This is a genomic window from Mycobacterium sp. ACS4054, assembly GCF_001667275.1.
Taxonomy (GTDB): Bacteria; Actinomycetota; Actinomycetes; order Mycobacteriales; family Mycobacteriaceae; genus Mycobacterium.
On record NZ_LZHV01000058.1, the window covers coordinates 170,346 to 227,430 of the forward strand.

General features: G+C 69.0%; 55 protein-coding genes and 3 tRNA genes (2 of these 58 only partly in view). 43 read left to right on the top strand and 15 right to left on the bottom strand.

Annotation, left to right across the window (positions count from 1 at the left end; all coding sequences use genetic code 11):
- On the bottom strand, positions 1-413 hold the 5' portion of the coding sequence (locus A5730_RS17230) for an MBL fold metallo-hydrolase (RefSeq protein ID WP_067902839.1). 301 nt of this gene lie to the left of the window's left edge; the window shows 413 of its 714 coding nt (coding positions 1-413); the start codon lies at positions 411-413; the stop codon falls past the left edge of the window.
- A 110-nt stretch (positions 414-523) separates the two neighbouring features.
- On the opposite strand from A5730_RS17230, the gene A5730_RS17235 reads away from it, so the two are divergent.
- The 12 genes from A5730_RS17235 to rplA all read left to right on the top strand — a co-directional run bounded on the left by A5730_RS17235 (position 524) and on the right by rplA (position 5,469).
- Positions 524-736, top strand: coding sequence for a type II toxin-antitoxin system VapB family antitoxin (locus A5730_RS17235; protein WP_067902842.1), 213 nt, complete (start codon positions 524-526; stop codon positions 734-736).
- 73 nt (positions 737-809) lie between these two features.
- Positions 810-882 (top strand) — tRNA-Thr (locus A5730_RS17240).
- 49 nt (positions 883-931) lie between these two features.
- Positions 932-1,005: transfer RNA gene (locus A5730_RS17245), tRNA-Met, on the top strand.
- A gap of 55 nt (positions 1,006-1,060) precedes the next feature.
- A complete protein-coding gene (gene rpmG / locus A5730_RS17250) occupies positions 1,061-1,228 on the top strand; it encodes a 50S ribosomal protein L33 (protein ID WP_007167776.1) in 168 nt (55 codons plus the stop codon).
- A 49-nt stretch (positions 1,229-1,277) separates the two neighbouring features.
- Entirely contained in the window at positions 1,278-1,757 is a 480-nt protein-coding gene (gene hadA, locus A5730_RS17255) for a (3R)-hydroxyacyl-ACP dehydratase subunit HadA (RefSeq protein ID WP_067902845.1), read from the top strand.
- On the top strand, positions 1,744-2,172 hold the full coding sequence (gene hadB / locus A5730_RS17260) for a (3R)-hydroxyacyl-ACP dehydratase subunit HadB (RefSeq protein ID WP_067902847.1): 429 nt from the start codon (positions 1,744-1,746) through the stop codon (positions 2,170-2,172). The genes hadA and hadB overlap by 14 nt, the downstream gene beginning before the upstream one ends.
- A gap of 3 nt (positions 2,173-2,175) precedes the next feature.
- On the top strand, positions 2,176-2,676 hold the full coding sequence (gene hadC / locus A5730_RS17265) for a (3R)-hydroxyacyl-ACP dehydratase subunit HadC (RefSeq protein ID WP_055401218.1): 501 nt from the start codon (positions 2,176-2,178) through the stop codon (positions 2,674-2,676).
- 144 nt (positions 2,677-2,820) lie between these two features.
- Positions 2,821-2,893 (top strand) — tRNA-Trp (locus tag A5730_RS17270).
- Positions 2,894-2,986: 93 nt separating this feature from the next.
- Entirely contained in the window at positions 2,987-3,433 is a 447-nt protein-coding gene (gene secE / locus A5730_RS17275) for a preprotein translocase subunit SecE (protein WP_067902850.1), read from the top strand.
- 25 nt (positions 3,434-3,458) lie between these two features.
- Positions 3,459-4,214 carry a transcription termination/antitermination protein NusG gene (gene nusG / locus A5730_RS17280; RefSeq protein ID WP_067902853.1) on the top strand — a complete coding sequence of 252 codons (756 nt, stop codon included), beginning with the start codon at positions 3,459-3,461 and terminating at the stop codon, positions 4,212-4,214.
- A 42-nt stretch (positions 4,215-4,256) separates the two neighbouring features.
- Positions 4,257-4,685, top strand: a complete 429-nt coding sequence (rplK, locus tag A5730_RS17285; RefSeq protein WP_055401224.1) for a 50S ribosomal protein L11 — start codon at positions 4,257-4,259, stop codon at positions 4,683-4,685.
- Between the two features lie 76 nt (positions 4,686-4,761).
- On the top strand, positions 4,762-5,469 hold the full coding sequence (rplA, locus tag A5730_RS17290; protein WP_007167783.1) for a 50S ribosomal protein L1: 708 nt from the start codon (positions 4,762-4,764) through the stop codon (positions 5,467-5,469).
- 53 nt (positions 5,470-5,522) lie between these two features.
- Here rplA and A5730_RS17295 read toward each other — a convergent pair whose 3' ends face one another.
- The 7 genes from A5730_RS17295 to A5730_RS17325 form a co-directional block, all read right to left on the bottom strand.
- A complete protein-coding gene (locus A5730_RS17295) occupies positions 5,523-6,740 on the bottom strand; it encodes an RNA polymerase sigma factor (RefSeq protein WP_067902857.1) in 1,218 nt (405 codons plus the stop codon).
- 9 nt (positions 6,741-6,749) lie between these two features.
- On the bottom strand, positions 6,750-7,448 hold the full coding sequence (locus tag A5730_RS17300) for a YciI family protein (RefSeq protein WP_067902861.1): 699 nt from the start codon (positions 7,446-7,448) through the stop codon (positions 6,750-6,752).
- Between the two features lie 94 nt (positions 7,449-7,542).
- Positions 7,543-8,439, bottom strand: coding sequence for a hydroxymycolate synthase MmaA4 (gene mmaA4 / locus A5730_RS17305; protein WP_067903163.1), 897 nt, complete (start codon positions 8,437-8,439; stop codon positions 7,543-7,545).
- A gap of 147 nt (positions 8,440-8,586) precedes the next feature.
- Positions 8,587-9,447, bottom strand: coding sequence for a cyclopropane mycolic acid synthase family methyltransferase (locus A5730_RS17310; protein ID WP_067821841.1), 861 nt, complete (start codon positions 9,445-9,447; stop codon positions 8,587-8,589).
- Between the two features lie 89 nt (positions 9,448-9,536).
- Entirely contained in the window at positions 9,537-10,445 is a 909-nt protein-coding gene (locus tag A5730_RS17315) for an alpha/beta fold hydrolase (RefSeq protein WP_067902864.1), read from the bottom strand.
- A complete protein-coding gene (locus A5730_RS17320) occupies positions 10,445-11,791 on the bottom strand; it encodes an AarF/ABC1/UbiB kinase family protein (protein ID WP_067902866.1) in 1,347 nt (448 codons plus the stop codon). Before A5730_RS17320 ends, A5730_RS17315 begins: the two co-directional genes overlap by 1 nt.
- A 145-nt stretch (positions 11,792-11,936) precedes the next feature.
- The gene (locus A5730_RS17325) at positions 11,937-12,530 is read right to left on the bottom strand and encodes a DinB family protein (RefSeq protein ID WP_067902870.1); all 594 of its coding nucleotides are present in this window, start codon (positions 12,528-12,530) and stop codon (positions 11,937-11,939) included.
- Between the two features lie 40 nt (positions 12,531-12,570).
- Here A5730_RS17325 and A5730_RS17330 point away from each other — a divergent pair, with 40 nt between their 5' ends.
- The 5 genes from A5730_RS17330 (at position 12,571) to rplL (ending at position 19,572) form a co-directional block, all read left to right on the top strand.
- Positions 12,571-16,725, top strand: coding sequence for an NEW3 domain-containing protein (locus A5730_RS17330; RefSeq protein WP_067902872.1), 4,155 nt, complete (start codon positions 12,571-12,573; stop codon positions 16,723-16,725).
- Positions 16,722-17,333 (top strand): malonyl CoA-ACP transacylase, encoded by a 612-nt coding sequence (locus A5730_RS17335; protein WP_067902875.1) that lies wholly within the window; start codon positions 16,722-16,724, stop codon positions 17,331-17,333. Before A5730_RS17330 ends, A5730_RS17335 begins: the two co-directional genes overlap by 4 nt.
- Before the next feature lie 5 nt (positions 17,334-17,338).
- Positions 17,339-18,247, top strand: coding sequence for an ROK family protein (locus tag A5730_RS17340; RefSeq protein WP_067902877.1), 909 nt, complete (start codon positions 17,339-17,341; stop codon positions 18,245-18,247).
- Between the two features lie 260 nt (positions 18,248-18,507).
- Positions 18,508-19,146 carry a 50S ribosomal protein L10 gene (rplJ, locus tag A5730_RS17345; RefSeq protein ID WP_067902880.1) on the top strand — a complete coding sequence of 213 codons (639 nt, stop codon included), beginning with the start codon at positions 18,508-18,510 and terminating at the stop codon, positions 19,144-19,146.
- 33 nt (positions 19,147-19,179) lie between these two features.
- Positions 19,180-19,572 carry a 50S ribosomal protein L7/L12 gene (gene rplL, locus A5730_RS17350; protein ID WP_067902882.1) on the top strand — a complete coding sequence of 131 codons (393 nt, stop codon included), beginning with the start codon at positions 19,180-19,182 and terminating at the stop codon, positions 19,570-19,572.
- Positions 19,573-19,621: 49 nt separating this feature from the next.
- Here the strand turns inward: rplL and A5730_RS17355 are convergent, their stop codons facing one another.
- Entirely contained in the window at positions 19,622-20,296 is a 675-nt protein-coding gene (locus A5730_RS17355; protein ID WP_067903164.1) for a TetR/AcrR family transcriptional regulator, read from the bottom strand.
- A gap of 71 nt (positions 20,297-20,367) precedes the next feature.
- Here A5730_RS17355 and A5730_RS17360 point away from each other — a divergent pair, with 71 nt between their 5' ends.
- The 10 genes from A5730_RS17360 (at position 20,368) to A5730_RS17405 (ending at position 36,805) form a co-directional block, all read left to right on the top strand.
- Positions 20,368-21,861 carry a carotenoid oxygenase family protein gene (locus tag A5730_RS17360; protein ID WP_067902885.1) on the top strand — a complete coding sequence of 498 codons (1,494 nt, stop codon included), beginning with the start codon at positions 20,368-20,370 and terminating at the stop codon, positions 21,859-21,861.
- A 169-nt stretch (positions 21,862-22,030) separates the two neighbouring features.
- Entirely contained in the window at positions 22,031-23,041 is a 1,011-nt protein-coding gene (locus tag A5730_RS17365; RefSeq protein ID WP_055401248.1) for an ABC transporter ATP-binding protein, read from the top strand.
- Positions 23,042-23,437: 396 nt separating this feature from the next.
- Entirely contained in the window at positions 23,438-26,959 is a 3,522-nt protein-coding gene (locus A5730_RS17370; RefSeq protein WP_156745850.1) for a DNA-directed RNA polymerase subunit beta, read from the top strand.
- A gap of 41 nt (positions 26,960-27,000) precedes the next feature.
- The gene (locus tag A5730_RS17375) at positions 27,001-30,951 is read left to right on the top strand and encodes a DNA-directed RNA polymerase subunit beta' (RefSeq protein WP_067902890.1); all 3,951 of its coding nucleotides are present in this window, start codon (positions 27,001-27,003) and stop codon (positions 30,949-30,951) included.
- Positions 30,952-31,106: 155 nt separating this feature from the next.
- A complete protein-coding gene (locus A5730_RS17380; protein WP_067902893.1) occupies positions 31,107-31,862 on the top strand; it encodes a deoxyribonuclease IV in 756 nt (251 codons plus the stop codon).
- A 10-nt stretch (positions 31,863-31,872) separates the two neighbouring features.
- The gene (locus A5730_RS17385) at positions 31,873-32,703 is read left to right on the top strand and encodes a PHB depolymerase family esterase (RefSeq protein WP_067902896.1); all 831 of its coding nucleotides are present in this window, start codon (positions 31,873-31,875) and stop codon (positions 32,701-32,703) included.
- A 51-nt stretch (positions 32,704-32,754) separates the two neighbouring features.
- Complete coding sequence (locus A5730_RS17390) at positions 32,755-34,383, top strand: acyl-CoA dehydrogenase family protein (RefSeq protein ID WP_067902898.1); 1,629 nt, start codon at positions 32,755-32,757, stop codon at positions 34,381-34,383.
- On the top strand, positions 34,380-35,318 hold the full coding sequence (locus A5730_RS17395; RefSeq protein ID WP_067902901.1) for a crotonase/enoyl-CoA hydratase family protein: 939 nt from the start codon (positions 34,380-34,382) through the stop codon (positions 35,316-35,318). Before A5730_RS17390 ends, A5730_RS17395 begins: the two co-directional genes overlap by 4 nt.
- Before the next feature lie 3 nt (positions 35,319-35,321).
- Positions 35,322-36,041, top strand: coding sequence for a PaaX family transcriptional regulator C-terminal domain-containing protein (locus A5730_RS17400; RefSeq protein ID WP_067902904.1), 720 nt, complete (start codon positions 35,322-35,324; stop codon positions 36,039-36,041).
- On the top strand, positions 36,038-36,805 hold the full coding sequence (locus tag A5730_RS17405) for a crotonase/enoyl-CoA hydratase family protein (RefSeq protein WP_067902907.1): 768 nt from the start codon (positions 36,038-36,040) through the stop codon (positions 36,803-36,805). Before A5730_RS17400 ends, A5730_RS17405 begins: the two co-directional genes overlap by 4 nt.
- 8 nt (positions 36,806-36,813) lie before the next feature.
- Here A5730_RS17405 and A5730_RS17410 read toward each other — a convergent pair whose 3' ends face one another.
- The 3 genes from A5730_RS17410 to A5730_RS17420 all read right to left on the bottom strand — a co-directional run bounded on the left by A5730_RS17410 (position 36,814) and on the right by A5730_RS17420 (position 38,526).
- Positions 36,814-37,512 carry a DUF732 domain-containing protein gene (locus tag A5730_RS17410; protein ID WP_067902910.1) on the bottom strand — a complete coding sequence of 233 codons (699 nt, stop codon included), beginning with the start codon at positions 37,510-37,512 and terminating at the stop codon, positions 36,814-36,816.
- A 124-nt stretch (positions 37,513-37,636) separates the two neighbouring features.
- Positions 37,637-38,050 (bottom strand): DUF3060 domain-containing protein, encoded by a 414-nt coding sequence (locus tag A5730_RS17415; protein ID WP_082459992.1) that lies wholly within the window; start codon positions 38,048-38,050, stop codon positions 37,637-37,639.
- Between the two features lie 107 nt (positions 38,051-38,157).
- A complete protein-coding gene (locus tag A5730_RS17420; protein WP_067902917.1) occupies positions 38,158-38,526 on the bottom strand; it encodes a DUF3060 domain-containing protein in 369 nt (122 codons plus the stop codon).
- A gap of 135 nt (positions 38,527-38,661) precedes the next feature.
- On the opposite strand from A5730_RS17420, the gene A5730_RS17425 reads away from it, so the two are divergent.
- The 9 genes from A5730_RS17425 (at position 38,662) to A5730_RS17465 (ending at position 47,730) form a co-directional block, all read left to right on the top strand.
- Complete coding sequence (locus A5730_RS17425) at positions 38,662-39,303, top strand: TetR/AcrR family transcriptional regulator (RefSeq protein ID WP_067902920.1); 642 nt, start codon at positions 38,662-38,664, stop codon at positions 39,301-39,303.
- Between the two features lie 247 nt (positions 39,304-39,550).
- Complete coding sequence (gene rpsL / locus A5730_RS17430; RefSeq protein WP_007167812.1) at positions 39,551-39,925, top strand: 30S ribosomal protein S12; 375 nt, start codon at positions 39,551-39,553, stop codon at positions 39,923-39,925.
- Positions 39,925-40,395 (top strand): 30S ribosomal protein S7, encoded by a 471-nt coding sequence (gene rpsG / locus A5730_RS17435; RefSeq protein WP_007767793.1) that lies wholly within the window; start codon positions 39,925-39,927, stop codon positions 40,393-40,395. The genes rpsL and rpsG overlap by 1 nt, the downstream gene beginning before the upstream one ends.
- A 69-nt stretch (positions 40,396-40,464) precedes the next feature.
- On the top strand, positions 40,465-42,570 hold the full coding sequence (gene fusA, locus A5730_RS17440) for an elongation factor G (protein ID WP_082946878.1): 2,106 nt from the start codon (positions 40,465-40,467) through the stop codon (positions 42,568-42,570).
- 109 nt (positions 42,571-42,679) lie between these two features.
- Positions 42,680-43,870, top strand: a complete 1,191-nt coding sequence (tuf, locus tag A5730_RS17445) for an elongation factor Tu (protein WP_067902923.1) — start codon at positions 42,680-42,682, stop codon at positions 43,868-43,870.
- A gap of 132 nt (positions 43,871-44,002) precedes the next feature.
- Positions 44,003-44,746 carry a PE family protein gene (locus A5730_RS24445; RefSeq protein WP_082946879.1) on the top strand — a complete coding sequence of 248 codons (744 nt, stop codon included), beginning with the start codon at positions 44,003-44,005 and terminating at the stop codon, positions 44,744-44,746.
- Between the two features lie 84 nt (positions 44,747-44,830).
- A complete protein-coding gene (locus A5730_RS17455) occupies positions 44,831-45,661 on the top strand; it encodes an SHOCT domain-containing protein (RefSeq protein WP_067902926.1) in 831 nt (276 codons plus the stop codon).
- 49 nt (positions 45,662-45,710) lie between these two features.
- Positions 45,711-46,529, top strand: a complete 819-nt coding sequence (locus A5730_RS17460; RefSeq protein ID WP_067902929.1) for a mycofactocin-coupled SDR family oxidoreductase — start codon at positions 45,711-45,713, stop codon at positions 46,527-46,529.
- A 19-nt stretch (positions 46,530-46,548) separates the two neighbouring features.
- On the top strand, positions 46,549-47,730 hold the full coding sequence (locus A5730_RS17465; protein WP_067902932.1) for an NAD(P)/FAD-dependent oxidoreductase: 1,182 nt from the start codon (positions 46,549-46,551) through the stop codon (positions 47,728-47,730).
- A 44-nt stretch (positions 47,731-47,774) separates the two neighbouring features.
- On the opposite strand, the gene A5730_RS17470 is transcribed toward A5730_RS17465, so the two are convergent.
- Together A5730_RS17470 and mftR are read right to left on the bottom strand one after the other, a co-directional pair.
- Positions 47,775-48,821, bottom strand: a complete 1,047-nt coding sequence (locus tag A5730_RS17470; protein WP_067902935.1) for a DUF2332 domain-containing protein — start codon at positions 48,819-48,821, stop codon at positions 47,775-47,777.
- A complete protein-coding gene (gene mftR, locus A5730_RS17475) occupies positions 48,818-49,414 on the bottom strand; it encodes a mycofactocin system transcriptional regulator (RefSeq protein ID WP_055401905.1) in 597 nt (198 codons plus the stop codon). Before mftR ends, A5730_RS17470 begins: the two co-directional genes overlap by 4 nt.
- A 97-nt stretch (positions 49,415-49,511) precedes the next feature.
- Here mftR and mftA point away from each other — a divergent pair, with 97 nt between their 5' ends.
- The 7 genes from mftA (at position 49,512) to mftG (ending at position 56,001) form a co-directional block, all read left to right on the top strand.
- A complete protein-coding gene (gene mftA, locus A5730_RS17480; protein WP_040621348.1) occupies positions 49,512-49,601 on the top strand; it encodes a mycofactocin precursor MftA in 90 nt (29 codons plus the stop codon).
- Complete coding sequence (gene mftB, locus A5730_RS17485; RefSeq protein ID WP_055401901.1) at positions 49,586-49,879, top strand: mycofactocin biosynthesis chaperone MftB; 294 nt, start codon at positions 49,586-49,588, stop codon at positions 49,877-49,879. The genes mftA and mftB overlap by 16 nt, the downstream gene beginning before the upstream one ends.
- Positions 49,876-51,063 (top strand): mycofactocin radical SAM maturase, encoded by a 1,188-nt coding sequence (gene mftC / locus A5730_RS17490; protein WP_067902937.1) that lies wholly within the window; start codon positions 49,876-49,878, stop codon positions 51,061-51,063. Before mftB ends, mftC begins: the two co-directional genes overlap by 4 nt.
- Before the next feature lie 3 nt (positions 51,064-51,066).
- Positions 51,067-52,248 carry a pre-mycofactocin synthase MftD gene (mftD, locus tag A5730_RS17495; RefSeq protein ID WP_067902940.1) on the top strand — a complete coding sequence of 394 codons (1,182 nt, stop codon included), beginning with the start codon at positions 51,067-51,069 and terminating at the stop codon, positions 52,246-52,248.
- Between the two features lie 164 nt (positions 52,249-52,412).
- Positions 52,413-53,144 carry a mycofactocin biosynthesis peptidyl-dipeptidase MftE gene (gene mftE / locus A5730_RS17500; RefSeq protein WP_067902944.1) on the top strand — a complete coding sequence of 244 codons (732 nt, stop codon included), beginning with the start codon at positions 52,413-52,415 and terminating at the stop codon, positions 53,142-53,144.
- A complete protein-coding gene (mftF, locus tag A5730_RS17505; RefSeq protein ID WP_067902947.1) occupies positions 53,141-54,553 on the top strand; it encodes a mycofactocin biosynthesis glycosyltransferase MftF in 1,413 nt (470 codons plus the stop codon). The genes mftE and mftF overlap by 4 nt, the downstream gene beginning before the upstream one ends.
- An 8-nt stretch (positions 54,554-54,561) precedes the next feature.
- Complete coding sequence (gene mftG, locus A5730_RS17510) at positions 54,562-56,001, top strand: mycofactocin system GMC family oxidoreductase MftG (RefSeq protein WP_067902950.1); 1,440 nt, start codon at positions 54,562-54,564, stop codon at positions 55,999-56,001.
- Positions 56,002-56,426: 425 nt separating this feature from the next.
- Here mftG and A5730_RS17515 read toward each other — a convergent pair whose 3' ends face one another.
- Positions 56,427-57,085, bottom strand: partial view of an MFS transporter gene (locus tag A5730_RS17515; RefSeq protein ID WP_067902953.1) — the 3' portion only. The gene runs 937 nt beyond the window's last position; only the last 659 of its 1,596 coding nucleotides appear in the window; its start codon lies off the right edge, out of view; its stop codon occupies positions 56,427-56,429.

The following is a 57,085-nucleotide window of genomic DNA, read 5'->3' on the forward strand; positions in this document are numbered from 1 at the left end:
ATCTCGATGTCGCCGATGCTGACCTTGTCGTGGTTCTCGTGGGCCGTGAGGTCCCCGAGGCCGATCCCGGTGACGCGCGAGACCCATTGCGCCTCAAGGGCATTGACGTGCACCGGCACGGCTTTGCGCTCCAGCAGATCGGCCAGGCCCTGCAGCGAAAAGCCCATCATCGACCCGCCCACGTGATCGGGGTGGTGGTGGGTCACCAGCACGCCGGACAGGTGCATGCCGTCGGCCTCGAGCGCGTCGAGGAGATCACCGGCCGCGTACGCGGGGTCGACCACCACGCAGTCGCCCGTTTGGCGGTCCCCGATCAGGTAGGCGAAGTTGCGCATCTGGGTCGCGAACATGTCGCCGGCGGCGAAGTCGCGCCCGGAGAGCAGTTGCCGAAAGTACAGCCGGTCTGTTGACACGTGATCAGCCTAGGACCTGCCCGTCGGGGGTTCGCGCGGCCGCCGCGAACATCGCCGAGCACCCCCCGCGAGCAGCGCTTGGCCGCCTGTGGCATGGGTATTGTTGGCGCATGAGGAAGAAGGTCGAAATCGAGATCGACGTCGATCTCATTGACGAGGCGATCCGCCGCTTCCATCTGGCCGACGCCCGCGAGGCCGTCAATCTCGCGCTGCGCACCTTGCTCGCCGAAGCCGATGCGCAGGAATCGGACGAGGTGTACGACGAATTCAGCGACCTCAGCGCCTGGCAGCTGCCCCGCGGCGGCGGTGGCACCGCTCCCTGAAGCCCGTTTGGTCCGGTTGTGGGCCAGGTTGTACCCTCTTTTAGGCCCGCGGCACTGCCGATTCGGGTGAACGGCCCCCTTAGCTCAGTCGGTAGAGCGTTTCCATGGTAAGGAAAAGGTCAACGGTTCGATTCCGTTAGGGGGCTCGGCGGACGCCGAGCAGGCGTGGCGGCCCCGACCCCTGGGGTGGTTAGAGGCGATGTAGCTCAGTCGGTTAGAGCGAACGACTCATAATCGTTAGGTCGCCGGTTCGAGTCCGGCCATCGCTACAACACAACAACGCGCGGCGAGAGTCCCGCGAGAAGGAACCGAGAGAGAATCGTCATGGCTTCCAGTACCGACGTACGGCCGAAGATCACCTTGGCCTGTGAGGTGTGCAAGCACCGCAACTACATCACCAAGAAGAACCGCCGGAACGATCCGGACCGCATGGAGCTGAAGAAGTTCTGCCCGAACTGCGGCAAGCACCAGGCGCACCGAGAGACGCGCTAGCGGGAACCCGCGACCGATTATCGAGACTGACTAGGTAGATTTTAGAGCCGTGCCGTTAAGCGAGAGCATCGTCGGGATGCACTACCGCTATCCCGACCATTACGTCGTGGAGCGGGAGAAGGTCCGCGAGTACGCGGTCGCCGTGCAGAACGACGACGCCTTTTTTCTCGAGGAGAAGGCCGCGGCCGACCTGGGCTACGGCGGCCTGCTCGCGCCGCTGACGTTCATCTGCGTGTTCGGCTACCAGGCGCAGACGGCGTTCTTCGCGCACGCGAATGTCGCCGTCCAGGACGCGAAGATCGTGCAGGTCGACCAGGTGCTGAAGTTCATGGCGCCGATCGTGGCTGGCGACAAGCTGTACTGCGACGTCTACGTCGACTCGGTGCGGGTCTCGCACGGCACCCAGATCATCGTGACCAAGAACATCGTCACCAACCAAGCCGGTGACGTCGTGCAGGAGACCTACACGACCCTGGCGGGCCGTGCCGGTGAGGATGGAGAAGAGGGATTTTCTGATGCCACTGCGTGAGTTCAGCTCGGTGAAGGTGGGCGACCAGCTTCCCGAGAAGACCTACCCGCTGACCCGGCAGGACCTGGTGAACTATGCGGGCGTCTCGGGTGACCTGAACCCGATTCACTGGGACGACGAGATGGCCAAGGTCGTCGGGCTGGACACCGCGATCGCGCACGGCATGCTGACCATGGGCATCGGCGGCGGGTACGTCACCTCGTGGATCGGTGACCCCGGCGCGGTCACCGAGTACAACGTGCGGTTCACCGCGGTGGTCCCGGTCCCCAACGACGGCAAGGGCGCTGAGCTGGTCTTCAACGGTCGGGTCAAGTCCGTCGACCCGGAAACCAAGTCCGTGACCATTGCGCTCACGGCGACCACCGGCGGCAAGAAGATCTTCGGCAGGGCCATCGCGTCCGCGACGCTCGCGTAGCCGATGGCGCTCAAGACCGACATCCGGGGAATGATCTGGCGGTACCCGGACTACTTCGTGGTGGGGCGTGAGCAGCTTCGGCAGTTCGCGCAGGCCATCAAGAACCGCCACCCCGCCCATTTCGACGAAGACGCGGCCGCCGAACTGGGTCACGACGCGATCGTGGCGCCGCTGACCTACGCGACCATCTTCGCCAAGCTGGTCCAGCTGGATTTCTTCCGGCACGTCGACATCGGCATGGAAACCCTGGTGATCGTCCAGGTCGACCAGCGGTTCGTGTTCTCCAAGCCGATCAAGGCCGGCGACAAACTGTGGGCGCGGATGGACATCCACTCGGTGGACGAGCGGTTCGGCGCCGACATCGTCGTCACCAAGAACACCTGCACGAACGAGCGGGGCGAGGTGGTCTTGCAGTCCTACACCACGCTGATGAGCCAGTACGCCGACCAGTCGGCGAACCTCAAATGGGACCCGGAGTCCGGCCAGGTCATGAGAACGGCGTAATTAGTATCTGACTCGCGCGTCGATGTACACTCGGACCTCGGGGTTTTCCCAGCATTAGCGCGCTTTCCGGGATTCGAGCAATCGGAGAGCGCGCGTGTCATGTAAGCCCCGGTAGGTAAGCGCAGGTTGGCCTGCCAACCGCGAAGGGGCGTAGCTCAACTGGCAGAGCAGCGGTCTCCAAAACCGCAGGTTGCAGGTTCAAGTCCTGTCGCCCCTGCTGACTTGAAAGTCGTGCCATGGTGGACACTGGAATAGTGGCCTTCACCACTGGGACGGCCCGCGGGACACGAGCAAACTTAAGGAGCATGCGGTGAGCGACGAAGGCGAAGCTGCCAACGACGCCACAAGCGACGGCGCTGACAGGGAGGACGACCGCGCGAGTGGCGGCCGGACCGCTGTGGTGACGCGGCCGCAGCGCCCGAGCGGCAAACGATCCCGGCAGCGGGCGGCCGACGCCGGCGACGACGCCGACGTAGAGTCGGCGGGCGAGGTCGAGGCCGCCAAGGAGGACAAGGGCGGCAAAGCCAAGAAGGCCAAAAAGCCCAAGAAGCCCGGGGACCGTTCGGCCAACCCGTTCGTGTTCGTCTTCAACTACCTCAAGCAGGTGGTTGCGGAGATGCGGAAGGTCATCTGGCCCAACCGCAAGCAGATGCTCACGTACACGTCGGTGGTGCTGGCGTTCCTGGCCTTCATGGTGGCGCTGGTCGGCCTCGCGGATTTCGGCCTCACCAAGCTTGTGCTGCTGGTGTTCGGCTGAGCGAGAAGATAGAGAGGACTAAACCGTGACTACCTTCGACGGTGACACGTCCGCGGGTGAAGCGGTCGACGTAGAAGAGCGCGCCGAGGACACCGAGGCCCAGGAGACGGCCGAAGAAGCCACTTCGGCCGAGGCGCCCGAGGAGTCGGCCGAAGAGGTCGACCCGGCGGCCGCGCTCAAGGCGGAGCTGCGCAGCAAGCCCGGTGACTGGTACGTCATCCACTCCTACGCGGGCTACGAGAACAAGGTGAAAGCCAACCTCGAGACGCGCGTGCAGAACCTGGACGTCGGCGACTACATCTTCCAGGTCGAGGTGCCCACCGAAGAGGTCACCGAGATCAAGAACGGCCAGCGCAAGCAGGTCAACCGCAAGGTGCTGCCCGGCTACATCCTGGTGCGCATGGACCTGACCGACGACTCGTGGGCCGCGGTGCGCAACACGCCGGGCGTCACCGGGTTCGTCGGGGCGACATCGCGGCCGTCAGCGCTGACGCTGGACGACGTGGTCAAGTTCCTGCTGCCGCGGGGCGCGGCCAAGAAGGCCGCCAAGGGCGCCGCCACCACCGCGGCCGCCGCCGAGGCCGGCGGGCTGGAGCGCCCGACCGTCGAGGTCGACTACGAGGTCGGCGAATCGGTGACGGTCATGGACGGGCCGTTCGCCACGCTGCCGGCGACCATCAGCGAGGTCAACGGCGAACAGCAGAAGCTCAAGGTGCTGGTGTCGATCTTCGGCCGGGAGACGCCGGTGGAGTTGACGTTCAGCCAAGTCTCCAAGATCTAACCGGGCGACCAAGCCCAGTCACGGAAGGAATACCGAACACTCATGGCCCCGAAGAAGAAAGTCGTTGGGCTGATCAAGCTGCAGATCCAGGCCGGCCAGGCCAACCCCGCGCCGCCGGTGGGACCCGCGCTCGGCCAGCACGGCGTCAACATCATGGAGTTCTGCAAGGCCTACAACGCGGCCACGGAGAACCAGCGCGGCCAGGTCATCCCGGTGGAGATCACGGTCTACGAGGACCGCAGCTTCACCTTCACGCTCAAGACGCCGCCCGCGGCGAAGCTGCTGCTGAAGGCGGCCGGCGTGGGCAAGGGCTCGGCCGAGCCGCACAAGACCAAGGTCGCCAAGGTCACCTGGGACCAGGTCAAGGAGATCGCCGAAACCAAGAAGACCGATCTCAACGCCAACGACATCGACGCGGCCGCCAAGATCATCGCCGGCACCGCCCGGTCGATGGGCATCACCGTCGAATAGGCGGGCATAGTTCGACCCCGTGGGAGGGCCAGCTTCGGCCCGCCGACCACGACCCAACACCAGATTGGATGAATCAATGAGCAAGAACAGCAAGGCATACCGCGCGGCCGCCGAGAAGGTGGACCGCAACAACCTGTACAGCCCGCTGGAGGCGGCCAAGCTCGCCAAGGAGACCGCGTCGGCCAAGCAGGACGCGACGGTCGAGGTGGCGATCCGGCTCGGCGTCGACCCGCGCAAGGCCGACCAGATGGTGCGCGGCACCGTCAACCTCCCGCACGGCACCGGCAAGACGGCCCGTGTCGCGGTGTTCGCGGTGGGCGACAAGGCCGAGCAGGCGCAGGCCGCCGGCGCCGACATCGTCGGCAGCGACGACCTGATCGAGAAGATCCAGGGCGGCTTCCTGGACTTCGACGCCGCGATCGCGACGCCCGACCAGATGGCCAAGGTCGGCCGCATCGCCCGCGTGCTGGGCCCGCGCGGCCTGATGCCCAACCCCAAGACTGGCACCGTCACCCCGGACGTGGCCAAGGCCGTGGCCGACATCAAGGGCGGCAAGATCAACTTCCGCATCGACAAGCAGGCCAACCTGCACTTCGTGATCGGCAAGGCGTCCTTCGACGAGAAGGCCCTCGCGGAGAACTACGGCGCCGCGCTCGACGAGGTGTTGCGGCTCAAACCGTCCGCCTCGAAGGGCCGCTACCTGAAGAAGATCACCGTGTCGACGACCACGGGCCCGGGCATCCCGGTGGACCCGTCCGTCACGCGCAACTTCGCGGAGGCGTAGTGAGTCGGCGCCTCGGAGCGCCGACGAACGCAGGCAACCATCGATCCGGAGGCCTAGCCGTCGCACTCGGCGATGCGGCGCCGCAGAAACTCGCGGCCCGGCTCGGAGCCGTTGACCGCCAACGCCTTTCGGTACCAGGAGGCGGCGTCGGCCGGCCTGCCCGCGCGCCGCAGTAAGTCGGCGCGCACCGTCGCATGCAGGTTCGAGCGGCTCAACCGGGGGTCGTGCGCCACCTCGTCGAGGGCGGCCAGCCCGGCGTCGGGGCCGTCGCGAAGGCCGACCGCCAGCGCGCGGTTGGCGCGCACCACCGGCGAGTCGGTCACCTGCAGCAGCCGGTCGTAGGCCGCGCAGATGGTGACCCAGTCGGTCTGCTCCCAGGACGGCGCCGTCGCGTGCACCGCTGCGATCACCGCCTGCGGCAGATAGGGGCCCGTCGACCCCTCGGCCCGGCGCAGCCGATCCAGCCCCCGGGCGATGCGGCCGCGGTCCCACCGGCGGCGGTCCTGTTCCTCCAGCGGCACCAGCATCCCGGTGTCGTCGACGCGGGTGGCTCGCCGCGAATCGTGCAGCAACATCAGGGCGGCCAGCGCGTGCGCCTCGGGCTCCTGCGGCATCAGCGCGCACAGCTCACCGGCCAGCCGGATCCCCTCGTCGCACAGCTCGTCGCGAATCGCCGACGGCCCCGCCGTGGACCAATAGCCCTCGGTGAAGACCGAGTAGATGCAGGCCAGCACGTGCGGGGTGCGTTCGGGCAGCAGCTCGGCCGGCGGCACCCGCAGCGGGATGTTGGCGTGCCGAACCTTGTTCTTGGCGCGCGTGATTCGCTGGCCGATCGCGGCCTCGGTCTGCAGCAGCGCGCGGGCGATCTCGGTGACGGTCAGGCCCGACACCAGCCGCAGGGTGAGCGCCAGCTGCGACGGGCGGTCCAGGGCGGGGTGCGCGCAGGTGAACATCATCCGCAGCTCGTCGTCGGGGACGGGGGACGGTTCGGTGTGATCGGTGCGGGCCCGAATGTCGTCGACCACGGCCGCCAATTCCTTTCCTGGGCGGGCGGATTCGCGGCGCAGCCGGTCGCGGGCGCGGTTGCGGGCCACGGTCACCAGCCAGCCCCCGGGATTGGCCGGCATGCCGTCGCGGCCCCAGCTGCGCAGCGCCTCGGCGCAGGCCTCCTGGACGGCGTCCTCGGCGATGGTAAGGTCGCCGGACCACCGCGCGAGCGCGGCGACGGCGGGCCCCCACTCCTGCCGAAAGACGCCGTCCAGGTTGGGCATTCGCGACGGTTAGAGCGCGGAGAGGCCGGCCAGTTGACGCACCTGCACGGTCGAGGCCGGGATCATCGACGCCAGCTTGACGGCCTCGTCGCGATCCGCGGCGCCGAGCAGGTACACCCCGGTGGCGATCTCGGCGCCCTCCACGTAGGGCCCGTCGGTGATCAGGACCTCGCCGTCGCGCACCCGGACCGTCGTCGCGGTGGTCCGGTCGTGCAACGCGGCGCCGCCCAGGATGTGGTCGCCCGCGGCCGCGTGGAGCTCGGCGTGGCGGGCCGCCACGGCCTGCCACTCCGGGGTGCCGGGCGTGTGGGCCGACGCGGGGGGTTCCAACAGCAGCGCCAGCCAGTCGTTTCCGGTGAGCTGGCGGGCCGGCTCGATCGCGTGGACCACCGGCCACAACTCCACGGCCCCGACCTGGGCCAGCGGGACGTCGCGCGCCAGCGCGATCGCCTCGTCCAGGTTTTCGGCCTCGAACACGTAGTAGCCGCAAGCCACCTCGGCGGATTCGGCGAACGGGCCGTCGGTGACCGTCGGCGCGTCCGGGCCGCCGGTGATGACCGCCGCGGCGGCGGCCGGCGCCAGCGCGTCGCCCGCCTTGATCGCCGACCCAGCGTTGGCGTGGAAGTTCTGCCATGCCGCCATCGTGGCGGCCGGGTCGTCGGGCGTGCGGTCTTGCTCCCTGCTGATCAACAAGGCGAAGTACTGCATGGTGTCGTCACCTCCAGGTAGTGAGCGAAGCCCCGTGCTCCACTCTCTACCTATCCGACGAACGACGCAGCCCCGATCCGACAGGCGCGGATTTCTAGGCGGCGGCCCCCGGCTTGAGGTAGGTCACCAGGCTGACGTCAAGCGCCTCGTCGGTGAAGTAGTGCTCGCACCCGCGCAGGTACTTGATGTAGCGGTTGTAGACCTCTTCGGAGGTGACCTCGATGGCCTTGTCCTTGTTCGCCTCGAGGTTGTCGCCCCAGATGTGCAGCGTCTTGATGTAGTGCGGCCGCAGTGAAAGCGGTGCGGGCACAACGAAACCCGCCTTCTCGCCATGGTCGACCATCATCTGGGTGGACGGCAGCCGGCCGCCCGGGAAGATCTCGGTGATGATGAACTTGATGAACCGGGCCGTCTCGAAGGTCAGCTTCTTGCCGCGGGCGGCCAGGTCGTACGGGTGGTAGCTGACGCTGCTCTGCACGGTCATCCGGCCGTCGTCGGGCATGATGTCGAACGTCCGCTTGAAGAAGTCGTCGTAGTTCTCGTGCCCGAAGTGCTCGAAGGCCTCGATCGACACGATCCGGTCGACCGGCTCGTTGAAGTCCTCCCAGTTCTGCAGGCGCACCTCCCGCGAACGGTCGGTGTCGATCGACGCCAGCAGCTGCTCGCAGCGGGCGTGCTGGTTCTTCGACAGGGTCAGGCCGATCACGTTGACGTCGAACCGCTCGACGGCGCGCTTCATGGTGGTGCCCCAGCCGCAGCCGATGTCGAGCAGGGTCATGCCCGGCTTGAGGTCCAGCTTGTCCAGGTTCAGGTCGATCTTGGCGTACTGCGCCTCTTCCAGCGTCATGTCATCGCGCTCGAAGTAGGCGCAGCTGTAGATCCTGGTCGGGTCCTGGAACAAGGCGAAGAAGTCGTCGGAGACGTCGTAGTGCGCCTGAATGTCTTCGGGAGCCGTCCGTATCTTCGTCGGGCTAGCCGGTTGATCAGCCATTTTCGTCTTGTTCTCCTGGATGAAGTTCACTGCTTACTGCCCACGCAGGTGCTCGGGGCATGACGTGCAACGATACCGAAGTCTACGTTTCCAGCGTGAATCGGTGGCCGTCGACGCGGGTCGTGGCGAACCCCGGCCGGCCGGTCGCTACTTGGTGAGCGTGTACTGGGCGACGTTGGAGATGCCCTTGCGGAAGAGTTCGGCGCAACCCGTCAGATAACGCATGAAGCGGTTGTAGACCTCTTCGGACTGAATCGCGATCGCGCGTTCCCGATTGGCCTCCAGATTGGCGGCCCAGGTGTCCAGCGTCCGCGCGTAATGCGGCCGCAGGTATTCGATCTGCTCGATCGCGAAACCGCTGGCTTGCGCGTAGTCGACGATATCGGTCTCGCCGCACATCTGCCCGCCGGGAAAGATTTCCTTGCCGAGGAAATGGAAGAAACGCAGATCCGACATGGTGATCGGGATGCCGCGCTCTTTCCATTGCGACTGCGGGTAGGTGAAGATGCTGTGCATCATCATCCGGCTGTCGTCGGGGAGGGTCTTGTAGGCCCAATCCCAGAACGCGGGCCAGCGTTCCTTCTTGAACGCGTCGAAGGCCTCGAAGCTCATGATCCGGTCGACCTGCTCGTCGAACTCCTCCCAGCCCTGCAGCCGGGCCTCGACGCGGCGCGTGGTTCCGATGGCCTCCAGCCGTGCCTTGGTGCGCGCGTAGTGGTTTCGGCTGAGCGTGATTCCGATGACGTTCACGTCGTACTTCTCGACCGCCCGGACCACGGCCCCGCCCCAGCCGCACCCGACGTCGAGCAACGTCATGCCCGGCTCGAGCTTCAGCTTCTCCAGCCCCAGATCCAGCTTGGCCAGCTGCGCCTCTTCCAGCGTCATGTCGTCGTTCTTGAAATAGGCGCAGGTGTAGACCATGTTGGGGTCGAGGAACAGCGCGAAGAAGTCGTCTGAAATGTCGTAGGTCGCCTGCGACTCTTCGTAATACGGCTTCAGCTTTGCCATCGGGTAGACCCACCTCCTTGGACAACCGTACAACCCGGCGACGTGGACTGAGATCGCAGGGGAAGCGTTTCGTTCGAGTGTTTTTTGACTCAGTTCGCGTTGGCGAAGTTGTTCGTCAGTACGCCGATGACCTGATCCCACAACTGCTGTGGCAGATCATGTCCCATCCCGTCGAATAACACCAATCGAGCGCCGTCGATGGCCCTGGCCACGGCGCGGCCGCCGAACGGCCGCATCAGCTTGTCGGCCCGACCGTGGATCACGACGGTCGGGGCGGCGATTCGCCGGTTGTAGCGTCTGAGGCTGCCGCTGCCCAGCACGGCGTCGAAATGCCTGGCGACGCCCCACGGGTAATAGCTGCGTTCGTAGCTTTCGATGGCCTCGGCGCGCAGCTGCTCCTCGGGCGCCAAATACCGCTGACTGCCGATGATCTTGCTGACCCGGACCGCGTTGTCGACGATCACGTCGCGCGGCGAGCTCGGCGCCGGCCCCTTGATCAGCGCCAGCAATTGGCGAGGGCCGGGCGGCGGCAGGAACGCCGAGTTGTTGCTGGAGAAGATGATTGCCAGGGTTTTCGTCCGCTCGCGGAACCGCGCGGCGAAGATCTGGGCGATCATGCCGCCCATCGACGCGCCCACGATGTGCGCACGCTCGATGCCCAGGTGATCGAGCACGGCCGCGGCGTCGTCGGCCATGTCCTCGAGCTTGTATCCGGCCTGGCTGGGCAGGCCGACCCAGGAGCGGGCCAACCGCGTCAGCAGCGGCTGGCCTGCGCCGCGGTGCCGGGTCTTGGTCGACAGGCCGACGTCGCGGTTGTCGTACCGGATGACGCGCAGCCCGTGGTTGACCAGCCGTTCGCAGAAGCCGGTTCGCCACAGCAGCAGCTGGGCGCCCAGCCCCATGATCAGCAGCACCGGCGGGGCGTCGATGTCGCCCATGTCCTCGTAGTACAGCTTCACCTCGCCGCCCGAGGTGGCGTTCCCGGCGCGGATCTCCATCAGACCTCGATGTCCGACTGGTGCTCGCGGCTCACCTCGACCATGAAGTTGGCGAAGTAACCGGTCAGCTGCGGGTCGGACATCATTTGCCATTTGGGCGCGAGCAATTTCATGTACCGCTCGACGTAGAGGAACTGCTTGCCGATCAAGACCAGTTCCCGGGGCAGCTTGACGTCGTAGGCGTCGGCCAGCGTCGACAGCTGCCGCCCGATGTCGGCGTACGACATGTCGCCCAGCGTCGACATGGTCAGCGGGGTGGCGAACTTCTCGAGGTCCTTGGCCGCCTGGGCCTCGGGCTTCATGGTGCCGACGGCACCCATCAGCACCACGATCTTGCCGGCCGCGGCGTGGTCCTTCTTGACCAGCAGCGCGTACACCAGCTCGCGCAGCAGCCATCGGGTGCGGGGGTCGATGCGACCCATGATCCCGAAGTCGAAGAACACGATGCGGCCCTGATCGTCGACGTAGAGGTTGCCCGCGTGCAGGTCGCCGTGGAACAGCCCGTGCCGCAGCCCGCCCTCGAAAAGCGAGAACAGCAGCGCCTTCACCAGCTCGACCCCGTCGAACCCGGCCTGGCGGATGGCCTTGACGTCGTCGATGCGGATGCCGTGCACCCGCTCCATGGTCAGCACCCGCTCGGAGGTGAAGTCCCAGTGCACCTGCGGCACCCGGATGTTGCGGCCCAGCGGCGAGGCGTGCAGGTGGGAGACCCACGCGTCCATCGACTGCGCCTCCAGCCGGAAGTTCAGCTCCTCAGCCAGGTTGTCGGAGAAGTCGGCGACCACGTCCTGCGCCGACAGCCGGCGACCCAGCTTGGCCAGCTCGACGGCCTGGGCGAAACGCTTGAGGATCTGCAGGTCGGCCGCGACGCGGCGGCGGATGCCCGGGCGCTGGATCTTGACGACGACCTCTTCGCCGGTGTGCAGGGTCGCGTAGTGCACCTGCGCGATGGACGCCGACGCGAACGGCTCCTCTTCCCACTTGGCGAACAGCTCCGCGGGGTCGCCGCCGAGCTCCTCGACGAGCAGCTTGTGCACCTCCTCGGTGTCGGCGGGGGGCACCCGGTCGAGCAGGCCGCGGAACTCGCGGGACAGCGATTCGCCGAACGCCCCCGGGCTGGACGCGATGATCTGCCCGAACTTGACGTACGTCGGGCCGAGGTCGGCGAAGGTCTGCGGGAGCTGCCTGATCACCTTCTGCTGCCACGGGCCCTTGCCCGGCAGCTTGCTGACGACGCGTGCGGCAGTGCGAGTGACCTGCCATCCGGTGACGGCCACCCGGGCCGCTTCGACCGGCAGCGGCACCCGGTCGAGCCTGGCCACCTCGCGATGCTTGGTAGAACTCATTCCAGCAGTCTGCCAAATCGGCGGTGTCAAGCTCCAATTCGCTGTGACGGCGCTCACGGGAAATTGCGGGGCGCCGAGCGTGCATTCACGGCGAAAAACCGGCCCGAATTTCGCCCTGAGTTCACGTTCGGTGCGGGCCTGCGCTCTAGCTCGGCCTCCAGGGCTGCACCCAGCCCTGAATCGCCCAGCCCTCCAGCCCCGCGATCAGCTCGTACATGGTGGCGCCGTCGATGGTTTCGCGGATGATGTCGGCGTGCCCGGCGTGCCGGGCCAGCTCGTTGATCACATGCAGGATCACCCAGCGCACCGACCAGGCCTCCTGATTCTTCGGAAACCAGGGGATGTCCTTGGGAACCGGCACGGCCGCGTCGAGGTCGGCGGTCTCGACCAGCCGCAGCGATTCCGCGTTCTGGGCTTCGAACGCCCGTAGCAGCCCGTCCAGCGTCTCGTCGGGCCGCATCACGTGCTGGTCGGCGAACTCTTGCGAGATCTGCTCGAACGGGCGGGTGTCTTTCGGGGGCGCGTCCGGCGCGGCGGCGACCCGGCTCATCCAGCTGCGCTGCATCCCGGTGGCGTGCTTGATCAGCCCGCCGATCGACAGCGCGCTCACCGAGGGCGTGGACCGGGCCTGTTCGTCGGTGAGGCCGTAGCTGACCGCGAAATACGCGCTCTGGTGAAACGCCAGGTATTCGCGCAGGGCGCTGCGTTCGTCGGCGACGGGCGGGGCGAGGGCGGGCATTAGCAGATCGTAGATCGCCGGCGCGCCGTAAAGTGCGGGGATGCAGCTGGTTTCGGCGCGCTCGACCGAGCTTTTCGTCGGTCCGCCGGACGCGCCGTTGCAGCTGGTCCGCGTCACGCTGGGCGGCCCCACCGGGTCGACGCGGGTCCGCGTGGACGGCGACGGCCTGGCCGGCGAGGCGGTGGCCGCGGGCGAGCTGGTCGAGGTGCCGGTCGCGGTGCGCAACCCCGTGGTCGGCGAGCGGCGGGCGGCGCGGGTGCACGCGGGCGAATTCGTCGAGCCCTTCGAGTTCGTCGTCGGCGAGCCCGGCTGGACCATGTTCATGGTCAGTCACTTCCACTACGACCCGGTCTGGTGGAACACCCAGGGCGCGTACACGAGCGAGTGGGCCGAGGACCCGCCGGGGCGCGCCCGGCAGACCAACGGCTTCGCGCTGGTGCACGCGCACCTGGAGATGGCCCGCCGGGAGCCCGAGTACAAGTTCGTGCTGGCCGAGGTGGACTACCTCAAGCCGTACTGGGACACCCGGCCCGAGGACCGCGCCGACCTGCGCCGGTTCATCGCGCAGGGCCGCGTCGAGGTGATGGGCGGCACGTACAACGAACCCAACACCAACCTCACCGGCCCGGAGACCACGATCCGGAACCTGGTGCACGGCATCGGGTTCCAGCGCGACGTGCTGGGCGCCCACCCGCAGACCGCCTGGCAGCTGGACGTGTTCGGGCACGACCCGCAATTCCCCGGGATGGCCGCCGACGCCGGGCTGACGTCGAGCTCGTGGGCGCGCGGCCCGCACCACCAATGGGGCCCGGCGTTGGGCGGCGGCGACGTGAACCGCATGCAGTTCAGCAGCGAGTTCGAGTGGATTTCGCCGTCGGGCCGCGGGCTGCTCACCCACTACATGCCCGCCCATTATTCGGCGGGCTGGTGGATGGACTCGTCGACCTCGCTGGCCGAGGCCGAGGAGGCCACCCTCGAGCAGTTCGAGCTGCTGAAGCAGGTGGCGCTGACGCGCAACGTGTTGCTGCCCGTCGGCACCGACTACACGCCGCCGAACAAATGGGTCACCGCAATCCACCGCGACTGGGCCGAGCGCTACACCTGGCCGCGGTTCGTCTGCGCGCTGCCGCGGGAGTTCTTCGCCGCCGTGCGCGCCGAGCTGGCCGAGCGCGGCCGCGCCCCGTCACCGCAGACCCGCGACATGAACCCGATCTACACCGGCAAGGACGTGTCGTACATCGACACCAAACAGGCCAACCGGGCCGCCGAGCACGCCGTGCTGGAGGCCGAGCGCTTCGCCGTGTTCGCCGGGCTGCTGGGCGGCGCCGAGTATCCGCAGGCGGCGCTGGCCAAGGCGTGGGTGCAGCTGGCCTACGGGGCGCACCACGACGCCATCACCGGCTCGGAATCGGACCAGGTCTACCTCGACCTGCTGACCGGCTGGCGGGACGCCTGGGAGCTGGGCCGCGCCGCCCGCGACGCCTCGCTGGCGGTGCTGTCGGAAGCCGTCGGCGGTGACGTCGTCGTCTGGAATCCGCTGGCGCAGCCGCGGACCGACGTCGTCACCGCGCGGCTCGAACCACCGCTGACCGCGGGGGCCCGCGTGCTGGACGCCGACGGCGCCGAGCTGCCCGCGCACGTCGAGGAGGGCGGCCGGTCGGTGAGCTGGCTGGCGCGCGACGTGCCGTCGCTGGGGTGGCGGGCCTACCGGCTGGTTCCCGGCGGCGAGCCGACCGGCTGGGAACCGGTGCCCGGCCCGGTGATCGCCAACGAGCATTTCCGCGTCGAGGTCGATCCGGCGCGCGGCGGGGGAGTCGCGTCGCTGGTTCGCGACGGCCGCGAATTGATCGCCGCCGGCCGGGTGGGCAACGAGCTTGCGGTCTACGAGGAGTACGCGTCCCACCCGACGCAGGGCGAGGGCCCGTGGCACCTGCTGCCCAAGGGGCCGGTGGTGTACTCGTCGGAGTCGCCGGCCGCCGCGCAGGCCTACCACGGCCCGCTGGGGCAGCGGGTCGTCGTCACCGGGCGGATCGGCGCCCTGCTGCGCTACACCCAGACCCTGACGCTGTGGCGCGGCGTGCCGCGGGTGGACTGCCGCACCGCCATCGACGGGTTCACCGGCGCCGACCGCCTGGTGCGGCTGCGCTGGCCCTGCCCGGTGCCGGGCGCCATGCCGGTCAGCGAGGTCGGGGACGCCGTCGTCGGGCGCGGGTTCGCCCTGCTGCACGACGGCCCGCGCTCGGTGGACACCGCGCTGCACCCGTGGACGCTGGACAACCCGGCCCACGGCTGGTTCGGCCTGTCCTCGGCTGCGCGGGTCCGGGTGCGCGACAGCGTGCGGGCGATCTCGGTGGCCGAGGTGGTGACGCCGGACGAGGCGGTGTCGGGACCGCTCGCGCGGGAGCTGATGGTCGCGCTGGTCCGCGCCGGGGTGACGGCCACCTGCAGCGGCGCCGCCAAGCAGCGCTACGGCCACCTCGACGTCGATTCGAACCTGCCCGACGTCCGCATCGCGCTGGGCGGACCGGCCCGCAACGCCTTCACCGACGCGGCGCTGGGGCCGTACCGCGAGGAGCTCGACCGCCAGCTGGCGGCGACGGGCCGGGCGCGGGTGTGGGTGCCGGCCGCGACGCCGCTGGCCGCCGTGTGGACGCCCGGCGCCGACCTGCGCGCGCCGTCGGCGCTGCCGGTGCTGGTGATCGCCGGCCGCGACGACGACCGCCTGGCCGCCGCGATCGTGTCGCTGGTCGAGGACCTCGCCGACGCGGAAATCGTCGTCAGCCAGCGGGCGCCGGCGGGCGGCGGCGAGTTCGAGGACCGCACCGTCGCCCTGCTCAACCGCGGTGTGCCCAGCTTCGCCGTCGACACCGACGGCACCCTGCACACCGCGCTGATGCGCTCCTGCACCGGCTGGCCCTCGGGCACCTGGATCGACGAACCGCGCCGCACCGCCCCGGACGGCTCGAACTTCCAACTCCAGCACTGGACGCACGATTTCGACTACGCGCTGGTCTGCGACGACGGCGACTGGCGGCGCGCCCGGATCCCCGCCCGCAGCGCCGAGTTCTCCCACCCGCTGCTCGCCGTCGCCACCGGCCGGGCGCCGGGCCCCTTGCCCGCGGCCGGCTCCCTGTTGACCGTCGAGCCCGCCGGCGCGGTGCAGCTGGCGGCGCTCAAGGCGGCCGGCAACCCGCTGGCGGCGGGCCGCGCCCGGCCGGTCGACCCGCGCGAGGTGGCGCTGCGCTTGGTGGAGACGACGGGGTCGGGGGCCGGCGTGACGCTCGGCTCGGACGTCGGCGCCATCGTCGACCCGCGTTGCGCCGACCTCCTCGAAGCCGACCTGGAAGCCCCGGGCGCGGGGCGGCGCCCGCTCGAGCTGCACGGCTGCCAGGTGGCCACCTTGCTGGCCCGATTCGACGCTCCCCAACCCCCGGCGCGATCCCGCGCGCTGGCCCCCGATGCCGAGGCCGCCCAGCCGTTGTACGCGCGCTACTGGCTGCACAACCGGGGCCCGGCGCCGCTCGGCGGGCTGCCGGCGGTCGCTCACCTGCATCCCGCGCGGGTGCAAGCCGAGCCGGGCGACGAGGTCGTGCTGCGCCTCACCGCGGCCAGTGACTGCAGCGACGCCACCCTGACCGGGACGGTCACCCTGGTGTGTCCGGAGGGTTGGTCGGCCAAGCCCGACGAGCTGCCCCTCACCCTGCGCGGCGGCGAGCACCGCGAGGCCGACGTGGCCGTGTCGGTGCCGGCAGGCGCCGAGCCGGGGCGCTACCCGGTGCGGGCGCAGCTCCGCCTCGGCGGCGACCAGATCCCGGAGGCGTGGCGCCAGACCGTCGAGGACGTGTGCCTCGTCGAGGTCGGCGCCCGCGACGAGGCCGAGCTGATCTACCTCGCCGAGGGGCCGGCCGGCGTGGAGTTGGCCGCCGGCGCCACGGCGGCGCTGACCGTCACGGTCGGCAGCCGCGCCGGGGCGGCCCTGGCGCTGGAGGCCCACCTGATCAGCCCGTGGGGCACCTGGGAGTGGCTGGGGCCCGCCGCGGTGGGCGCGGTGCTGCCCCCCCGCGGCATCGCCCGGCTCGGCTTCTCGGTGACGCCGCCGCCCGGGCTGGAGCCGGGCCGGTGGTGGGCCCTGGTCCGGGTCGGCTGCGCCGGCCGGCTGCTCTACACCCCGGCGGTGGAGGTGCGCGTGACATGAGCGTGGTGGCGACGGTGGCCGGCGCCCCGGTGTTGGTCGACGAGGTCGACGCGGCCGAGGCGCGGCTGCGCGGCGGACCGGGCGCGGCCGCCCTGCCGGCCGGCGGCGGCGGGGAGGGGCGGCAACTGCGGCGCTGGCTGACCCAGCTGATCGTGACCGAGCGGGTGGTCTCCGCCGAGGCCGAAGCGCTCGGCCTCACCGGGCGCGGCGCGCCGAGCGAGGCGCAGCTGTTGCCCGACGCGACGGCCCGGCTGGAAATCGGCAGCGTGGCCGCGGCCGCGCTGGCGGACCCCCGCGCGCGGGCGCTGTTCGCCGATGTCACCGCCGCGGTGCGCGTCACGGATGAGGAGGTGGCCGCGTACCACGCCCGCAACCCGCTGCGGTTCGCCGAGCCGGGCCGCCAGCCGCACGGCTGGCGCTCCCCGTCGCCGGTCTCCCCGCCGCTGGCCGACGTGCGGCCATTGATCGCCGCGCATCTGCTGGGCGCCGCCCGGCGGCGCGCGTTCCGGGTGTGGCTGGACGCGCGACGGGCCGAGCTGGTGCGGCTGTCTCCCGGCTACGAGCATCCCGGCGACCCCCGGCAACCCGACAACGTCCACCGGCACTGATCGCGATGCTCACCCTCTGCCTGGACATCGGCGGCACCAAGATCGCCGCCGGCCTCGCCGACCCGGCGGGCGCGCTGGTGCACACGGTCATCCGGCCCACGCCGAGCGGCGGCGCGGCCGAACAGGTGTGGGCCGCGGTCGACGCGGCGATCGCCGACGCGCTGCGAGCGGCCGACGGTGGCGTGGCCGCGGTGGGCATCGGCTCGGCCGGGCCCATCGACCTGCCCGCCGGCACCGTCAGCCCGGTCAATATCAAAGGCTGGCAACGGTTCCCGCTGCGCGACCGCGTCGCGGCCGCGGTGCCGGGGGTGCCCGTGCGGCTCGGCGGCGACGGCCTGTGCATGGCGCTGGGCGAGCACTGGCGCGGCGCGGGTCGCGGCGCCGGCTTCATGCTGGGCATGGTGGTGTCCACCGGCGTTGGCGGCGGGCTCGTGCTCGGCGGAATCCCGTACACCGGCCGCACCGGCAACGCCGGTCACGTCGGGCACGTGGTGGTGGAGGACGCCGGGCCGCCCTGCGTGTGCGGCGGCCGCGGCTGCGTCGAAGCCATCGCGTCCGGGCCGTCGATGGTGCGCTGGGCGCGGGCCAACGGCGGCGCCCCGCCGCCGACGGCGGGCGCGCGGGAGCTGGCCGCCGCGGCGGCGGCCGGGGACGCGGTGGCGGGCCGGGCGTTCCGCCGGGGCGCCACCGCGTTGGCGGCGATGATCGCCTCGGTCGGCGCGGTCTGCGACCTGGACCTGGTCGTCATCGGGGGCGGGGTCGCCAACTCCGGCGGCCTGCTCTTCGACCCGTTGCGGGAGAAGCTGGCCGAGTACGCCCGGCTGGACTTCGTGGCCGGGCTGCGGGTGGTGCCCGCCGAGCTCGGCGGCCAGGCCGGCCGGGCGGGCGCGGCCCGGCTGGCCGGTCTGGGCTGAGCCGCCGCCGAATGCCGCCGTTTTGGCCGATGGGGGACGGCCAGGCTATCCTGGTTGCCGATCCACCGAAGACCGTCGGTCACCGAGCAATCGGTTGAAGGTCCGGGAGCATCCCGGCGGCCCACGCAGGAGGACGAGGCAGCAGCGCCGGCACGCGCCGGCGTTTTTCACGCCCCGGCCGCATCCTGCGCCGGGGCGTTCGTCGTTTTTCGGGTGATCACAGACGACACGTCGCATGGCTTTCATTTCAGGAGGTACGCATGGCCAAGGCTGACAAAGCCACCGCCGTCGCCGACATCGCCGAGCAGTTCAGGGAGGCGACCGCCACCCTGATCACCGAGTACCGCGGTCTGACCGTGGCCAACCTGGCCCAGCTGCGCCGCTCGCTGAGCGGGTCGGCCACCTATTCGGTCGCCAAGAACACGCTGATCAAGCGGGCGGCGTCGGAGGCCGGCGTCGAGGGTCTCGACGAATTGTTCGCCGGGCCGACCGCCATCGCGTTCGTCACCGGCGAGCCGGTCGACGCCGCGAAGGCCATCAAGACCTTCGCCAAGGACAACAAGGCGCTGGTCATCAAGGGTGGCTACATGGACGGTCGCGCGCTGACCGTCGCCGAGGTCGAGCGCATCGCCGACCTGGAGTCGCGCGAGGTGCTGCTGGCCAAGCTGGCCGGCGCCATGAAGGGCAACCTCGCCAGGGCCGCCGGCCTGTTCAACGCCCCGGCCTCGCAGGTCGCCCGCCTGGCGGCCGCGCTGCAGGAAAAGAAGGCCTCGGAAGCCCCGTCGGCCCCGGCCGAGCCGGTCGCGGAGGCCGCCCCGCCCGAGGCGGCGGAGCCCGCCGCGGAACCAGCTTCGGAAGCGCCCACGGAATCTGCTGAGACCCCGGCCGAAGCCGAATAACCCCAAACCCAAACCAGGAAGGACCCACACACCATGGCGAAAATGTCTACCGACGACCTGCTCGACGCCTTCAAGGAAATGACCCTGTTGGAGCTCTCCGACTTCGTCAAGAAGTTCGAGGAGACCTTCGAGGTCACCGCGGCCGCTCCGGTCGCCGTCGCCGCGGCCGGCCCGGCCGCCGGTGGCGAGCCCGCCGAGGCCGCCGAGGAGCAGTCCGAGTTCGACGTCATCCTCGAGGCCGCCGGCGACAAGAAGATCGGCGTCATCAAGGTGGTCCGCGAGATCGTCTCCGGCCTGGGCCTCAAGGAGGCCAAGGACCTGGTCGACGGCGCGCCCAAGCCGCTGCTGGAGAAGGTGGCCAAGGAGGCCGCCGACGAGGCCAAGACCAAGCTCGAGGCCGCCGGCGCCACCGTCACCGTCAAGTAGCCCGACGTCACGAAACCCCCGGAAGCGACCTTCCGGGGGTTTCGTGCGCTCATCCCGGCCGCAGGGACCGTTTCGCGCGTTCGGGTGAATCGCCCAGAGCGACAAGCAGATTCGACTTCATCGAGCCGAGCACCGAGCCGACCGCCGCGCCGTCGTCGCCGTAGAAGCCGGCGAGCTCGAGCATGACGAACCCGTGCACCAGCGCCCAGAACTGGGCCGCCGTGCTGACCACCGCGAGGTCGTCGTCGGCGGTGCCGACGGTGATCCGGCCCGCCCGCATCGATCGCTGCACCGCCCGCACGACGTGGGCGAAGCTGGGGATGTCCCGCTCGATCTCGGCGACCGTCAGCGCCAAGACGTTGCCCGCCGGCGCGTTGATGCCGTGCGCGCTGGTGCTGCCGAACATCAGCCGATACATGTGCGGGTGCTCGATCGCGTAGCGCCGGTAGGCCGCGCCGGTGGCGAACAGGTCCGCGACCGGGTCGGCGGTCTGCGGCACCGTCAGCGCGGCGTCGAACTGGCGCAGGCCTTCCTCGGCCACCTCGGCGATCAGCCCGCGCATCCCGCCGAAGTGGGTGTACAGCGCCATCGTCGAGGTTCCCGCCGCGCCGGCGATCTTGCGGGTCTGCAACGCGTCCGGGCCGTGTTCGTGCAGCAGGTCGACCGCGGCGGCCAGCATCTCGTCGCGCACGTTGCGCTGCGGCTGTGCAACTTCTGCGGTCATCGTTGCCATCTTCCCATCGGCGGCGTACGGTTCCTATAACAACGTCATATCAATGTTATAGGAGCTCGCAGATGACGTCCACGCAAACCGCCGAAGCCCGGAACCCTTATCTCGAGGGCCTGCTGGCGCCGGTGGCCGCCGAGGTCACCGCGACCGACCTGCCGGTCACCGGGCGTATCCCGGAACACCTCGACGGGCGCTACCTGCGCAACGGACCCAACCCCGCCGAAGAGGTCGACCCCGCCACGTATCACTGGTTCAGCGGCGACGGGATGGTGCACGGGGTCGCGCTGGGCGACGGCAAGGCCCGCTGGTACCGCAACCGCTGGGTGCGCAGCCTGTCGCTGTGCGCCGCCCTGGGTGAGCGGGCGCCGGGCCGGCTCGACCCCCGCGCGGGCATGCTCTCGCTGGGCGCCAACACCAACGCCCTCACCCACGCCGGGCGCACCCTGGCGCTGGTCGAGGGCGGGGTGGCCAACTACGAACTCACCGACGAGCTGGACACCATCGGGACGTGCGACTTCGACGGCACCCTGGCCGGCGGCTACACCGCCCACCCGCACCGCGACCCGCGCACCGGCGAATTGCACGCCGTCTCTTACTCATTCGCGCGCGGGCGGACCGTGCAGTATTCGGTGATCGACACCGCGGGGCGGGCCCGCCGCACGGTCGACATCGAGGTGTCGGGGTCGCCGATGATGCACGACTTCTCGCTGACCGACAAATACGTGGTGATCTACGACCTGCCGGTGACCTTCGACCCGATCCAGGTGTTGCCGGTGCACATGCCGCGCTGGCTGAGCGCGCCGGCCAGGCTGGCCATGCAGTCGCTGATCGGGCGCGTGCGGCTGCCGAGCCCGGTCACGGTTGCGACCAACCGCAACCCCAAGCACTCCGACCGGATGCCGTATGCCTGGAACCCGAATTACCCGGCGCGCATCGGGGTGATGCCACGCGAGGGCGCCAACAAGGACATTCGCTGGTTCGACATCGAACCCTGCTACGTCTACCACCCGCTCAACGCCTACTCCGAGATGCGGGGCGATGCCGAGGTTTTGGTGCTCGACGTGGTGCGCTACGAGCGGATGTTCGATCGCGACCGGCGCGGTCCCGGCGAGACCCCACCCACGCTGGACCGCTGGACCATCAACCTGGCGACCGGGGCCGTGGCCACCGAATGCCGCGACGACCAGCCGCAGGAGTTTCCCCGCATCAACGAGGACCTGCTGGGCGCGCCGCACCGGTTCGGCTACACCGTCGGGGCGTACTTCGCCGGTGGCGCGTCCGCGCTGTACAAGCACGACTACGCGACCGGCGCGCGCGAGGTCGCGCCGCTGGATCCCGACCTTTTGCTCGGCGAGATGTCCTTTGTGCCCAACCCCGGCGCCGCCCAAAAAGAAGGAGCCGAGGACGACGGCGTTCTGATGGGCTACGGCTACCACCGCGGCCGCGACGAGGGCCAGCTGGTGTTGCTGGACGCGGGGACGCTCGAGGCCGTGGCCACCGTGCATCTGCCGCAGCGGGTGCCGATGGGGTTCCACGGCAACTGGGCGCCCACTGGCTAACGCGCGTCGAATAGTCCGTCGGCCGTCGGAGACGGCCGGATCTCAGGTCAGCCAATTTTTCCCGGCTGTGCCACGCAACCCTGATGCCGCGCAGCAAGGGTGCGCTACAGTGACTCATGCCACACAAAAGGGCAGGTGGCGGGCATGAGCGTCGACGGAAGGATCTCCCATGGGTGTCGCTATTGAGGTGAACGGCCTCACCAAGTCCTTCGGATCGTCGAGAATTTGGGAAGACGTGACCCTGGAGATCCCCGCCGGGGAGGTCAGCGTCCTGCTGGGCCCGTCGGGTACCGGCAAATCGGTGTTCCTGAAGTCCCTGATCGGTCTGCTGCGCCCCGAGCGCGGCTCGGTCGTCATCGACGGCACCGACATCCTGCAGTGTTCGGCCAAGGAGCTCTACGAGATCCGCACGCTCTTCGGCGTCATGTTCCAGGACGGTGCCCTGTTCGGTTCGATGAACCTGTTCGACAACGCCGCCTTCCCGCTGCGCGAGCACACCAAGAAGAAGGAAGGCGAAATCCGTGACATCGTCATGGAGAAGCTGCAGATGGTGGGTCTCGGCGGCGACGAGAAGAAGTTCCCCGGTGAGATCTCCGGCGGTATGCGCAAGCGCGCCAGCCTGGCCCGTGCCCTGGTGATGGACCCGCAGATCATCCTCTGCGACGAGCCCGACTCCGGTCTGGACCCGGTCCGCACCGCCTACCTGAGCCAGCTGATCCTCGACATCAACGCCCAGATCGACGCCACCGTCCTGATCGTCACGCACAACATCAACATCGCCCGCACCGTGCCGGACAACATGGGCATGCTGTTCCGGCGCAAGCTGGTCATGTTCGGCCCCCGCGAGGTGTTGCTGACCAGTGACGAGCCGGTCGTGCGGCAGTTCCTGAACGGCCGCCGCATCGGCCCGATCGGCATGTCCGAGGAGAAGGACGAGGCCACCATGGCCGAGGAGCAGGCCGCCCTCGAGGCCGGTCAGCACGCCGGCGGTGTGGAGGAGATCGAGGGCGTGCCGCCGCAGATCGTCGCGTCGCCCGGGATGCCAGAGCGCAAGGCTGTCGGCCGCCGCCAGGCGCGGGTGCGCGAGATCCTGCACACCCTGCCGCAGAAGGCCCAGGCCGCGATCATCGACGACATGGAGGGCACCCACAAGTACCGGGCGCACGAGGTCGGCGACTAGCGCGCCCGGCCCGAGTTTTCGCGCAAACTCCGCGTTAACTCGGCGGCCCGCCCTCTTGACGACGGGCCGTAAACGGGCCAGTCTGTTGGGCAGCATGTATCCAGCGGAAAGTCGAGATGCCAGCCAGCGCCGATGTCCCTGGATGTGTTGTGCTGGACAGTTGAGGAATGCGCCGCCCTGCGCTATTGTTGGACGTTGCGCTGGCTACCTCCTGCCCACCTCACCCGCCACCTGACACCGTGGTCTAAGCCTGAGCCCCTCCTAGCGGCTTAGTTCTTTAATCGTGCGCGTGAGATACGGACAGTTCGTTCGCCGGCCTAACCGACACAATTCGCGGCGAACGCCACCGGTGGTTCCGGTATTCGTGAGTCGCACGAGGTGCTGGAAGGATGCATCTTGGCTGATTCCCGCCAGAGCAAAACGGATCGCCCAACAAGTTCCTCTAATGGAAGTTCCCTAAACGGCTCCGTGCCCGGAGCGCCCAACCGAGTTTCCTTCGCCAAGCTCCGCGAACCGCTCGAGGTTCCCGGCCTGCTCGACGTGCAGATCGACTCCTTCGAGTGGTTGATCGGCTCGCCGCGCTGGCGCCAGGCCGCCACCGATCGTGGCGAGCCCAGCCCGGTGGGCGGGCTCGAAGAGGTGCTCTACGAGCTCTCGCCGATCGAGGACTTCTCCGGCTCGATGTCGCTGTCGTTCTCCGACCCGCGTTTCGACGAGGTCAAGGCGCCGGTCGACGAGTGCAAAGACAAGGACATGACGTACGCGGCCCCGCTCTTCGTCACGGCCGAGTTCATCAACAACAACACCGGCGAGATCAAGAGCCAGACGGTGTTCATGGGTGACTTCCCGATGATGACCGAGAAGGGCACCTTCATCATCAACGGGACCGAGCGCGTGGTCGTCAGCCAGCTGGTGCGTTCGCCCGGCGTGTACTTCGACGAGACCATCGACAAGTCCACCGAGAAGCTGCTGCACAGCGTCAAGGTGATCCCCAGCCGCGGTGCGTGGCTGGAGTTCGACGTCGACAAGCGCGACACCGTCGGCGTGCGCATCGACCGCAAGCGTCGCCAGCCCGTCACCGTGCTGCTCAAGGCGCTGGGCTGGACCAACGAGCAGATCCACGAGCGGTTCGGCTTCTCCGAGATCATGATGGGCACGCTGGAGAAGGACAACACCGCCGGCACCGACGAGGCGCTGCTGGACATCTACCGCAAGCTGCGCCCGGGCGAGCCGCCGACCAAGGAGTCGGCGCAGACCCTGCTGGAGAACCTGTTCTTCAAGGAGAAGCGCTACGACCTGGCCCGCGTCGGCCGCTACAAGGTCAACAAGAAGCTCGGCCTGCACGCCGGCGAGCCGATCACCAGCTCGACGCTGACCGAGGAAGACGTGGTCGCCACCATCGAGTACCTGGTGCGCCTGCACCACGCCCGTACGGATGGCCAGCCCGCGGTCATGACCGTCCCCGGCGGCATCGAGGTGCCGGTGGAGACCGACGACATCGACCACTTCGGCAACCGGCGGCTGCGCACGGTCGGCGAGTTGATCCAGAACCAGATCCGGGTCGGCATGTCCCGGATGGAGCGCGTCGTCCGCGAGCGGATGACGACCCAGGACGTCGAGGCGATCACGCCGCAGACGCTGATCAACATCCGGCCGGTGGTCGCCGCGATCAAGGAGTTCTTCGGCACCAGCCAGCTCTCCCAGTTCATGGACCAGAACAACCCGCTGTCGGGTCTGACCCACAAGCGCCGCCTGTCGGCGCTGGGCCCCGGCGGTCTGTCCCGTGAGCGGGCCGGGCTGGAGGTCCGCGACGTGCACCCGTCGCACTACGGCCGGATGTGCCCGATCGAGACCCCGGAGGGTCCGAACATCGGCCTGATCGGTTCGCTGTCGGTGTACGCCCGGGTCAACCCGTTCGGGTTCATCGAGACGCCGTACCGCAAGGTGGTCGACGGTGTGGTCACCGACGAGATCCACTACCTGACGGCCGACGAGGAGGACCGCCACGTGGTGGCGCAGGCCAACTCGCCGATCGACGCGAAGGGCCGGTTCGAGGAGTCGCGCGTCCTGGTCCGCCGGAAGGCTGGCGAGGTCGAGTACGTGCCGTCGTCCGAGGTGGACTACATGGACGTGTCGCCGCGCCAGATGGTGTCGGTGGCCACGGCCATGATCCCGTTCCTCGAGCACGACGACGCCAACCGTGCCCTGATGGGCGCCAACATGCAGCGCCAGGCGGTTCCGCTAGTGCGCAGCGAGGCGCCGCTGGTGGGCACCGGGATGGAGCTGCGCGCCGCGATCGACGCCGGCGACGTCGTCGTCGCGGACAAGGCCGGGGTGATCGAGGAGGTCTCCGCCGACTACATCACCGTGATGGCCGACGACGGCACCCGGCACACCTACCGGATGCGTAAGTTCGAGCGCTCCAACCACGGCACCTGCGCCAACCAGTCGCCGATCGTGGACGCCGGGGACCGGGTCGAGGCCGGCCAGGTCATCGCCGACGGCCCGTGCACCGAGAACGGTGAGATGGCGCTGGGCAAGAACCTGCTGGTGGCGATCATGCCGTGGGAGGGTCACAACTACGAGGACGCGATCATCCTGTCCAACCGCCTGGTTGAAGAGGACGTGCTCACCTCGATCCACATCGAGGAGCACGAGATCGACGCCCGCGACACCAAGCTGGGCGCCGAGGAGATCACCCGGGACATCCCGAACGTCTCCGACGAGGTGCTCGCCGACCTCGACGAGCGCGGCATCGTCCGCATCGGCGCCGAGGTGCGCGACGGCGACATCTTGGTCGGCAAGGTCACCCCGAAGGGGGAGACCGAGCTGACCCCGGAGGAGCGGCTGCTGCGGGCGATCTTCGGTGAGAAGGCCCGTGAGGTCCGCGACACCTCGCTGAAGGTGCCGCACGGCGAGTCCGGCAAGGTCATCGGCATCCGGGTGTTCTCCCGCGAGGACGACGACGAGCTGCCCGCCGGTGTCAACGAGCTGGTCCGCGTCTACGTGGCCCAGAAGCGCAAGATCTCCGACGGTGACAAGCTCGCCGGCCGGCACGGCAACAAGGGCGTGATCGGCAAGATCCTGCCCGTCGAGGACATGCCGTTCCTGCCGGACGGCACCCCGGTGGACATCATCCTGAACACGCACGGCGTGCCGCGACGGATGAACATCGGCCAGATCCTGGAGACCCACCTCGGGTGGGTGGCCAAGTCCGGCTGGAACATCGAGGGTTCGCCCGACTGGGCCGCCAACCTGCCCAAGGAGCTGCAGAGCGCGGAGCCGAACGCGATCGTCTCGACGCCGGTGTTCGACGGCGCCCGGGAGGCGGAGCTGCAGGGACTGCTGTCCTGCACGCTGCCGAACCGGGACAACGAGGTGATGGTCGACGGCGACGGCAAGGCGGTGCTCTTCGACGGCCGCAGCGGTGAGCCGTTCCCGTACCCGGTGACGGTTGGCTTCATGTACATCATGAAGCTGCACCACCTGGTGGACGACAAGATCCACGCCCGCTCCACCGGCCCGTACTCGATGATCACCCAGCAGCCGCTGGGTGGTAAGGCGCAGTTCGGTGGCCAGCGGTTCGGTGAGATGGAGTGCTGGGCCATGCAGGCCTACGGCGCGGCGTACACGCTGCAGGAGCTGTTGACCATCAAGTCCGACGACACGGTCGGCCGGGTCAAGGTGTACGAGGCGATCGTCAAGGGCGAGAACATCCCCGAGCCGGGCATCCCCGAGTCGTTCAAGGTGTTGCTCAAGGAGCTGCAGTCGCTCTGCCTGAACGTCGAGGTGCTCTCGTCGGACGGCGCGGCGATCGAACTGCGCGAGGGCGAGGACGAGGATCTCGAGCGGGCCGCGGCCAACTTGGGAATCAACTTGTCCCGCAACGAATCCGCGTCCGTCGAGGACCTGGCTTAATCACTTTTAGTTACTAAACCCGCAAGGGGAAAGGGAGTTACGTGCTCGACGTCAACTTCTTCGATGAACTCCGCATCGGCCTGGCCACCGCGGAGGACATCAGGCAATGGTCTTACGGCGAGGTCAAGAAGCCGGAGACGATCAACTACCGCACGCTGAAGCCGGAGAAGGACGGCCTGTTCTGCGAGAAGATCTTCGGACCGACTCGCGACTGGGAGTGCTACTGCGGCAAGTACAAGCGCGTCCGCTTCAAGGGCATCATCTGTGAGCGCTGCGGCGTCGAGGTGACCCGCGCCAAGGTGCGCCGCGAGCGGATGGGTCACATCGAGTTGGCCGCGCCGGTCACGCACATCTGGTACTTCAAGGGTGTGCCTTCGCGGTTGGGCTACCTGCTCGACCTCGCCCCGAAGGATCTCGAGAAGATCATCTACTTCGCGGCGTACGTGATCACGTCGGTCGACGACGAGATGCGGCACAACGAGCTGTCCACGCTCGAGGCCGAAATGATGGTGGAGCGCAAGGCCGTTGAGGACCAGCGCGACGCCGACCTGGAGGCCCGCGCGCAGAAGCTGGAGGCCGACCTGGCCGAGCTGGAGGCCGAGGGCGCCAAGGCCGACGCGCGGCGCAAGGTGCGCGACGGCGGCGAGCGCGAGATGCGCCAGCTCCGCGACCGTGCCCAGCGCGAGCTGGACCGGCTGGAGGACATCTGGAGCACGTTCACCAAGCTGGCCCCCAAGCAGCTGATCGTCGACGAGAACCTCTACCGCGAGCTCGTCGACCGCTACGGCGAGTACTTCACCGGCGCCATGGGTGCGGAGTCGATCCAGAAGCTGATCGAGAACTTCGACATCGACGCCGAGGCCGACTCGCTGCGCGACGTCATCCGAAACGGCAAGGGGCAGAAGAAGCTTCGCGCCCTTAAGCGTCTCAAGGTGGTCGCCGCCTTCCAGCAGTCGGGCAACTCGCCGATGGGCATGGTGCTCGACGCCGTCCCGGTGATCCCGCCGGAGCTGCGCCCGATGGTGCAGCTGGACGGTGGCCGGTTCGCCACCAGCGACCTGAACGACCTGTACCGCCGGGTCATCAACCGCAACAACCGCCTCAAGAGGCTGATCGACCTCGGCGCGCCCGAGATCATCGTCAACAACGAGAAGCGGATGCTGCAGGAGTCGGTGGACGCGCTGTTCGACAACGGCCGCCGCGGCCGCCCGGTCACCGGGCCGGGCAACCGCCCGCTGAAGTCGCTGTCGGACCTGTTGAAGGGCAAGCAGGGCCGGTTCCGTCAGAACCTGCTCGGTAAGCGCGTCGACTACTCGGGCCGTTCGGTCATCGTGGTCGGCCCGCAGCTCAAGCTGCACCAGTGCGGCCTGCCCAAGCTGATGGCCCTCGAGCTGTTCAAGCCGTTCGTGATGAAGCGGCTGGTCGACCTCAACCACGCGCAGAACATCAAGAGCGCCAAGCGCATGGTGGAGCGGCAGCGTCCCCAGGTGTGGGACGTCCTCGAAGAGGTCATCGCCGAGCACCCGGTCTTGCTGAACCGCGCACCCACCCTGCACCGGCTGGGCATCCAGGCCTTCGAGCCGATGCTGGTGGAGGGCAAGGCGATTCAGCTGCACCCGCTGGTGTGTGAGGCGTTCAACGCCGACTTCGACGGTGACCAGATGGCCGTGCACCTGCCGCTGAGCGCGGAGGCGCAGGCCGAGGCCCGCATCCTGATGCTGTCCTCGAACAACATCCTGTCGCCGGCGTCGGGCCGCCCGCTGGCCATGCCGCGTCTGGACATGGTGACCGGGCTGTACTACCTGACCACCGAGGTCGACGGTGACAAGGGCGAATTCCAGGCCGCCGCAAAGGATCAGCCGGAGGTGGGCGTGTACTCCTCGCCGGCCGAGGCGATCATGGCCGCCGACCGCGGTGTGCTGTCGGTGCGGGCCAAGATCAAGGTGCGGCTGACGCAGTTGCGTCCGCCCGCCGAGATCGAGGCCGAGCTGTTCGGTGCCAACGGCTGGCAGCCGGGCGACGCCTGGATGGCCGAGACCACGCTGGGCCGGGTGCTGTTCAACGAGCTGCTGCCGGTGGGCTACCCGTTCGTGAACAAGCAGATGCACAAGAAGGTGCAGGCCGCGATCATCAACGACCTGGCCGAGCGCTACCCGATGATCGTCGTCGCGCAGACCGTCGACAAGCTCAAGGACGCCGGCTTCTACTGGGCCACCCGCAGCGGTGTCACCGTGTCGATGGCCGACGTGCTGGTTCCGCCGCGCAAGAAGGAGATCCTCGACCAGTACGAGGAGCGGGCCGAGAAGGTCGAAAAGCAGTTCCAGCGAGGCGCTTTGAACCACGACGAGCGCAACGAGGCACTGGTGGAGATCTGGAAGGAAGCCACCGACGAGGTCGGTCAGGCGCTGCGGGAGCACTACCCCAGCGACAACCCGATCATCACGATCGTCGACTCGGGTGCCACGGGTAACTTCACCCAGACCCGAACGCTGGCCGGCATGAAGGGCCTGGTGACCAACCCGAAGGGTGAGTTCATCCCGCGTCCGGTCAAGTCGTCGTTCCGCGAGGGCCTGACCGTGCTGGAGTACTTCATCAACACGCACGGCGCTCGAAAGGGCCTGGCGGACACCGCGTTGCGCACCGCCGACTCGGGTTACCTGACCCGCCGTCTGGTGGACGTGAGCCAGGACGTCATCGTCCGCGAGCACGACTGCGAGACCGAGCGCGGCATCATCGTCGAGCTCGCCGAGCGTCAGGCCGACGGCACCCTGATCCGCGACCCGTACATCGAAACCTCGGCGTACGCGCGGACTTTGGGTACCGACGCGGTCGACGAGGCCGGCAACGTCGTCGTCGCGCGCGGCGAGGACCTGGGCGACCCGGAGATCGACGCCCTGCTGGCGGCCGGCATCACGCAGGTCAAGGTGCGCTCGGTGCTGACCTGCACCACGGGCACCGGCGTGTGCGCGACCTGCTACGGCCGTTCGATGGCGACCGGCAAGCTGGTCGACATCGGAGAGGCGGTCGGTATCGTCGCGGCCCAGTCCATCGGTGAGCCCGGCACGCAGCTGACCATGCGTACCTTCCACCAGGGTGGTGTCGGTGAGGACATCACCGGCGGTCTGCCCCGGGTCCAGGAGCTGTTCGAGGCCCGCGTCCCACGCGGCAAGGCCCCGATCGCCGACCTCACCGGGCGGGTGCAGCTGGAGGAGGGCGAGCGCTTCTACAAGATCACCATCGTTCCCGACGACGGGAGCGAGGAGGTCGTGTACGACAAGCTCTCCAAGCGCCAGCGGCTGCGGGTGTTCAAGCACGACGACGGCTCGGAGCGGGTGCTGTCCGACGGCGACCACGTCGAGGTGGGCCAGCAGCTGATGGAGGGCTCGGCCGACCCGCACGAGGTGCTGCGCGTGCAGGGCCCCCGTGAGGTGCAGATCCACCTGGTCCGCGAGGTCCAGGAGGTCTACCGTGCCCAGGGTGTGTCGATCCACGACAAGCACATCGAGGTGATCGTCCGCCAGATGCTGCGCCGCGTCACCATCATCGACTCGGGTGCGACGGAGTTCCTGCCCGGCTCGCTGATCGACCGCGCGGAGTTCGAGGCGGAGAACCGTCGGGTGGTGGCCGAGGGCGGCGAGCCCGCCGCCGGTCGCCCGGTGCTGATGGGTATCACGAAGGCGTCGCTGGCCACGGACTCGTGGCTGAGTGCGGCGTCGTTCCAGGAGACCACGCGAGTGCTGACCGATGCGGCGATCAACTGCCGCAGCGACAAGCTCAACGGTCTGAAGGAGAACGTGATCATCGGAAAGCTGATCCCGGCGGGTACCGGTATCAACCGCTACCGCAACATCCAGGTGCAGCCGACCGAGGAGGCCCGGGCCGCCGCGTACACGATCCCGTCCTACGAGGATCAGTACTACAGCCCGGACTTCGGCCAGGCCACCGGCGCCGCGGTGCCGCTGGACGATTACGGGTACTCCGACTACCGCTAGTTCGGAATTGGGAAAGCCCCGGGTTCGCCCGGGGCTTTTTCATGCGCGGGGTGTTCTCCTGCCGCGAGTGTGCGGCCAGCCGCACGTTCGGGCCCGAGTGTGCGGCCAGCCGCACATTCGCGGGCGTATCCGCTCGCCGCACTACACTGGCCCCCGTGCTCATCGGTTCACACGTTCACAACGACGACCCGCTGGCCGCCGCGCAGGCGGACGGCGCCGACGTGGTGCAGTTCTTCCTCGGCAACCCGCAGAGCTGGAAGAAGCCGAAGCCCCGCGACGACGCCGGCACGCTCAAGGCGTCGGCCGTCCCGCTCTACGTCCACGCGCCGTACCTCATCAACGTGGCATCGGCGAACAACCGCATCCGCATCCCGTCGCGCAAGATCCTGCAGGACACCTGCGACGCGGCCGCCGAGATCAACGCGACGGCCGTCATCGTGCACGGCGGCCACGCCGACGATGACGACATGGAGGCCGGCTTCGAGCGGTGGGTCAAGGCGCTGGACTACCTCGAAACCGACGTGCCGGTGTACCTGGAGAACACCGCCGGCGGAGACCACGCGATGGCGCGCTATTTCGACACCATCGGCAGGCTGTGGGATCACATCGGCGACAAAGGGATTGGCTTCTGCCTGGACACCTGCCACGCGTGGGCCGCGGGTGAGGCGCTGATCGACGCGGTCGACCGGATCAGGGCGCTGACCGGACGCATCGACCTGGTGCACTGCAACGACTCGAGGGATGCGGCAGGCTCGGGCGCCGACCGGCACGCCAACTTCGGCACCGGCCAGATCGACCCCGAACTGCTCGTCGCGGTGGTCAAGGCCGCCGACGCGCCGGTGATCTGCGAGACCGCCGACGAGGGCCGCAAGGACGACATCGCGTTCCTGCGGGAAAAAACCAGCGGCTGAGTCGCGGCCCGTGTTCGGCAGGCTCGCAACCCTTCTCGGGGTGGTCCTCCTGATCGCGGGCTGTTCGCCGGCGCCGCCCTCGGGCTTCGTCAAGGGCACCAGCCTGCACCACATCAACGCGGGCGGGCACGACCGCAGCTACCGGCTCTACGAGCCCGCCGGGGCGCCGGCGTCCGCTGCGCTCGTCGTCGTGCTGCACGGCTACTCCGGGAGCGCCCGGCAGGTCGAAAGGGATTACGGCTGGGACGAATTGGCCGATTCGGCCAAGTTCGTGGTCGCCTACCCGGATGGGCTGGAAAGAGCCTGGAACGTCGACGGTGAGGGCTGCTGTGGGCGGCCGGGACGCGAGGGCGTCGACGACGTCGCCTTCATCCGCGCGGCCGTCGCCGACATCGCCAGGAACGTCGGCACCGACCCGGCCCGGGTGTACGTCACCGGCATGAGCAACGGGGGCATCATGTCCTACACGCTGGCGTGCGCCACCGACATCTTCGCCGCGATCGGTCCGGTCGCGGGCACCCAGCTGACCGGCTGCCCGAGCCCGCGCCCGGCGTCGATCATGCACATCCACGGCACGGCGGATCGGCTCGTGCCCTACGCGGGCGGGCAGGGGTTCAGCGTCATCAACGGCCCGTCGGTGCCGAGCGTGAACACGTTCTGGCGCAACGTCGATCAGTGTGGCAATACCGCCACCACCACCGACGGCCCGATCACCACGCTGACGGCGGGATGCTCGGGCAACCGCGGCGTCACGCTGATTACGATCGATCAGGGCGGCCACGAATGGCCCCCGTTCGCCACCCGGACGCTGTGGGACTTCTTCAGCGCACACCCGCGGTGACGTTCTGTTACACCTCTTGTGCGGCTGTCGCAAAAATGTAACATGAGGGGCATGTCGGATACGCATGTCGTCACCAACCAGGTCCCACCGCTGGAGAACTACAACCCCGCGACCTCGGCGGTCCTCGCCGAGGCCCTGATCCGCGAGGGTGGGGAGTGGGGCCTGGAGGAGGTGAACCAGGTCGGCGCGATCGCCGGCGGCCGCGAAGCCCAGCGGTGGGGCGAGCTCGCCGACCGCAACCGGCCCATCCTGCACACCCACGACAAATACGGTCACCGGGTCGACGAGGTGGAATACGACCCGGCCTATCACGAGCTGATGCGGACGGCGATCGCCAACGGCATCCACGCCGCGCCGTGGGCCGACGAGCGGCCGGGCGCTCACGTGGTGCGGGCCGCCAAGATGTCGGTCTGGAATGTCGAGCCCGGCCACACCTGCCCGATCTCGATGACCTACGCCGTCGTCCCCGCCCTGCGCTACAGCCCCGAACTCGCGGCGATCTACGAACCGCTGCTGACCAGCCGCGAATACGATCCCGAGCTCAAGCCGGCCACCACCAAGCGCGGCATCACCGCCGGCATGTCGATGACCGAGAAGCAGGGCGGCTCCGACGTGCGCGCCGGAACCACGCAGGCGACCCCCAACGGTGACGGCAGCTACAGCCTGACCGGCCACAAGTGGTTCACCTCCGCGCCGATGTGTGACATCTTCTTGGTCCTGGCGCAGGCCCCGGGCGGCCTGTCCTGCTTCCTGCTGCCGCGGGTGCTGCCGGACGGCACCCGTAACCGGATGTTCTTGCAGCGGCTCAAGGACAAGCTCGGCAACCACGCCAACGCCTCCAGCGAGGTCGAATATGACGGTGCGACAGCGTGGTTGGTGGGCGAGGAGGGCCGTGGCGTCCCGACCATCATCGAGATGGTCAACCTCACCCGGCTGGACTGCACCCTGGGCAGCGCCACCAGCATGCGCACCGGCCTGACCCGCGCCATCCACCACGCCCAGCACCGAAAGGCGTTCGGCGCCTACCTCATCGACCAGCCGCTGATGCGTAACGTGCTGGCCGACCTGGCCGTCGAGGCCGAGGCCGCGACCATCGTCGCGATGCGGATGGCCGGGGCCACGGACAAGGCGCTCCGCGGCGACGACCGGGAGGCGCTGCTGCGCCGCATCGGCCTGGCCGCCAGCAAGTACTGGGTCTGCAAACGCGCCACACCGCACGCCGCCGAGGCGCTGGAATGCCTGGGCGGCAACGGTTACGTCGAGGACTCGGGCATGCCGCGGCTGTTCCGTGAGGCGCCGCTGATGGGCATCTGGGAGGGCTCGGGCAACGTCAGTGCGCTGGACACGTTGCGCGCCATGGCAACTCGCCCGGAATGCGTCGAGGTGCTGTTCGCCGAACTGGCCGAGAGTGCGGGCGCGGACCCGCGGCTGGGCGCGCACGTCGAGCGGTTGCGCAGCGACCTGGCCGACCTGGACACCATCGCGCAGCGCGCCCGCAAGGTCGCCGAGGACATCAGCCTGGCGCTGCAGGGGTCGCTGCTGGTGCGACACGGTCACCCCGCGGTCGCCGAGGCATTCCTGACCACCCGCATCGACCATCAATGGGGCGGGGCCTATGGGACCATGCCCGCCGGGCTGGACCTTGCGCCGATCCTCGAGCGAGCGTTGGTCAAGGGGTGACTCACGCGATCAGGCCGGTCGACTTCGACAACCTGAAGACGATGACCTATGAGGTCACCGACCGGGTTGCCCGGATCACGTTCAACCGGCCGGAGAAGGGCAACGCGATCGTCGCGGACACGCCGCTGGAGCTCTCGGCGCTGGTGGAGCGCGCCGACCTGGATCCAGCCGTGCACGTCATCCTGGTGTCCGGTCGCGGCGAGGGCTTCTGCGCGGGCTTCGACCTGAGCGCCTACGCCGATCGCACCGGCTCGGCGGGCGGGACGGGCGGCTATGCGGGCACCGTGCTCAGCGGAAAAACCCAGGCGGTCAACCACTTACCCGATCAGCCGTGGGACCCGATGATCGACTACCAGATGATGAGCCGGTTCGTCCGCGGCTTCTCCAGCCTGATGCACGCCGACAAGCCGACGGTGGTCAAGATCCACGGCTACTGCGTGGCCGGCGGCACCGACATCGCGCTGCACGCCGACCAGGTGATCGCCGCCGCCGACGCCAAGATCGGCTACCCGCCGACGCGGGTGTGGGGCGTCCCGGCGGCGGGGCTGTGGGCGCACCGGCTCGGCGACCAGCGCGCCAAGCGCCTGCTGTTCACCGGCGATTGCATCACCGGCGCGCAAGCCGCGGAATGGGGGCTGGCAGTCGAGGCGCCGGACCCGGCCGACCTCGACGAGCGCACCGAGCGGCTGGTGCAACGGATCGCCGCGGTGCCCGTCAACCAGCTGATCATGGTGAAGCTCGCGCTGAATTCGGCTCTGCTGCAACAGGGTGTGGCCACCAGCCGGATGGTCAGCACGGTGTTCGACGGCGTCGCCCGGCACACGCCGGAGGGGCACGCCTTCGTCGCCGACGCGACCGAACACGGCTTTCGCGAGGCGGTCCGGCATCGCGACGAACCCTTCGGCGACCACGGCCGCCGCGCGTCGCAGGTGTAGCCCATGGCCACCATGACGGCCCGGTCGGTGGTGCTCAGTGTGCTGCTGGGGGCCCACCCGGCGCACGCCCGCGCCAGCGAATTGGTCCGCCTGACGGCCGATTTCGGCATCAAGGAGACGACGCTGCGGGTGGCGCTGACCCGCATGGTCGGCGCCGGCGACTTGATCCGCTCGGCCGACGGCTACCGGCTGTCGGATCGCCTGCTGGCCCGGCAGCGGCGCCAGGACGACGCCATCGACCCGCGGGTGCGCCCCTGGAGCGGGGAGTGGGTCACGCTCATCGTCACCAGCGTGGGCGGCGACGCGCGCACCCGCGCGGCGCTGCGAACGGCCATGCACGGCAAGCGCTTCGGCGAACTGCGCGAAGGCGTGTGGATGCGACCCGACAACCTCGAGCTCGAGCTGGACCCCGAGATCGACGCCCGGGTGCGGGTCCTGCGGGCCCGCGACGACAACGCCGCCGAGCTGGCCGCCCAGCTGTGGGACCTGCCGGGTTGGGCCCGGGCCGGCCGCCGGCTGCTCGACGAGATGGCCGCCGCACCGGACATTCCCGGCCGGTTCGTGGTGGCGGCGGCGACGGTGCGCCACCTGCTCACCGACCCGGTGCTGCCCGACGAACTGCTGCCGGCCGACTGGCCCGGCGCGCGCCTTCGGGCGGCATACCACGACTTCGCCACCGAGCTGCTCGAGCGGCGGGAACCCCTATTTGCGGAGGCAAAATGAACGATCCGGTACGTGTCGAGCGCAATGGCCCCGTGACGACGGTGATCCTGAACCGGCCGTCGGCGCGCAACGCGGTCAACGGTCCCACCGCCGCCGCGTTGTATGCGGCGTTCGACGAGTTCGACCGCGACGACACCGCGTCGGTCGCCGTGTTGTGGGGCGACGGCGGAACCTTCTGCGCCGGGGCAGATTTGAAGGCCTTCGCCACACCCGAGGCCAATGCCGTGCACCGGACGGGGCCGGGACCGATGGGGCCGACGCGAATGGTGTTGTCCAAACCCGTGATCGCCGCGGTGAGCGGCTACGCCGTCGCAGGCGGGCTGGAGTTGGCGGTCTGGTGCGACCTGCGGGTGGCCGAGCAGGACGCCGTGTTCGGCGTGTTCTGCCGCCGCTGGGGCGTGCCGCTGATCGACGGCGGCACCGTGCGGCTGCCGCGGCTGATCGGGCACAGCCGGGCGATGGACATGATCCTCACCGGCCGCGGCGTCAGGGCCGACGAAGCGCTCGCGATGGGGTTGGCCAACCGCGTCGTGCCCACCGGCCAGGCGCGGCAGGCGGCGGAGGAACTGGCGGCCCAGCTGGCCGCGCTGCCCCAGCAGTGCCTGCGGTCCGACCGCCTTTCGGCGTTACACCAATGGGGGGCAACGGAATCCGAGGCGATCGACTTCGAGTTCGCCAGCATCTCCCGCGTCGCCGCCGAGGCGAACGAGGGGGCCGGGCGGTTCGCGGCGGGTGCGGGCCGGCACGGCGCGGCCGCGGGCTGACCGGCGTCCTACGGCGCCAGCCGCACCCTGCCGGGCGGCGTGGGCGGCGCGGGCGGCGTGGCGCCGCCACCGCCGGGAGGGCCCCCCGGCGCGGGAGCCACGGTCGGTCCAGGTTGCGGCTCTTGCGCCGGTGCCGGCGCCTGTTGCCGCGGAGACGGTGGCGCTACCGGCGGGGGCGGCGCCAGGATCTGGGCCGTCGGGGCGGGTGGCGGCGGAAGCTGCGGCGGGTCCGGCTGCGCGGTCTCCCCGGAAGGAAACGGTCCGGCCGCCAGCCGAACGCTGACCGTGTGCACCGTCGGTTCGCTCGGGCCGGGCACGCAATTGGCCACGCCCTGCAGCGAAGCGATCTTCGCCTGATTGTTCGGGCAATAGGCCTCGACCGACGCAGAGATGAATCGGGCGATCGTGCGGGCGACGCGGTCGGCAGGGTACTGGCCGTCGGGCGAGTTGGCTTTGAAGGCCCGTTGCCTCATGTCGTCGACCACACCGTCCACCGGCATGCCACCGTCGAGTTGTCGGCAGATCCGATGGGCCGTGCCAATGAGGCTGGGGATGTTGTCGAGGGCGGGGATTCCCTTTTGGTCGAGCAGCGCCAGGAACTGATCGTCGGGGTTGGGGTCGGCCGCCGCCGAGCCGTGGGGCAGCATGGCGACGCCGACCAGCACCACGATCGCCGCGCCGGCGCGGTTGGTGGTCCTGGTGAACATGGCTGGGTTCCGTTCTGCCGGGATCATCATATGCCCGGGCTGGGTCGACAGCACCCCAAGCGGTTGTGCCGCAACGGGAACGCTCACCTCACCGGCGAACGCCCGTGCGGGCGAACGACTGTCGTCAGCCGCCCTTGGTGATCTTGTTGCCCGAACCCAGATTGTCGACCTTGGGCTCACCGTCCTTGTAGGTGACGGTGTTGTTGAAGCCCACCACGCTGATCCGGGTGTCGACCTTGTCCAGGGTGATCTTGTTGCTCGCCCCGCCGATGGTCACCGTCGCGCAGCTGCCGGTGACGGTGAGGGTGTTGTCCGAACCGCCCACGTTCAGCGACTTGCCACTGGCGCAGTCGAGCGTCGCGGTGGTGCCCATCGATCCGTAGTTGAGCGTGTTGCCGATCTCGACCGACGCGGTGGTGCTGGCGCCGCTCGATCCCGTCGTGGGCGCCGCCGCGCTCGTGGTCGTCGCGCTGCTCTTCGTTGTCGTGGTGGAACCCGAGGGCGGATTGGCCGTCGAACTGCAGCCGGCAATCAACATCGCCGCGACGGCCGGCGCCGCGGCGCACGCGGTCAGCCGCCAGGGGCGGTCAAAGACGTGGGCAGACAATGTTCCTCGATTCCCCTCGGTTGGATGCGGTGTCGGGCTCAGCCGGGCACCTGCTGGAGCCGGTTGGTCATGCCCAGTTCGCGCCCGCGGTCCCAGAGGACCGGCGCGCCGTTGTGGTAGAAGACCGTCTGGTTGTAGCCGTAGACGGTGATGTCGTGCGATACCGAGTCGGCGACGACCGTGTTGGACGAGCCCATCACCGTCACCGCGTAGCAGTTGCCGAGCGCGGTGATGTTGTTGAAGGAGCCGTTCACGAGCAGGGTGGCGTCGTTGCAATCCAGCGTCTGCTCGATGCCCTGCCCGGTGATGTGGGTGTCGCCGTTCTTGGCCTGCGCTACGGGGGCTGGGCTCGCGGCGACGGTGACGACACAGGTAGCCAGCGACCCGGCGACGGTAGTCCAGTTCACTGCGGCCCCCTCCGTGACGGGTGGATCTGCTTGATGAGATTACGTCCATCCGGCCATGGCTGAAATAGTTTCAGGCCCGGCGTCAACTAGAGTCATTAGTTAATCACCCGGATCATCGCTAGCGAAGGGCCCGCCATGGCAGCTCAGCCGGACACGCCGGCGGCCGGGCGCCCGCGCACGGCGAGGACGGGATCGCGCCCGGCCAAGCTGAGCCGCGACGGCATCATCGACGGCGCGCTCACCTTCTTGGACCGTGAGGGCTGGGACGCCCTGACCATCAACGCGCTGGCGACGCAGCTCGGCACCAAGGGGCCGTCGCTGTACAACCACGTGGACAGCCTGGAGGACCTGCGCCGCGCGGTGCGGATCCGCGTCATCGACGACATCATCACGATGCTGAACCGGGTCGGCGAGGGCCGGGCCCGCGACGACGCGGTGCTGGTGATGGCGGGGGCCTACCGCAGCTACGCCCATCACCACCCGGGCCGGTACTCGGCGTTCACCCGGATGCCGCTGGGCGGCGACGACCCCGAGTACACGGCGGCGACCCGCGGCGCGGCCGCGCCGGTGATCGCGGTGCTGTCCTCCTACGGCCTCGACGGCGACGAGGCCTTTTACGCCGCGCTGGAGTTCTGGTCGGCGCTGCACGGCTTCGTGTTGCTGGAGATGACCGGCGTGATGGACGACATCGACACCGACGCACTGTTCTCCGACATGGTGTTGCGGCTGGCGGCGGGCCTGGAGCGGCGCGTCGCGCACGGCGGCGCGATAGGTTAACCGCCGCTTTGACCTGCAAGACGGGCGGCGGGTATTGTGGAGGCTCGTGCCTGGCGGCTTACGGCGCCTAACCGTAAGGAAGTGGATGCCGGGCAAATTCGCATGTCCACGATGCATCGGATCTTCATTCCGGTGCGCGGCGCGTGCGACACACCCGGCCGCGGGGTAGTGCGGACGGGCATAACTGCAGTACGAAGACTTGAGAACAGCTAAAAGACGCCCGACACGAACACAGAAAGCCTCCTAGATGCCAACGATTCAGCAGCTGGTCCGCAAGGGTCGCCGCGACAAGATCGCCAAGGTCAAGACCGCGGCCCTCAAGGGCAGTCCGCAGCGCCGTGGCGTGTGCACCCGCGTGTACACCACCACCCCGAAGAAGCCGAACTCGGCCCTTCGGAAGGTCGCGCGCGTGAAGCTGACGAGTCAGGTCGAGGTCACCGCCTACATCCCGGGTGAGGGCCACAACCTGCAGGAGCACTCGATGGTGCTGGTGCGTGGTGGCCGAGTCAAGGACCTGCCCGGCGTGCGGTACAAGATCATCCGCGGTTCGCTCGACACCCAGGGTGTCAAGAACCGCAAGCAGGCTCGCAGCCGTTACGGCGCCAAGAAGGAGAAGAGCTGATGCCGCGCAAGGGGCCCGCGCCTAAGCGTCCATTGGTCAACGACCCGGTCTACGGGTCGCAGCTGGTCACCCAGCTCGTCAACAAAGTTTTGCTGGACGGGAAGAAATCGCTGGCCGAACGCATTGTTTATGGTGCGCTCGAGAATGCCCGTGAGAAGACCGGCACCGACCCGGTGATCACTCTCAAGCGCGCCATGGACAACGTCAAGCCCTCCCTCGAGGTGCGCAGCCGCCGCGTGGGTGGTGCGACGTATCAGGTTCCGGTCGAGGTGCGACCGGACCGCTCGGTGACGCTGGCCCTGCGTTGGCTGGTCAGCTTCTCCAAGCAGCGTCGCGAGAAGACCATGGTCGAGCGGCTGGCCAACGAGATCCTGGACGCCAGCAACGGCCTGGGTGCCGCCGTCAAGCGGCGTGAGGACACCCACAAGATGGCCGAGGCCAACCGCGCCTTCGCGCACTATCGCTGGTGATCTAGCCGGCGACGGAGCCGGCGCAAACAAGACAGCGAACCAAGCAATCGAAAGAGTGGGAAGACTTCTGTGGCACAGAAGGACGTGCTGACCGACCTGACCAAGGTCCGCAACATCGGCATCATGGCGCACATCGACGCCGGCAAGACGACGACGACCGAGCGCATCCTCTACTACACCGGTATCAGCTACAAGATCGGTGAGGTGCACGACGGCGCCGCCACCATGGACTGGATGGAGCAGGAGCAGGAGCGGGGGATCACCATCACCTCCGCGGCCACCACCTGCTTCTGGAACGACAACCAGATCAACATCATCGACACCCCCGGCCACGTCGACTTCACCGTCGAGGTGGAGCGCAGCCTGCGCGTGCTCGATGGCGCCGTCGCCGTCTTCGACGGCAAGGAGGGCGTCGAGCCGCAGTCCGAGCAGGTGTGGCGGCAGGCCGACAAGTACGACGTCCCGCGGATCTGCTTCGTCAACAAGATGGACAAGATCGGCGCCGACTTCTACTTCTCGGTGAAGACCATGGAGGACCGGCTGGGCGCCAACGTCATCCCGATCCAGCTGCCCGTCGGCTCCGAGGGCGACTTCGAGGGCGTCGTCGACCTGGTCGAGATGAAGGCCAAGGTGTGGAGCGCGGAGGCGAAGCTCGGCGAGAAGTACGACGTCGTCGACATCCCGGCCGACCTGCAGGAGAAGGCCGACGAGTACCGCACCAAGCTGCTCGAGGCCGTCGCCGAGACGGACGAGGCGCTGCTGGAGAAGTACCTGGGCGGCGAGGAACTCACCGTCGAGGAGATCAAGGGCGCCATCCGCAAGCTGACCATCAGCTCGGAGGCCTACCCGGTGCTGTGCGGCAGCGCGTTCAAGAACAAGGGCGTGCAGCCGATGCTGGACGCGGTCATCGACTACCTGCCCTCGCCGTTGGACGTGCCCCCGGCCGTCGGCCACGCGCCGGGCAAGGAAGACGTCGAGGTCGTCCGCAAGCCGTCGACCGACGAGCCGTTCTCCGCGCTGGCGTTCAAGGTCGCCACCCACCCGTTCTTCGGCAAGCTGACCTACGTCCGGGTGTACTCGGGCAAGGTCGACTCCGGCAGCCAGGTCATCAACTCCACCAAGGGCAAGAAGGAGCGGCTGGGCAAGCTGTTCCAGATGCACTCCAATAAGGAGAACCCGGTGGAGACCGCCTCGGCCGGTCACATCTACGCGGTGATCGGTCTGAAGGACACCACCACCGGTGACACCCTGAGCGACCCCAACGACCAGGTCGTGCTGGAGTCGATGACCTTCCCCGACCCGGTCATCGAGGTGGCCATCGAGCCGAAGACCAAGAGCGACCAGGAGAAGCTGAGCCTCTCGATCCAGAAGCTCGCCGAAGAGGACCCGACGTTCAAGGTGCACCTGGACCAGGAGACCGGCCAGACCGTGATCGGCGGCATGGGCGAGCTCCACCTCGACATCCTGGTGGACCGCATGCGCCGCGAGTTCAAGGTCGAGGCCAACGTCGGCAAGCCGCAGGTGGCCTATAAGGAGACCATCAAGCGGGCCGCGAACAACGTCGAGTTCACCCACAAGAAGCAGACGGGTGGCTCGGGTCAGTTCGCGAAGGTGATCATCAACCTCGAGCCGTTCACCGGCGAGGACGGTGCCACCTACGAGTTCGAGAACAAGGTCACCGGTGGCCGCATCCCGCGGGAGTACATCCCGTCGGTGGACGCCGGCGCGCAGGACGCGATGCAGTACGGCGTGCTGGCCGGCTACCCGCTGGTGAACCTGAAGGTCACCCTGCTCGATGGCGCCTTCCACGAGGTGGACTCCTCGGAGATGGCGTTCAAGATCGCCGGTTCGCAGGTCCTGAAAAAGGCTGCCGCGCAAGCACAACCGGTGATTCTCGAACCGATCATGGCCGTCGAGGTCACCACGCCCGAGGATTACATGGGCGATGTGATCGGCGACCTGAACTCCCGCCGTGGCCAGATTCAGGCCATGGAGGAGCGGAGCGGTGCACGCGTCGTCAAGGCGCACGTGCCGCTGTCGGAGATGTTCGGCTACGTCGGCGACCTGAGGTCCAAGACCCAAGGCCGGGCGAACTACTCCATGGTGTTCGACTCGTACGCCGAAGTGCCGGCGAACGTGTCGAAGGAGATCATCGCGAAGGCGACGGGTCAGTAAACATCTGCTCGGAGTAATCTTGCCGGGTCATTGCAAAGCCTTGGGCGCGGCACAACTGAAAACACCAACACTGCTTTAACAAGCACCAACAGTCCAGGAGGACAACGAAGTGGCGAAGGCGAAGTTCGAGCGGACGAAGCCGCACGTCAACATTGGGACCATCGGTCACGTTGACCACGGCAAGACGACGCTGACCGCGGCTATCACCAAGGTTCTGCACGACAAGTTCCCGGACCTGAACGAGTCCCGCGCGTTCGACCAGATCGACAACGCGCCCGAGGAGCGTCAGCGCGGTATCACCATCAACATCTCCCACGTGGAGTACCAGACCGACAAGCGTCACTACGCCCACGTCGACGCCCCCGGTCACGCCGACTACATCAAGAACATGATCACCGGCGCCGCCCAGATGGACGGCGCGATCCTGGTGGTCGCGGCCACCGACGGCCCGATGCCGCAGACCCGCGAGCACGTGCTGCTGGCGCGTCAGGTCGGCGTGCCCTACATCCTGGTGGCGCTGAACAAGGCGGACATGGTCGACGACGAGGAGCTGCTGGAGCTCGTCGAGATGGAGGTCCGCGAGTTGCTGGCCGCCCAGGAGTTCGACGAGGACGCCCCCGTCGTGCGGGTTTCGGCGCTCAAGGCGCTCGAGGGCGACGCCAAGTGGGTCGAGTCCGTCGAGCAGCTGATGGAGGCCGTCGACGAGTCGATCCCGGACCCGGTCCGCGAGACCGACAAGCCGTTCCTGATGCCGGTCGAGGACGTCTTCACGATCACCGGTCGTGGCACGGTGGTCACCGGTCGTGTCGAGCGCGGCGTGATCAACGTGAACGAGGAAGTCGAGATCGTCGGCATCCGCCCGGCCAGCACCAAGACCACCGTCACCGGTGTGGAGATGTTCCGCAAGCTGCTTGACCAGGGCCAGGCCGGTGACAACGTCGGTCTGTTGCTCCGTGGTATCAAGCGCGAGGACGTCGAGCGCGGTCAGGTCGTCACGAAGCCCGGCACCACCACGCCGCACACCGAGTTCGAGGGCCAGGTCTACATCCTGTCCAAGGACGAGGGCGGCCGGCACACGCCGTTCTTCAACAACTACCGCCCGCAGTTCTACTTCCGCACCACGGACGTGACCGGTGTGGTGACGCTGCCGGAGGGCACCGAAATGGTGATGCCCGGTGACAACACCAACATCTCGGTCAAGCTGATCCAGCCCGTGGCCATGGACGAAGGCCTGCGGTTCGCGATCCGTGAGGGTGGCCGCACCGTCGGCGCCGGCCGGGTCGTGAAGATCATCAAGTAGGTCCAGCTAGCCATAGAGCCCGGACTGCCGTTCTCGGCAATCCGGGCTTTATGCGTTTTACCGGGTCCGACCGGGACGGCTCCGCTAGGATTCCCCGATAAGGGAGTCGGGGGAGCTGACCGGGAGGTTCCGATGTCCTTCGTATTCGCGACGCCCGAGTATGTGGCCGCCGCCGCGTCCGATCTGGCCAGGATCGGGTGGACGATCACGTCGGCTAACTCGATGGCGGCGGGCGCGACGTCGACCGTCCTCGCCCCGGGCGCGGACGAGGTGTCGACCAGCATCGCGACGCTGTTCGACGCCCACTCGCAGGTGTACCAGGCGCTGAGCGCGCAAGCCGCGGTGTTTCACAACCAGTTCGTCGAGCTGATGAACGGCGGCGCGGCGCACTACCTGGCCACCGAGGCCGCCAACGCGTCGCCGCTGCAGTCCGCCGCGGCGCCCGCGTCGATGGCGGCGCAGCTGCCGGCGGCGACGGCCGCGGGCGGTTCGGCGCCCGGCGTTCCGGCCGCGCCCCTGATGTCGGCGGTCGCGCCGGCTTCGGCGATCGCGGGTGTGCAGGCACCGGCCGCCCCGGCGGCCACCGCGGGGCCTGCGGCGCTGGCCCCGGCCACCACGGCCACGCCGGTGCGGATGGTCGCGCCCGCCTACACCCCGGCCACCGCGCAGCCCGCGGCGTCGGCGCCGTCGACGGTCAGCCCGCTCGCGACGACACCGGCGCAGGTGGAGACGCCGCAGGCCGCCGCGGCCCCGGCGATGCCGGTATCGACCGGCGGCACGCCGGTGAAGGTGGTGTCCGCCCATTCGGCCCCCACCTCGGCGCCGGCCGGATCGTCGGCGCGTCCGGCGCCGGCCGTGATACCCAAGGTGGACTAGCGCGCTTTGCGCGTATGGCGCGCGCGGCGACCCCGCGAGAGCTAACCTGACACGAAAATTCCCAGCAAGGGTAAGGAGACTCTCGTGTTGGCGCGCTACCTGAAGGCACAGTTGGTGGTTTTGCTGTGCGGTGGCCTGGTCGGGCCGATTTTCCTGGTGGTCTACTTCACCCTCGGGTTCGGCAGCCTGCTGCAGTGGATGTTCTATGCCGGTCTGTTCATCACGGTCGCCGACGTGCTGGTCGCGCTCGCGTTGGCCAACTACGGCGCGAAGTCGTCGGCCAAGAACGCGGTGCTCGAGCAGAGCGGCGTGCTCGCGCTGGCCCAGATCACCGGGGTCACCGAGACGGGGACTTGGATCAACAACCAGCAGGTGGTGAAGGTGCACCTGCACATCTCCGGGTCCGGTTTCCTGCCGTTCGACAGCGAGGACCGGGTGATCGCGAGCGTGACCCGGCTCGGCAACCTGTCCGCCCGCAAGTTGGTGGTCCTGGTCAACCCCACCACCAACGAGTACCGGATCGACTGGGAGCGAAGCGCTTTGGTCAACGGCCTGGTGCCCGCGCAGTTCACCGTCGCCGAAGACAACAAGACCTACGACCTGAGCGGGCAGGCCGGGCCGCTGATGGAGATCCTGCAGATCCTCAAGGCCAACAACGTTCCGCTCAACCGGATGGTCGACATCCGGTCGAACCCGGTGCTGCGCCAGCAGATCCAGGCCGTGGTGCGCCGCGCGGCCGAACAGCAGGCGCCTGCCCCGCAACCGGCCGCCGCCGGCGGACCGGCGCCGGTGGTCACGCCCCCGCAGCCGTCGGTCGCCCAGCGACTGCAGGAGCTCGAGACGCTGCGCGCCAGCGGTGCGCTCACCGATCAGGAGTACGCCAGCCGACGGGCCCAGATCATCTCCGAAATCTGACCGCCGGGCGAGTTAGAACAGGTTTCAGTTTCGCTGCTAGCCTGACTGCGTGGCTGGATCACTGCAGGGACGCGTCGCGTTCATCACCGGCGCCGCCCGCGCCCAGGGCCGTTCGCACGCGGTGCGGCTGGCCGCCGAGGGCGCCGACATCATCGCGCTCGACATCTGCGCGTCGGCGTCGAAGAGCCTGACCTACACGCCGGCCACGCCGGAGGATCTCGCCGAGACGGTCCGGCTGGTGGAGGCGCAGGGCCGCAAGGTGCTGGCCCGCGAAGCGGACGTCCGCGACGACGCCGCGCTGCGCCAACTCGTGGCCGACGGCGTCGAACAATTCGGCCGGCTCGACATCGTGGTGGCCAACGCCGGCGTCTTGAGCTGGGGCCGGGTGTGGGAGCTCACCGACGAGCAGTGGGACACCGTGATTGGGGTGAACCTCACCGGCACCTGGCGCACGCTGCGCGCCACCGTGCCCGCGATGATCGAAGCCGGCAACGGCGGCTCGATCGTGGTGGTGAGCTCGTCGGCGGGCCTGAAGGCCACGCCCGGCAACGGACACTATTCGGCCAGCAAGCACGGGCTCACCGCGCTGACCAACACCCTGGCCATCGAGCTCGGCGAATACAACATCCGGGTCAACTCCATCCACCCCTACTCCGTCGACACCCCGATGATCGAGCCGGAGGCGATGATGGAGATATTCGCGCGCCACCCCGCCTTCGTGCACAGCTTTCCCCCAATGCCGTTGCAGCCCAACGGCTTCATGTCTCCCGACGAGGTGGCCGATGTCGTGGCGTGGCTGGCCGGCGACGGGTCGGGCACGGTGACCGGCACCCAGATCCCGGTGGACAAGGGCGCGTTGAAGTACTGATCGGTCATCGTGGTATGAACTGCACGTGACCGCTAGCAAAGGAATCGTGATCGTCGGTGGGGGGCTGGCCGCCGCCCGGACCGCCGAGCAGCTGCGCCGATCGGGGTTCGAAGGCCGCGTCACGATCGTCAGCGATGAGGTGCACGTGCCCTACGATCGCCCGCCGCTGTCGAAAGAGGTGCTGCGCAAAGAGGTCGACGACGTGGCCCTCAAACCGCGGGAGTGGTACGACGAGAACGACATCACCCTGCGCCTGGGCGCGGCGGCCACCGGCCTGGACACCGGGGCGCGGACGGTGACGCTGGCCGACGGCTCGGTGATCGGCTACGACGAACTCGTCATCGCCACCGGCTTGGTGCCGCGGCGCATTCCGGCGCTGCCGGACCTCGACGGCATCCGGGTGTTGCGCTCGTTCGACGAATCGATGGCGCTGCGTGAGCACGCGTCCGCCGCGCAGCGCGCCGTCATCGTCGGCGCCGGTTTCATCGGCTGCGAGGTGGCGGCCAGTCTGCGCAGCCTCGGGGTGGACGTCGTGTTGGTCGAGCCGCAGCCGACGCCCCTGGCGTCCGTGCTCGGCGAGCGAATCGGCGAGCTGGTGGCGCGCCTGCACCGCGAGGAGGGGGTGGACGTCCGCCTCGGCGTCGGAGTGGCCGAGGTGCGCGGCGACGGGCGGGTGGACACCGTCGTGCTGAGCGACGACACCGAGCTGGCGGCCGACCTGGTGGTCATCGGCATCGGGTCGCATCCGGCGACCGGCTGGCTGGAGGGCAGCGGCGTCGAGATCGACAACGGCGTGCTCTGTGACGAGGCCGGACGGACCAGCGCGTCCAACGTATGGGCGCTCGGCGACGTCGCGTCGTGGCGCGATGCGACGGGACACCAAGCGCGCGTGGAACATTGGAGCAACGTCGCCGACCAGACCCGCGTCGTGGTGCCCGCGATGCTGGGGCAGGAGCCGCCGTCGGCCGTGGTCGTGCCGTACTTCTGGAGCGACCAGTACGACGTCAAGATCCAGTGCCTCGGCGAGCCCGAGGCCACCGACACCGTCCACCTCGTCGAAGACGACGGCCGCAAGTTCCTGGCCTACTACGAGCGGGACGGGGTGCTGGTCGGTGTGGTCGGCGGCGGGATGCCCGGCAAGGTCATGAAGGCCCGCGGCAAGATCGCGGCCGGCGCGCCCATCTCCGACGTGCTGGGCTGACCCGCACGAAAGTCATTGCGCCGCAGCGTGTTTCGTCCCGGCGTTCACCACCAGTGCACCGGCGGGCCGTGCGGGTGGCATTCCCCGAGGATCTCGAGTTCGCCGCCCGGCCAGCGCCGCGCCCGCACCAGGAACCGGATCGGGGCGTCCGGCCCCTCGCGCGCCGGCTCCAGCGTCAGGTGCACGAACGGCGATCGCTCGTCGGCCTGCTCGCCCAGCGCGCCGACCCGGGCCCGGACCGCGTCGCGCTCCTCGCCGGACAGGTACTGCCAGGTGATCGAATGCCACAGCACCGTCAGCGCGTCCGCGCGCAGCGTCAGGCCGGCGACCGCGTCGGCGGCCGTCTGGCGCTGCAGCCGGGCCGGCACCTGCCGCGCCACCTCGATCGCGCCGCGCAGCCGCTCGAGCCGGGCGGTCTGGTCGGGCCAGACGTAGCTCAACACGGTGAGCTCCCCGTCGGCTCCGGTCACGTCGATGGGCGCGATGTCGTAGCCGCTGCGCTCGACGATCTCCACCTTGCCGCCCGGCGGCAGCGCGCCGCGCCACGCGTCGTGGATCGTCACCGGCGAACCGTCCGGTCCCCACTGGCCTTCGGCGAACAGGTAGCGGTAGTGGTCAGCGCGCAGGTTCAGCCCCGCGCTCGACCCGATCTCGAAAAGCCTTACCGGCAAACCCGATTCACCGTTGATGCGCAACAGGGCGCCGATCAGCGCGGCGGACCGGCCGACCTCGTTGGTCTGCGGTGGTTGCCGCAGCGCCGCCCGCAGCGCCTCGGAGTGTTCGGCCGCGACGCCCTCGATCTCGGGCCACGCCGCTACGGCGTCCCAGCTGCCGCCGGTGCTGGGATACCACCTTCGTAGTTGCCGGGCGCGGCCGTCGAGCACCAACCGGTGCAGCCCGCCGAGCAGCCGCAGCGGCACGGCCAGGCGCGAGGGGGCGTCCTCGTGCCCGGACAGGATCGCGGCGAAGACGCCGCCGGCCTCGACGTCGGCGGCCACCAGCTCGAAAAGTTCGCCGTACATCGGTGAGCCCGAGCCGGCGCAGAACCGGCCCTGCGCGCGCAGGGTGTGCAGCAGGTGATCCTCGGTCACCGGTCCAGCCCGTCCAGCCCGGCGCCGACCACGTCGAAGGCGTTGCCCAGCGCGATGGGCAGCGGGACGGACTCGTCGCCGAGCCAGTGCTCGTAGGCCGACAGCGCCACCCCGAGCATGGTCCAGGCGGCGGTCTGGGGCACCAGGTCGGTGGTCTTGCGGTCCAGCCGGCGGGCCACGAAACCGGCGATCACCTCGCGCCAGCCGGCGTACATGGTCATCGAATACGCCTGCAGTTCGGCGGTTTGCAGGATCACCCGCATCCGCTGGCGGTGCCGCGCGGTCTCCGACTCGTCAAAGGTGTTGAACGCCAACAGCGCATCGCGTAGCGCCTGGCCCAGCGGCACCCGCGGGTCGACGGCGTCCAGCAGGTCGCGCAGGTGCGCGAGGTGGGTGTCGAAGTCGCCCCACGGGATGGCGTTCTTGGACGCGTAGTAGCGGAAGAGCGTGCGCCGCGAGATGCCGGCGGCCTGGGCGACGTCGTCGACGCTGACGTCGGCGAAACCGCGCGCACCGAACAGCTCGATCGCGACGTCGGTGATGTGGTGCGGCGTGGTCGAGCGGCGACGGCCCACCCGTGGCTGCGGCACCATGAGACCCGCCCTTCCATTTCGGCACTCGATGCCATATTCTGACGAAGCTTGTGCTCGAACCCCATCGTTGTCAAGAACCGACGAAAGGCAATGACCCGTGGACCACGAAACCGAGACCGAGACCCAGCTCGTCGCCGAGACCCTGGTTGAAGAGGTGTCCATCGACGGCATGTGCGGGGTCTACTGAACCGCGTGTTCGACCCCGGCCGCGGCTGGCGGTTGCACCCGCAGGTGGCGGTTCGACCCGAACCATTCGGGGCGCTGCTCTACCACTTCGGCACCCGCAAGCTGTCCTTTCTGAAGAACCGCACCATTCTCACCGTGGTGCGGTCGCTCGCCGACCATCCCGACGTCCACTCGGCCTGCCGCGCGGCGGGTGTGGACGACTCGGACGAGGCCCCCTACTTGCACGCGCTGGGCGTGTTGGCCGATTCGAAGATGCTGGTACCCCAGGAGGTCCCATGACAGCCACCGTCCCGCGGCTCATCGAGCAGTTCGAGAGCGGGCTCGATGCGCCCATCTGCCTGACGTGGGAGCTCACGTACGCCTGCAACCTGGCGTGCGTGCACTGCCTTTCGTCGTCGGGCAAACGGGATCCGCGGGAGCTGTCCACCCGGCAATGCATGGACATCATCGACGAGCTGGAACGCATGCAGGTGTTCTACGTCAACATCGGCGGCGGCGAGCCCACCGTGCGCCCCGACTTCTGGGAGCTGGTCGACTACGCGACCGCGCACCACGTCGGGGTGAAGTTCTCCACCAACGGGGTGCGCATCACCGAAGAGGTCGCCGCCCGGTTGGCCGCCAGCGACTACGTCGACGTCCAGATCTCGCTGGACGGCGCCACCGCGGAGGTCAACGACGCGGTGCGCGGTCCCGGATCGTTCGCCATGGCCGTGCGCGCGCTGGAGAACCTTGCCAATGCGGGCTTCAAGGACGCGAAGATCTCCGTCGTGGTCACCCGCCACAACGTCGACCAGCTCGACGAATTCGCCGCGCTGGCAAGCCGTTACGGCGCCACCCTGCGGATCACCCGGCTGCGTCCGTCGGGGCGCGGCGCGGACGTCTGGGACGATCTGCACCCCACCGCCGCCCAGCAGGTCCAGCTCTACGACTGGCTGGTGGCCAAGGGGGAGCGGGTGCTCACCGGCGACTCCTTCTTCCACCTGGCGCCGCTCGGCTCCTCCGGCGCGCTGGCCGGCCTGAACATGTGCGGCGCGGGCCGGGTGGTCTGCCTGATCGACCCCGTCGGGGACGTGTACGCGTGCCCATTCGCCATCCACGACCGCTTCCTGGCCGGAAATGTGTTGGCCGACGGGGGATTCGACAACGTCTGGAAGCACGCGCCGCTGTTCCGTGAGCTGCGCGAACCGCAGTCCGCGGGGGCGTGCGGCAGCTGCGGCCACTACGACGCCTGCCGGGGCGGCTGCATGGCGGCGAAGTTCTTCACCGGCCTGCCGATGGACGGGCCGGATCCCGAGTGCGTGCAGGGGCACAGCGCCCCGGCGCTGGCCCGCCGGCGAGAGACGCCGCGGCCCCGGGCCGACCACTCCCGCGGGCAACGGGTTCGCCAACCGGTGCCCCTGACGCTGTCCGTGCGGCCACCCGACGCGCCCCCGGCGCGGCTGTGCAACGAAAGCCCCGTATAGCTCATGGCCGGCCAATGGTTTGAAACCGTCGCCATCGCCCAGCAGCGCGCGAAGCGGCGGCTGCCGAAATCCGTCTACTCGGCGCTGCTCGCCGGCAGCGAGAAGGGCGTCACCGTCTCCGACAATGTCGCGGCGTTCGGTGAACTCGGATTCGCCCCCCACGTCGTCGGCGCGCAGGAGAAGCGCGACCTCTCGACTACCGTTCTGGGACAAGATATTTCGATGCCGGTGCTGATTTCGCCGACCGGCGTCCAGGCGGTCGATCCGGACGGCGAGGTCGCCGTCGCGCGGGCCGCGGCGGCGCGGGGAACGGCGATGGGCCTGTCCTCTTTCGCCAGCAAACCGATCGAGGAGGTCATCGCCGCCAACCCCAAGATCTTCTTCCAGGTGTACTGGCTGGGCGGGCGCGACGCGATCGCCGAGCGGGTGGAACGGGCGCGCCAGGCCGGCGCGGTGGGTCTGATCGTCACCACCGACTGGTCGTTCTCGCACGGGCGCGACTGGGGCAGCCCCCAGATTCCCGAAGCGATGAACCTGCGGACGGTCCTGCGGCAGTCTCCGGAAGCGGTCTTCAAGCCCCGCTGGCTGTGGAAGTACGGCAAGACGCTGCGCCCGCCGGATTTGCGGGTGCCCAACCAGGGGCGCCGCGGCGAGCCCGGCCCACCCTTTTTCGCCGCCTACGGTGAGTGGATGGGTACCCCGCCCCCGACGTGGGAAGACATCGCCTGGCTGCGTGAACTGTGGGGCGGGCCGTTCATGCTCAAGGGCGTGATGCGCGTGGACGACGCGAAAAGGGCTGTGGACGCCGGGGTTTCGGCGATTTCGGTGTCCAACCACGGCGGCAACAACCTGGACGGCACGCCGGCGTCGATTCGCGCCCTGCCCGCGGTGGCCGCCGCGGTCGGCGATCAGGTCGAGGTGCTGCTCGACGGCGGCATCCGCCGGGGAAGCGATGTGGTCAAGGCCGTGGCGCTGGGGGCGCGCGCGGTGATGATCGGGCGCGCGTACCTGTGGGGCCTGGCCGCCGCCGGGCAGGCGGGCGTGGAGAACGTGCTCGACATCTTGCGCGGGGGCATCGACTCGGCGCTGATGGGCCTGGGCCACGCGAGCGTGCACGAGCTCGGTCCGGACGACATCCTGGTGCCGCCCGGCTTCACCCGGGCGCTGGGTGTGCCGTCCGCCTGAGCAGCCAATAGTCGTCCTGGAGACGGGATCGTCGGCGATGATTGACGGCCCCGCAACCGGTGGTACTGGCGAGGTGCCCGTGACGAACGAGCACAAAGATCGAACGCCCGATGAACCAGCCAGAAAAAAATCGTTTTCTACAGACAACAATTGGTGCACGCCAGGTGAATTCGTCCTACCATCACCGAGTGCCCGTACTCGGCGAATTAGCGGTGGCTACGTCAAGCCAGCTAGCGGGCACCTCGCCGTCCCTGATCATCCCGCTCGGGTCGACCGAGCAGCACGGTCCGCACCTGCCGCTGGACACCGACACGCGGATCGCAACCGCGGTCGCCCGCGGGGCCCTTGCCGGCCTCGACCGCGACTGGCTGGTGGCACCCGCCATCGCCTACGGGGCCAGCGGCGAACACCAAAGCTTTGCCGGAACGATCTCCATCGGCACGGAAGCCCTGACGACGTTGCTGGTGGAATACGGCCGGTCGGCCGCCGGCTGGGCCCGGCGCCTCGTCTTCGTCAACGGCCACGGCGGCAACACCGCCGCGCTGACCGCCGCGGTGACCCGGCTGCGGGCCGAGGGACGCGACGCCGCCTGGTGCCCATGCCTGTCGGGCGGCGGTGATGCCCACGCCGGGCACACCGAAACCTCGCTGTTGCTGCACATCTCGCCGGGCGACGTGCTGACCGACCGGTGGCTCGCCGGCAATCCGGCGCCGCTGCCCGAATTGCTCCCGTCGATGCGCCGCGGGGGAGTCGCGGCGGTCAGCCCCGTGGGTGTCCTGGGAGACCCGACCACCGCGACCGCCGCCGAGGGTGAGCGCATCCTCGCCGAGATGGTCGAGGGCTGTGTCCGTCGGGTGGACCGGTGGTCACCCGGGCGCGACGGGATGCTGACATGAGCCATCCCCGGCTGCCCGACGGGTTCGCCGTCCAGGTCGATCGCCGCGTGCGGGTGCTCGGCGACGGCTCGGCGCTGCTCGGGGGTTCGCCGACCCGGCTGCTCAAGCTGGCGCCGGCCGCCCAGGACATGCTGTGCGACGGCCGGCTGAAGGTTCGCGACGACGTCAGCGCGCAGCTGGCCCGCACCCTGCTGGACGCCACGGTGGCGCATCCGCGGCCCGCGGGCGGACCCTCGCACCGCGACGTGACCGTCGTAATCCCCGTGCGGGACAACCTTTCTGGCGTGCGGCGCCTGGTCAGCTCGTTGCGCGGCTTGCGGGTCATCGTGGTGGACGACGGATCCTTCCCGCCGATCGAACCGGAGGACTTCGTCGGCGCGCACTGCGACGTCGAGGTGCTGCGGCATTCGCGCAGCAGGGGACCGGCCGCCGCCCGCAACACGGGACTGGCCGCGTGCGGCACCGACTACGTCGCCTTCCTCGACTCCGATGTCGCGCCGCGACGCGGGTGGCTGGAGGCGCTGCTCGGCCACTTCTGCGACCCGACGGTCGCCCTGGCCGCGCCGCGCATCGTCGGTTTGTCGCACAGCGAGAACGTCGTCGCCCGCTACGAGGCGGTGCACTCGTCACTCGACCTCGGCGAGCGCGAAGCGCCCGTGCTGCCCCACAGCACGGTCTCCTACGTGCCCAGCGCGGCGATCATCTGCCGCTGCTCGGCGCTGCGCGCGGTCGGCGGTTTCGACGAGACCCTGCAGTCGGGCGAGGACGTCGACCTGTGTTGGCGGCTCATCGAAGCCGGCGCCCGCCTGCGATACGAGCCCGTCGCGATGGTCGCCCACGACCACCGCACCGAACTGCGGGATTGGCTCGCCCGCAAGGCTTTCTACGGCGGCTCGGCGGCCCCGCTGTCGGTCCGCCACCCGGACAAGACCGCGCCGGTGGTGATCTCCGGCTGGGCGCTGATGACGTGGATCCTGGTGGCGTTCGGGACCAGCCTGTCCCAGCTGGCGTCCGTCGCCATCGCCCTGCTGACCGGTCGCCGGATCGCCAGGGCGATGCGCGGCGCCGAGACCTCGATCACCGACGTGGTGGTGATCGCCACCCGCGGCCTGTGGTCGGCGGCGCTGCAGCTGGCTTCGGCGCTGTGCCGGCATTACTGGCCGCTGGCGCTACTCGCCGCCACGCTGTCGCGACATTTCCGGCGTGTCGTGCTGGTCGCGGCCGTCATGGACGGCGTGGTCGACTGGCTGCGCCGTCGGGACGCCATGGGTGACGATGCCGAGCCGATCGGGCTGCTGACCTACCTCTTGCTCAAGCGCGTCGACGACCTGGCGTACGGCCTCGGGCTGTGGTGGGGTGTGCTGCGGGAGCGCAACCTGCGCGCGCTCAAGCCGCAGATTCGCAGCTAGCCGCCACCTTGACCCCCGCCGCCCCGCACAGCGATGTGCTGATCGTCGGTGCCGGCAGCGCTGGATCGGTTGTTGCCGAACGCCTTTCCAGCGATCCCGGTTGCGCGGTGACCGTCGTCGAGGCCGGGCCCGCCCTCGACGACCCGCAATTGCTCGCGCAAACGGGCAACGGGCTGCAGTTGCCGATCGGCGTGGGCAGCCCCCTGGTGCGGCGCTATGAGACCAGCCTCACCGACCGGCCCACCCGGCGGCATCCGATCGTGCGCGGGGCGACGCTCGGCGGCTCGGGCGCGGTCAACGGCGGTTACTTCTGCCGCGGACTGCCGCGCGACTTCGATCGGCTGTCGCTGCCCGGCTGGTCGTGGCCCGAGGTTCTCGACAGCTTCCGCGCCATCGAGACCGACCTGGATTTCAGTGGCCCCGCCCACGGCGCCGACGGCCCGATCAAGGTGCGCCGTACCCACGAAATGGCCGGCACCACCGAGCGTTTCATCGATGCCGCGCGGAGCGCGGGGTTCGACTGGATCGATGACCTCAACGACGTTGGGCCTGGGCCGGTTTCGGGACTGGGCGCGGTGCCGCTCAACATCGTCGACGGCGTGCGCACCGGGTCCGGTGCCGGATACCTGCTGCCGGCCCTGGGCCGGCGCAATCTGACGCTGCGCGCGCGGACCAGCGCGGTGGGCCTGCGGTTCGCCGGCACCGCCGCGGTGGGTGTCGAGACGATCGGCCCGCACGGGCGCATGACCATGACCGCCGACCGGATCGTCCTGTGCGCCGGGGCCATTCAAACGGCGCAGCTGCTCATGCTTTCCGGCGTCGGCGTCGAGGAGGGGTTGCGGGCGGTCGGCATCCCGGTGCGGGCGCCCCTTCCGGTGGGCGCGTCGTTCAGCGATCACCCCGAGTGGGTGTTGCCCACCGACTGGGCGGTGGCTCCCGGCCGGCCGGTGCTCGAGGTCGTGCTCAGCACCGCCGACGATCTCGAGATCAGGCCCTACACGGGCGGATTCGTCGCGATGACCGGCGACGGCACGGCCGGGCACGCCGACTGGCCGCACATCGGGGTGGCGTTGATGCAGCCGCGGGCCCGCGGGCGCATCACGCTGGCGTCGGCAGATCCCGCCGCGGCGCCCCGCATCGAGCATCGCTACGACAGCGAGCCCAAAGACGTCGCGGCGCTACGCCGGGGAGCGGAGATGGCCCGCGAATTGGCTTCCAGCGCAACCCATGTCGGGACCCCGTCCTGGTCAACATCCCAACACCTCTGTGGCACGGCGCCGATGGGCCCGGAGAGCGACCCGGGTGCCGTCGTCGATCATCGCTGCCGCGTGCACGGCATCGAAAACCTGTGGGTGATCGACGGCTCGATCCTGCCCACCATCACCAGCCGCGGGCCGCACGCCACCATCGTGATGCTCGGGCACCGGGCCGCCGGCTTCGTTCGGTGAATGTGGGGGCGGCCCCATGGGTGAGGCATGGGGCGCGCCCCCGAGTGGCGATTGTTCATGCGATCCACGTAGATGGCCACGACAGTGGCAGTGCGCGCGCGAGTGTGCATCGCGCCGACAATGCGTCGCAATATTCGTGGACGGCACGGCCGCCGGTAGACCTCCCTTCGTGACACCTGAAAGCGTTGGCCGGCTTGATATCACGCCCATACCGGAGGCGAACGCTCTCGCGCCCAGGCCGTGGAGACCGGCCATGCCGGCCCGGCCACGCTCTTAACCGGAATCAACACCACATCCACCTCGCCGTAACAGAGATGACCTGTACCTGTCGATATATATTTCTGATACCAGAATCGGCGGGCGGTTTCAAGCACCCGCGGCCGCTTACAGCTCCTTGAACGTGCTGGGAAACAACGGCATTGGAATCAGCGGGTGCGCCGGGCCAGCAGGCCCCGCACCGGCCGCAGCTGCCGGCCGTCGCGGCCGGGCGCCCATATCCCGATCAGCACCGCGGCGACGGCGACGATCACGGCCATCGCGATGGTGGACGCGTGCATGGCCGCCAGGAACGCGGTCTTGCTGAGGTCGGCCAGCTCGCGGCCCGGGGCCCCGATCCTGCCGGCCACCTCGACGGCCTTGGCCAACGAGTCGGTGGCCGGGCCGCGCACGGGCGCGGGAAAGTCCGCCAGCTTGGGGGCGAGTTCGTGCGAATACCGGCCCGCCAGAATCGAACCGGCCACCGCGATCCCCAGCGCTCCGCCCATCTCCCGGGACGTGTCGTTCACCGCGGAGGCGACGCCCTGTTTCTCGTCGGGCACCGCTCCCATGATCGCCGAGGTCGTCGGCGCCGTGCAGATCCCGATGCCGGTGGCCAATATCAATGTCGGCCAGGCGAATTGCAGATAAGAGGTGTGCAGGGTCAGCAGGCACATGCACGCGAACCCGACCGCCATCAGCAGGGTGCCGACGAACAGCACCAGCCGCAGGCCCAACTTGGGCACGTACCAGAACGACAGCGCCGAGAAAATGCCCAGCGGAACCATGAACGGGCCGAAGGCGACCGACGTCGCCAGCGCCGAGTAGC

Bases quoted from the DNA above. Each gene is read 5' to 3' on its own strand.
- A5730_RS17410 (WP_067902910.1), bottom strand. From the start codon at position 37,512: ATGTTCACCAGGACCACCAACCGCGCCGGCGCGGCGATCGTGGTGCTG.
- mftC (WP_067902937.1), top strand. From the start codon at position 49,876: ATGACAGCCACCGTCCCGCGGCTCATCGAGCAGTTCGAGAGCGGGCTC.
- A5730_RS17315 (WP_067902864.1), bottom strand. From the start codon at position 10,445: ATGGAGATCCGCGCCGGGAACGCCACCTCGGGCGGCGAGGTGAAGCTG.
- hadB (WP_067902847.1), top strand. From the start codon at position 1,744: ATGCCACTGCGTGAGTTCAGCTCGGTGAAGGTGGGCGACCAGCTTCCC.
- mmaA4 (WP_067903163.1), bottom strand. From the start codon at position 8,439: ATGGCTGATCAACCGGCTAGCCCGACGAAGATACGGACGGCTCCCGAA.
- A5730_RS17390 (WP_067902898.1), top strand. From the start codon at position 32,755: ATGTCGGATACGCATGTCGTCACCAACCAGGTCCCACCGCTGGAGAAC.
- A5730_RS17295 (WP_067902857.1), bottom strand. From the start codon at position 6,740: ATGCCCAACCTGGACGGCGTCTTTCGGCAGGAGTGGGGGCCCGCCGTC.
- mftF (WP_067902947.1), top strand. From the start codon at position 53,141: ATGAGCCATCCCCGGCTGCCCGACGGGTTCGCCGTCCAGGTCGATCGC.
- A5730_RS17325 (WP_067902870.1), bottom strand. From the start codon at position 12,530: ATGCCCGCCCTCGCCCCGCCCGTCGCCGACGAACGCAGCGCCCTGCGC.
- A5730_RS17300 (WP_067902861.1), bottom strand. From the start codon at position 7,448: ATGCAGTACTTCGCCTTGTTGATCAGCAGGGAGCAAGACCGCACGCCC.
- A5730_RS17310 (WP_067821841.1), bottom strand. From the start codon at position 9,447: ATGGCAAAGCTGAAGCCGTATTACGAAGAGTCGCAGGCGACCTACGAC.
- rplL (WP_067902882.1), top strand. From the start codon at position 19,180: ATGGCGAAAATGTCTACCGACGACCTGCTCGACGCCTTCAAGGAAATG.
- A5730_RS17355 (WP_067903164.1), bottom strand. From the start codon at position 20,296: ATGACCGCAGAAGTTGCACAGCCGCAGCGCAACGTGCGCGACGAGATG.
- A5730_RS17365 (WP_055401248.1), top strand. From the start codon at position 22,031: ATGGGTGTCGCTATTGAGGTGAACGGCCTCACCAAGTCCTTCGGATCG.
- A5730_RS17320 (WP_067902866.1), bottom strand. From the start codon at position 11,791: ATGAGTTCTACCAAGCATCGCGAGGTGGCCAGGCTCGACCGGGTGCCG.
- A5730_RS17235 (WP_067902842.1), top strand. From the start codon at position 524: ATGAGGAAGAAGGTCGAAATCGAGATCGACGTCGATCTCATTGACGAG.
- hadC (WP_055401218.1), top strand. From the start codon at position 2,176: ATGGCGCTCAAGACCGACATCCGGGGAATGATCTGGCGGTACCCGGAC.
- rplJ (WP_067902880.1), top strand. From the start codon at position 18,508: ATGGCCAAGGCTGACAAAGCCACCGCCGTCGCCGACATCGCCGAGCAG.
- A5730_RS17400 (WP_067902904.1), top strand. From the start codon at position 35,322: ATGGCCACCATGACGGCCCGGTCGGTGGTGCTCAGTGTGCTGCTGGGG.
- A5730_RS17335 (WP_067902875.1), top strand. From the start codon at position 16,722: ATGAGCGTGGTGGCGACGGTGGCCGGCGCCCCGGTGTTGGTCGACGAG.
- rpsL (WP_007167812.1), top strand. From the start codon at position 39,551: ATGCCAACGATTCAGCAGCTGGTCCGCAAGGGTCGCCGCGACAAGATC.
- A5730_RS17425 (WP_067902920.1), top strand. From the start codon at position 38,662: ATGGCAGCTCAGCCGGACACGCCGGCGGCCGGGCGCCCGCGCACGGCG.
- A5730_RS24445 (WP_082946879.1), top strand. From the start codon at position 44,003: ATGTCCTTCGTATTCGCGACGCCCGAGTATGTGGCCGCCGCCGCGTCC.
- A5730_RS17330 (WP_067902872.1), top strand. From the start codon at position 12,571: ATGCAGCTGGTTTCGGCGCGCTCGACCGAGCTTTTCGTCGGTCCGCCG.
- A5730_RS17405 (WP_067902907.1), top strand. From the start codon at position 36,038: ATGAACGATCCGGTACGTGTCGAGCGCAATGGCCCCGTGACGACGGTG.
- rpmG (WP_007167776.1), top strand. From the start codon at position 1,061: ATGGCTTCCAGTACCGACGTACGGCCGAAGATCACCTTGGCCTGTGAG.
- mftD (WP_067902940.1), top strand. From the start codon at position 51,067: ATGGCCGGCCAATGGTTTGAAACCGTCGCCATCGCCCAGCAGCGCGCG.
- A5730_RS17340 (WP_067902877.1), top strand. From the start codon at position 17,339: ATGCTCACCCTCTGCCTGGACATCGGCGGCACCAAGATCGCCGCCGGC.
- rplA (WP_007167783.1), top strand. From the start codon at position 4,762: ATGAGCAAGAACAGCAAGGCATACCGCGCGGCCGCCGAGAAGGTGGAC.
- mftR (WP_055401905.1), bottom strand. From the start codon at position 49,414: ATGGTGCCGCAGCCACGGGTGGGCCGTCGCCGCTCGACCACGCCGCAC.
- rplK (WP_055401224.1), top strand. From the start codon at position 4,257: ATGGCCCCGAAGAAGAAAGTCGTTGGGCTGATCAAGCTGCAGATCCAG.
- A5730_RS17415 (WP_082459992.1), bottom strand. From the start codon at position 38,050: ATGTTGATTGCCGGCTGCAGTTCGACGGCCAATCCGCCCTCGGGTTCC.
- A5730_RS17360 (WP_067902885.1), top strand. From the start codon at position 20,368: ATGACGTCCACGCAAACCGCCGAAGCCCGGAACCCTTATCTCGAGGGC.
- rpsG (WP_007767793.1), top strand. From the start codon at position 39,925: ATGCCGCGCAAGGGGCCCGCGCCTAAGCGTCCATTGGTCAACGACCCG.